The organism is Telluria sp. LT2P34, from assembly GCF_059685915.1.
The window spans coordinates 1-56,953 of the sequence record NZ_JCASIN010000012.1; the positions used below are offsets into that span (position 1 = coordinate 1).

The 56,953-nt window shown below is 65.6% G+C and carries 47 protein-coding genes, 3 tRNA genes, 1 pseudogene and 1 riboswitch; of the genes and pseudogenes, 30 read left to right on the forward strand and 21 right to left on the reverse strand.

Going from position 1 to position 56,953, the window contains the following annotated elements; translation table 11 throughout:
* The 4 genes and pseudogenes from AC56KZ_RS20050 to AC56KZ_RS20065 all read left to right on the forward strand — a co-directional run.
* A pseudogene (locus AC56KZ_RS20050) lies at positions 1-346 on the forward strand (type II secretion system secretin GspD); the annotation flags it as partial.
* Between the two features lie 6 nt (positions 347-352).
* Positions 353-1,774 (forward strand): type II secretion system ATPase GspE, encoded by a 1,422-nt coding sequence (gspE, locus tag AC56KZ_RS20055; RefSeq protein WP_497163940.1) that lies wholly within the window; start codon positions 353-355, stop codon positions 1,772-1,774.
* A 43-nt stretch (positions 1,775-1,817) separates the two neighbouring features.
* Positions 1,818-3,038: a type II secretion system inner membrane protein GspF gene (gene gspF / locus AC56KZ_RS20060; RefSeq protein ID WP_497163941.1), complete on the forward strand. Its 1,221-nt coding sequence runs from the start codon at positions 1,818-1,820 to the stop codon at positions 3,036-3,038.
* A gap of 11 nt (positions 3,039-3,049) precedes the next feature.
* On the forward strand, positions 3,050-3,721 hold the full coding sequence (locus AC56KZ_RS20065) for a type II secretion system protein N (RefSeq protein WP_497163942.1): 672 nt from the start codon (positions 3,050-3,052) through the stop codon (positions 3,719-3,721).
* Position 3,722: 1 nt separating this feature from the next.
* Here AC56KZ_RS20065 and AC56KZ_RS20070 read toward each other — a convergent pair whose 3' ends face one another.
* A complete protein-coding gene (locus AC56KZ_RS20070; RefSeq protein WP_497163943.1) occupies positions 3,723-4,454 on the reverse strand; it encodes a helix-turn-helix domain-containing protein in 732 nt (243 codons plus the stop codon).
* Between the two features lie 247 nt (positions 4,455-4,701).
* Here AC56KZ_RS20070 and AC56KZ_RS20075 point away from each other — a divergent pair, with 247 nt between their 5' ends.
* The gene (locus AC56KZ_RS20075; protein WP_497163944.1) at positions 4,702-6,321 is read left to right on the forward strand and encodes a hypothetical protein; all 1,620 of its coding nucleotides are present in this window, start codon (positions 4,702-4,704) and stop codon (positions 6,319-6,321) included.
* A gap of 58 nt (positions 6,322-6,379) precedes the next feature.
* On the opposite strand, the gene AC56KZ_RS20080 is transcribed toward AC56KZ_RS20075, so the two are convergent.
* From AC56KZ_RS20080 to AC56KZ_RS20125, 10 genes are all read right to left on the reverse strand, one after another.
* Positions 6,380-6,580 carry a hypothetical protein gene (locus AC56KZ_RS20080; RefSeq protein ID WP_497163945.1) on the reverse strand — a complete coding sequence of 67 codons (201 nt, stop codon included), beginning with the start codon at positions 6,578-6,580 and terminating at the stop codon, positions 6,380-6,382.
* Positions 6,581-6,592: 12 nt separating this feature from the next.
* Positions 6,593-7,930 (reverse strand): ATP-dependent protease ATPase subunit HslU, encoded by a 1,338-nt coding sequence (hslU, locus tag AC56KZ_RS20085; RefSeq protein ID WP_497163946.1) that lies wholly within the window; start codon positions 7,928-7,930, stop codon positions 6,593-6,595.
* Positions 7,931-7,944: 14 nt separating this feature from the next.
* Complete coding sequence (gene hslV, locus AC56KZ_RS20090; protein WP_497163947.1) at positions 7,945-8,481, reverse strand: ATP-dependent protease subunit HslV; 537 nt, start codon at positions 8,479-8,481, stop codon at positions 7,945-7,947.
* A 108-nt stretch (positions 8,482-8,589) separates the two neighbouring features.
* Positions 8,590-9,891, reverse strand: coding sequence for an STAS domain-containing protein (locus AC56KZ_RS20095; RefSeq protein WP_497163948.1), 1,302 nt, complete (start codon positions 9,889-9,891; stop codon positions 8,590-8,592).
* A gap of 295 nt (positions 9,892-10,186) precedes the next feature.
* Entirely contained in the window at positions 10,187-10,636 is a 450-nt protein-coding gene (dksA, locus tag AC56KZ_RS20100; RefSeq protein ID WP_497163949.1) for an RNA polymerase-binding protein DksA, read from the reverse strand.
* Positions 10,637-10,832: 196 nt separating this feature from the next.
* Positions 10,833-11,882, reverse strand: a complete 1,050-nt coding sequence (locus AC56KZ_RS20105) for a CobW family GTP-binding protein (protein ID WP_497163982.1) — start codon at positions 11,880-11,882, stop codon at positions 10,833-10,835.
* A gap of 123 nt (positions 11,883-12,005) precedes the next feature.
* Positions 12,006-12,935, reverse strand: a complete 930-nt coding sequence (gene xerC, locus AC56KZ_RS20110; protein ID WP_497163950.1) for a tyrosine recombinase XerC — start codon at positions 12,933-12,935, stop codon at positions 12,006-12,008.
* Between the two features lie 3 nt (positions 12,936-12,938).
* On the reverse strand, positions 12,939-13,613 hold the full coding sequence (locus AC56KZ_RS20115; RefSeq protein WP_497163951.1) for a DUF484 family protein: 675 nt from the start codon (positions 13,611-13,613) through the stop codon (positions 12,939-12,941).
* A 137-nt stretch (positions 13,614-13,750) separates the two neighbouring features.
* On the reverse strand, positions 13,751-15,031 hold the full coding sequence (locus AC56KZ_RS20120) for a porin (RefSeq protein ID WP_497163952.1): 1,281 nt from the start codon (positions 15,029-15,031) through the stop codon (positions 13,751-13,753).
* Between the two features lie 202 nt (positions 15,032-15,233).
* On the reverse strand, positions 15,234-16,256 hold the full coding sequence (locus tag AC56KZ_RS20125) for a porin (protein WP_497163953.1): 1,023 nt from the start codon (positions 16,254-16,256) through the stop codon (positions 15,234-15,236).
* Positions 16,257-16,666: 410 nt separating this feature from the next.
* Here AC56KZ_RS20125 and AC56KZ_RS20130 point away from each other — a divergent pair, with 410 nt between their 5' ends.
* Positions 16,667-18,421 carry a tetratricopeptide repeat protein gene (locus AC56KZ_RS20130; RefSeq protein WP_497163954.1) on the forward strand — a complete coding sequence of 585 codons (1,755 nt, stop codon included), beginning with the start codon at positions 16,667-16,669 and terminating at the stop codon, positions 18,419-18,421.
* A gap of 12 nt (positions 18,422-18,433) precedes the next feature.
* Here the strand turns inward: AC56KZ_RS20130 and dapF are convergent, their stop codons facing one another.
* Genes dapF through AC56KZ_RS20145 form a run of 3 tightly spaced genes read right to left on the reverse strand, consistent with a single transcriptional unit; the run spans position 18,434 to position 21,042 of the window.
* Complete coding sequence (gene dapF, locus AC56KZ_RS20135) at positions 18,434-19,303, reverse strand: diaminopimelate epimerase (RefSeq protein WP_497163955.1); 870 nt, start codon at positions 19,301-19,303, stop codon at positions 18,434-18,436.
* A gap of 18 nt (positions 19,304-19,321) precedes the next feature.
* Positions 19,322-20,185, reverse strand: a complete 864-nt coding sequence (locus tag AC56KZ_RS20140; RefSeq protein WP_497163956.1) for an LpxL/LpxP family acyltransferase — start codon at positions 20,183-20,185, stop codon at positions 19,322-19,324.
* A complete protein-coding gene (locus AC56KZ_RS20145; protein ID WP_497163983.1) occupies positions 20,182-21,042 on the reverse strand; it encodes a lysophospholipid acyltransferase family protein in 861 nt (286 codons plus the stop codon). The genes AC56KZ_RS20140 and AC56KZ_RS20145 overlap by 4 nt, the downstream gene beginning before the upstream one ends.
* A gap of 176 nt (positions 21,043-21,218) precedes the next feature.
* On the opposite strand from AC56KZ_RS20145, the gene metK reads away from it, so the two are divergent.
* The 5 genes from metK to metF all read left to right on the forward strand — a co-directional run bounded on the left by metK (position 21,219) and on the right by metF (position 26,922).
* Positions 21,219-22,385 carry a methionine adenosyltransferase gene (gene metK, locus AC56KZ_RS20150; RefSeq protein ID WP_497163957.1) on the forward strand — a complete coding sequence of 389 codons (1,167 nt, stop codon included), beginning with the start codon at positions 21,219-21,221 and terminating at the stop codon, positions 22,383-22,385.
* A gap of 297 nt (positions 22,386-22,682) precedes the next feature.
* Positions 22,683-24,056: an ATP-binding protein gene (locus AC56KZ_RS20155; protein WP_497163958.1), complete on the forward strand. Its 1,374-nt coding sequence runs from the start codon at positions 22,683-22,685 to the stop codon at positions 24,054-24,056.
* Positions 24,057-24,107: 51 nt separating this feature from the next.
* Positions 24,108-24,178: riboswitch (S-adenosyl-L-homocysteine riboswitch) on the forward strand.
* Positions 24,179-24,204: 26 nt separating this feature from the next.
* Positions 24,205-25,632: an adenosylhomocysteinase gene (gene ahcY, locus AC56KZ_RS20160; RefSeq protein WP_497163959.1), complete on the forward strand. Its 1,428-nt coding sequence runs from the start codon at positions 24,205-24,207 to the stop codon at positions 25,630-25,632.
* Positions 25,633-25,730: 98 nt separating this feature from the next.
* Positions 25,731-26,087 carry a phage holin family protein gene (locus AC56KZ_RS20165; RefSeq protein ID WP_497163960.1) on the forward strand — a complete coding sequence of 119 codons (357 nt, stop codon included), beginning with the start codon at positions 25,731-25,733 and terminating at the stop codon, positions 26,085-26,087.
* Positions 26,074-26,922 carry a methylenetetrahydrofolate reductase [NAD(P)H] gene (metF, locus tag AC56KZ_RS20170; RefSeq protein WP_497163961.1) on the forward strand — a complete coding sequence of 283 codons (849 nt, stop codon included), beginning with the start codon at positions 26,074-26,076 and terminating at the stop codon, positions 26,920-26,922. Before AC56KZ_RS20165 ends, metF begins: the two co-directional genes overlap by 14 nt.
* A 58-nt stretch (positions 26,923-26,980) precedes the next feature.
* Here metF and AC56KZ_RS20175 read toward each other — a convergent pair whose 3' ends face one another.
* On the reverse strand, positions 26,981-27,655 hold the full coding sequence (locus tag AC56KZ_RS20175) for a 5-formyltetrahydrofolate cyclo-ligase (protein WP_497163962.1): 675 nt from the start codon (positions 27,653-27,655) through the stop codon (positions 26,981-26,983).
* A 118-nt stretch (positions 27,656-27,773) separates the two neighbouring features.
* On the opposite strand from AC56KZ_RS20175, the gene AC56KZ_RS20180 reads away from it, so the two are divergent.
* The 7 genes from AC56KZ_RS20180 to AC56KZ_RS20210 all read left to right on the forward strand — a co-directional run bounded on the left by AC56KZ_RS20180 (position 27,774) and on the right by AC56KZ_RS20210 (position 36,004).
* Positions 27,774-29,783, forward strand: coding sequence for a lytic transglycosylase domain-containing protein (locus tag AC56KZ_RS20180; protein WP_497163984.1), 2,010 nt, complete (start codon positions 27,774-27,776; stop codon positions 29,781-29,783).
* 26 nt (positions 29,784-29,809) lie between these two features.
* Positions 29,810-30,772: a complex I NDUFA9 subunit family protein gene (locus tag AC56KZ_RS20185; RefSeq protein WP_497163963.1), complete on the forward strand. Its 963-nt coding sequence runs from the start codon at positions 29,810-29,812 to the stop codon at positions 30,770-30,772.
* Between the two features lie 17 nt (positions 30,773-30,789).
* The gene (locus tag AC56KZ_RS20190; RefSeq protein WP_497163964.1) at positions 30,790-31,509 is read left to right on the forward strand and encodes a glutathione S-transferase family protein; all 720 of its coding nucleotides are present in this window, start codon (positions 30,790-30,792) and stop codon (positions 31,507-31,509) included.
* 14 nt (positions 31,510-31,523) lie between these two features.
* Positions 31,524-32,777, forward strand: a complete 1,254-nt coding sequence (locus tag AC56KZ_RS20195; protein WP_497163965.1) for a multifunctional CCA addition/repair protein — start codon at positions 31,524-31,526, stop codon at positions 32,775-32,777.
* A 95-nt stretch (positions 32,778-32,872) separates the two neighbouring features.
* Positions 32,873-33,616, forward strand: coding sequence for a CPBP family glutamic-type intramembrane protease (locus tag AC56KZ_RS20200; RefSeq protein WP_497163966.1), 744 nt, complete (start codon positions 32,873-32,875; stop codon positions 33,614-33,616).
* Positions 33,617-33,736: 120 nt separating this feature from the next.
* The gene (locus AC56KZ_RS20205; protein ID WP_497163967.1) at positions 33,737-35,251 is read left to right on the forward strand and encodes a diguanylate cyclase domain-containing protein; all 1,515 of its coding nucleotides are present in this window, start codon (positions 33,737-33,739) and stop codon (positions 35,249-35,251) included.
* A 138-nt stretch (positions 35,252-35,389) separates the two neighbouring features.
* On the forward strand, positions 35,390-36,004 hold the full coding sequence (locus AC56KZ_RS20210) for a GNAT family N-acetyltransferase (RefSeq protein ID WP_497163985.1): 615 nt from the start codon (positions 35,390-35,392) through the stop codon (positions 36,002-36,004).
* On the opposite strand, the gene AC56KZ_RS20215 is transcribed toward AC56KZ_RS20210, so the two are convergent.
* Positions 36,005-36,520: an Lrp/AsnC family transcriptional regulator gene (locus AC56KZ_RS20215; RefSeq protein ID WP_497163968.1), complete on the reverse strand. Its 516-nt coding sequence runs from the start codon at positions 36,518-36,520 to the stop codon at positions 36,005-36,007. It abuts the gene before it with no gap.
* Between the two features lie 185 nt (positions 36,521-36,705).
* On the opposite strand from AC56KZ_RS20215, the gene AC56KZ_RS20220 reads away from it, so the two are divergent.
* The 3 genes from AC56KZ_RS20220 to AC56KZ_RS20230 all read left to right on the forward strand — a co-directional run bounded on the left by AC56KZ_RS20220 (position 36,706) and on the right by AC56KZ_RS20230 (position 43,916).
* The gene (locus AC56KZ_RS20220; protein ID WP_497163969.1) at positions 36,706-40,278 is read left to right on the forward strand and encodes an indolepyruvate ferredoxin oxidoreductase family protein; all 3,573 of its coding nucleotides are present in this window, start codon (positions 36,706-36,708) and stop codon (positions 40,276-40,278) included.
* Between the two features lie 182 nt (positions 40,279-40,460).
* Entirely contained in the window at positions 40,461-42,029 is a 1,569-nt protein-coding gene (locus tag AC56KZ_RS20225; RefSeq protein ID WP_497163970.1) for a S41 family peptidase, read from the forward strand.
* A 117-nt stretch (positions 42,030-42,146) separates the two neighbouring features.
* Positions 42,147-43,916, forward strand: a complete 1,770-nt coding sequence (locus AC56KZ_RS20230; RefSeq protein ID WP_497163971.1) for a M14 family metallopeptidase — start codon at positions 42,147-42,149, stop codon at positions 43,914-43,916.
* A gap of 117 nt (positions 43,917-44,033) precedes the next feature.
* Here the strand turns inward: AC56KZ_RS20230 and AC56KZ_RS20235 are convergent, their stop codons facing one another.
* Positions 44,034-44,555 (reverse strand): SixA phosphatase family protein, encoded by a 522-nt coding sequence (locus tag AC56KZ_RS20235; protein WP_497163972.1) that lies wholly within the window; start codon positions 44,553-44,555, stop codon positions 44,034-44,036.
* A 92-nt stretch (positions 44,556-44,647) separates the two neighbouring features.
* Here AC56KZ_RS20235 and AC56KZ_RS20240 point away from each other — a divergent pair, with 92 nt between their 5' ends.
* A complete protein-coding gene (locus AC56KZ_RS20240) occupies positions 44,648-45,178 on the forward strand; it encodes a GNAT family N-acetyltransferase (RefSeq protein WP_497163973.1) in 531 nt (176 codons plus the stop codon).
* Positions 45,179-45,196: 18 nt separating this feature from the next.
* On the opposite strand, the gene ttcA is transcribed toward AC56KZ_RS20240, so the two are convergent.
* From ttcA to AC56KZ_RS20255, 3 genes are read right to left on the reverse strand one after another with little or no spacing between them, the layout of a single operon-like run.
* A complete protein-coding gene (gene ttcA / locus AC56KZ_RS20245) occupies positions 45,197-46,123 on the reverse strand; it encodes a tRNA 2-thiocytidine(32) synthetase TtcA (protein WP_497163974.1) in 927 nt (308 codons plus the stop codon).
* Positions 46,120-46,518: a dihydroneopterin aldolase gene (locus tag AC56KZ_RS20250; RefSeq protein WP_497163975.1), complete on the reverse strand. Its 399-nt coding sequence runs from the start codon at positions 46,516-46,518 to the stop codon at positions 46,120-46,122. Before AC56KZ_RS20250 ends, ttcA begins: the two co-directional genes overlap by 4 nt.
* A 29-nt stretch (positions 46,519-46,547) precedes the next feature.
* Positions 46,548-47,327 carry an SDR family oxidoreductase gene (locus AC56KZ_RS20255; RefSeq protein WP_497163976.1) on the reverse strand — a complete coding sequence of 260 codons (780 nt, stop codon included), beginning with the start codon at positions 47,325-47,327 and terminating at the stop codon, positions 46,548-46,550.
* Positions 47,328-47,384: 57 nt separating this feature from the next.
* Between AC56KZ_RS20255 and AC56KZ_RS20260 the strand changes: the two genes are divergently transcribed.
* From AC56KZ_RS20260 to AC56KZ_RS20275, 4 genes are all read left to right on the forward strand, one after another.
* On the forward strand, positions 47,385-48,533 hold the full coding sequence (locus AC56KZ_RS20260; RefSeq protein WP_497163977.1) for a class I SAM-dependent methyltransferase: 1,149 nt from the start codon (positions 47,385-47,387) through the stop codon (positions 48,531-48,533).
* A gap of 129 nt (positions 48,534-48,662) precedes the next feature.
* A complete protein-coding gene (locus AC56KZ_RS20265) occupies positions 48,663-49,622 on the forward strand; it encodes a J domain-containing protein (protein ID WP_497163978.1) in 960 nt (319 codons plus the stop codon).
* 6 nt (positions 49,623-49,628) lie between these two features.
* Positions 49,629-51,263 carry a response regulator gene (locus AC56KZ_RS20270; protein ID WP_497163979.1) on the forward strand — a complete coding sequence of 545 codons (1,635 nt, stop codon included), beginning with the start codon at positions 49,629-49,631 and terminating at the stop codon, positions 51,261-51,263.
* A 6-nt stretch (positions 51,264-51,269) separates the two neighbouring features.
* Positions 51,270-52,853: an HDOD domain-containing protein gene (locus tag AC56KZ_RS20275; RefSeq protein ID WP_497163980.1), complete on the forward strand. Its 1,584-nt coding sequence runs from the start codon at positions 51,270-51,272 to the stop codon at positions 52,851-52,853.
* On the opposite strand, the gene AC56KZ_RS20280 is transcribed toward AC56KZ_RS20275, so the two are convergent.
* A complete protein-coding gene (locus AC56KZ_RS20280; RefSeq protein ID WP_497163981.1) occupies positions 52,816-56,073 on the reverse strand; it encodes a bifunctional diguanylate cyclase/phosphodiesterase in 3,258 nt (1,085 codons plus the stop codon). The genes AC56KZ_RS20275 and AC56KZ_RS20280 overlap by 38 nt on opposite strands.
* A gap of 210 nt (positions 56,074-56,283) precedes the next feature.
* Between AC56KZ_RS20280 and AC56KZ_RS20285 the strand changes: the two genes are divergently transcribed.
* The 4 genes from AC56KZ_RS20285 to AC56KZ_RS20300 form a co-directional block, all read left to right on the forward strand.
* Positions 56,284-56,368 (forward strand) — tRNA-Tyr (locus tag AC56KZ_RS20285).
* Positions 56,369-56,406: 38 nt separating this feature from the next.
* Positions 56,407-56,480, forward strand: a tRNA-Gly gene (locus tag AC56KZ_RS20290).
* 36 nt (positions 56,481-56,516) lie between these two features.
* A tRNA-Thr gene (locus AC56KZ_RS20295) sits at positions 56,517-56,591 on the forward strand.
* Between the two features lie 74 nt (positions 56,592-56,665).
* Positions 56,666-56,953: GTP-binding protein (locus tag AC56KZ_RS20300; RefSeq protein ID WP_229493619.1), on the forward strand; the 288-nt coding region annotated here is incomplete at its 3' end.

A 56,953-nucleotide genomic window follows, 5' to 3' on the forward strand; every position in this document is an offset into this window, starting at 1 on the left:
GGTGGTGCGCAGCAAGGAGCAGAACAACAGCATCTCGCTCGACCGCTACGAATACATGCGCGCGCTGGGCAATACGACGCGTCCGGTCGACGACACCATCCTGGTGCGCGACATCGGCTCGCCGGAACTGCCACCATTGACGAATGGCCAGCCGCCTGCGGGCGGGACCCTGGCCACGGTGCCGCCGCCGGCGCCGGTGACCGTTCGTCCCGGTGCTGCCACCGGTGTTCCTACCGCTCCCGGCAATGTGACGCGTCGCAGCCCGGGCGGGGTAGCGCCGAGCCCGGCGCAGGTGTCGCCGTCGGTTCCCGAGTATCGTCCGGTGACGCCACCAAACCGGAAGTGATGAAGCATGACTAATTTGTTGCCTTATGCCTTCGCCCGCGACCACGGCGTGCTGGCGCGCAGCGGCGACGCTGCCGGCCAGAGCGTCGAGGTGCTGATTTCCAGCGCCACGCCGCCGGCCGCCATTGCCGAGGTGTCGCGCCGCTTCGGCCGCATCCTGCTGCGCCGCCTCGACCGCGGCGAGCTCGATGACGCCATCGCCGCCGCCTATGCCTCGGCCGGAGGCGACGCCAACCAGGTCGCCGACGAATTCGACGCCGACCTCGACCTGACGCGCCTGCTGCAGGACGTGCCGGCCATCGAAGACCTGCTCGAATCCTCCGACGACGCGCCGGTGATCCGCATGATCAATGCGCTCCTGACCCAGTCGCTGCGCGAAGGGGCGTCGGATATCCACATCGAACCATTCGAACAGACGTCGGTCGTACGTTTTCGCATCGACGGCACGCTGCGCGACATCGTGCGTCCACGCAAGGGCATCCACGCGTCGCTCATCTCGCGTATCAAGATCATGTCGCAGCTCGACATCGCCGAAAAACGCCTGCCGCAGGATGGCCGCATTACCCTGCGCATCGGCGGCAAACCGGTCGACGTGCGCGTCTCGACCCTGCCGACCGGCCACGGCGAACGCGCCGTGCTGCGCCTGCTCGACAAGGAAGCGGGCCGGCTCGATTTGAGCCACCTCGGCATGGCGCCGGACCTGCTGCCCCAGTTCGACAAGCTGATCAACCAGCCGCACGGCATCGTGCTCGTCACCGGTCCGACCGGCTCGGGTAAGACCACGACCCTGTACGCCGCGCTGTCGCGCCTGAACGCCTCGACCACCAACATCATGACGGTCGAAGACCCGATCGAGTACGACTTGAACGGTGTCGGCCAGACCCAGGTCAACGCCCGCATCGACATGACTTTCGCCAAGGCCCTGCGCGCAATCCTGCGCCAAGACCCGGACGTGATCATGATCGGCGAGATCCGCGACCTGGAAACGGCGCAGATCGCGGTCCAGGCCTCGCTCACCGGCCACCTGGTGCTCGCTACCCTGCACACCAACGACGCTGCCGCCGCCGTGACGCGCCTGCTGGACATGGGCATCGAACCCTTCCTGCTATCGTCGTCCTTGCTGGGCGTGATGGCCCAGCGCCTGGTGCGCAAACTCTGCCCGCAGTGCAAGAAGAGCGACGGCGCGGTCTGGCATGCGGTCGGCTGCGAACGCTGCGGCCACACCGGCTACCAGGGCCGGGTCGGCGTCTACGAGCTGCTCGAAACCACCGAGGCGATCCGCGCCCAGATCCACAACCAGGCATCCGAAGCGGACATCCGCGGCGCGGCCCAAAAGAGCGGCATGCGCACCATGCGGGAAGACGGCGAACGCTGGCTGCAAGAAGGCATTACGACGCAGGCGGAGTTGCTGCGCGTAACTAAAGACTGAGCAAGGATTAATGAATGGGAATTACTCAGTGAGGATCAATTAAGTGCCGGCATTTCGTTACGAAGCAGTCGATATCGGCGGCGCCACGCGCAAGGGCGTCGTCAACGCCGACAGCCCGCGCGCCGCGCGCGCCGATCTGCGCGTGCAGGGCCTGACGCCGCTGAACGTGGAAGCGATCGCGGCCCAGGTCGACGCCAGCGGTGCTACCCGTTCGCGCGGCTTCGGCGAGCGCCTCTCGACGGTCGAGCTGGCGCTGTTCACGCGCCAGCTGGCCAGCCTGCTGGAGGCCGGACTGCCGCTGGAGCAGGCGTTTACCGCCCTGCTGGAGCAGGCCGAACGGCCCTATGTGCGCGACCTGATCGCCTCGATCCGCTCCGAAGTCATCGGCGGCATTTCGTTCTCGGACGCCTTGTCGCACCACCCGCGCGACTTCGACCAGATCTACCGCGGCCTGGTGTCGTCGGGCGAACAGATCGGCCAGATCGCGCGCGTGCTGTCGCGCCTGGCCGATTACATCGAGCGCCGCAACGCGCTGGTGCAGAAAGTGCGCCTGGCCTTTACTTACCCGGCGATCGTCACCGTGGTGGCGTTTGCGATCGTGATTTTCCTGCTCACCTACGTGGTGCCGCAGATCGTTTCGGTGTTTGCCAATACCAAACAGAAGCTGCCCCTGCTGACCGTCATGATGCTGGCGGTATCGAATTTCATGCGCGACTACGGCATCGTTTTGGGTATTGCCCTGGTGTGCGCCTGGTTCGCATGGCGTCGTGCTTTACAAAACCCGGTGCTGAAACGGCGCTGGCATACCTGGCTGCTGACGGCCCCGATCTACGGCAAGTTCGAGCGCAGCCTGAACACGGCGCGTTTCGCCAGCACCCTGGCCATCACCACCGGCTCGGGCGTGCCGATCCTGCGCGCCCTCGACACCAGCCGCGACACCCTGTCGAACGTCGCCATGCGCGAACTGGTCGAACAGGCCACCGGCAGCGTGCGCGAAGGCGTCAGCCTGGCGCGGGCGCTGTCGGCGCAAAAACTCTTCCCGCCGATGCTGGTGCACATGATCCGCGCCGGCGAAATCACCGGCGAACTGCCGGCCATGCTCGAGCGCGCCGCCAACTCCCAGCAGGCCGACCTGGAACGGCGCACGCTGACCATCGCCGGCCTGCTCGAGCCGGTGCTGATCCTGGCGATGGGCATGGTGGTGCTGTTGATCGTGCTGGCGGTGCTGATGCCGATCATTGAAATCAACCAGCTCGTGCAATAACAAGGACATCAATGAAGCGCCTGCCTCTCCTGTTCACCCTGCTGTCCCTGGTCTTCCTGGCGGTCTCGGCCACCTATTGGGGCATGCAGTTGTACAAGCCCCAGCAACGGCCGATCACGACGGTGCAAACGACCTCATTGCCCGAGCCCTCGCCGGACGCGGCCGCGACCCTGTTCGGCGGCCAGGCCGTGATGAATGTCGTCAGCAATTACCAGTTGACCGGCATCGTCTCGGCCGGGCGCGACAGCGTGGCGATCCTGACGGCCGACGGCCAGCCGCCCAAGGCCTTGAAAGTGGGGCGCGAACTGGCGCCGGGCGTCAGCGTCAGCGAAGTGCACCGCAATTACATCATGCTGTCCGAAGGCGGCGTCATGAAGCGGGTCGATCTCGTGGCCGACAGCCGGCCCGCGATCCCGCTGTCGGGCGCGGTGCCGATGGGGCAGCCGGTTGCTCCCGGTGCGATGCCGACGATGGAACCGCAAACCTCGCCAGGCGCGGTGCAAGCGCCGCCGCCGGGTGAAGTCAATCCGGTGATCCCGCAGGGTCAGGAGCCGCCCCAGGAAGGCCCGCCGGCCGACATCAGCCCGCCGCCGCCGCCCCCACCACCGCCGAGCCAGCCGCAAATGCCACCGCCGACCCGCTCGATCGGCAGCCCGGTCAGCAGCCAGCCGGTATCGCAATAAGCTAGCGCCGAAGCGCCGTGAACGCGGCAAATTCGTAGGACCGGAATCCCACCAGCAAGGTCATGCCCTCGCGCTCGTCCGCGGGCAGGCGCCGGTCATGCCGATGCAGCCGCGTCAGCTCCCCCGCCAGCTGATGGATCTTCTGGGCCAGCTCGGCGCTGCTGGCCGCCGACAGCCGCGCCGGCAGGCACATCAAGGTCTCGCCGGCGCCATCGAAACGCCCCGCGAAATAATCCGGCACGATGTGCTCGCGAAAATAATGCTGCACCGGTCCGTCCGGCAGCCAGTGGAAGGCGTTCGACACGCGCAGCGCATAGCGGTTCAGCGGCCGCAGTTCGATCAGTCCCAGCCGGTCGAGCTCGAGCAGGCAAGCGATGCATTCCGGTTCGGTCAGGCGATAGGTCTCGAGGATCTGCTCGAAGCTCCAGTAGCCCAGGCAGCAGATCGCCACCAGCAGCAAGCGCGGCTTGGCCACCAGCGACGTTTCCTGGCGCAGTGTCAGGGCGTCGGTCTGCGGCCGGGCATCGGCGGCGCGGCGCAATACATCCTCGAAGGCAATCCCGGCAGCCTGGCAGATCTGCGCCAGGCGCGACAGCGGCATGTCCTTCTGGCCGAACAGGCGCTTGACGCTCGACTCGCTCATGTCTATGCGTTCGGCCAGGGTTTTATAGGTAATGTTGGCCGCGCGTAGTTCGGCGCGCAGCACGTCGACGATCAGCTCGGGAGAGCTCATGGGGTTCCTGTCATGAAGCGATGGCAAGGGGCAAGGGGCGGCGACCAATGTACAGGCGAATGGTCAAAGCGGCAAGACGTCGGTCGCCTGCTGCCCAAGCCGGTGCGCCATACGGGCTTGATTTAAACGAGCTCATCTTCAAAAAACTTCCATTAGATTCAAAGAGTTCGGAACTGGCGAACTGACCTGGCCTGTTGCTTCACAGCCGGGTTACCTGTAGGCATATCGCGTGGACAAGGAGATGGTCATGACAAACAATCAGATTCAAACGCCTGAATCGCTTCCCATTGGCGCGGCCAGGCAAGAGGCTGTGCAGGAAGTCCTGCAGGCCGCGGTGCGGCCCTTGTTCGGGGCGGCCTCGCCGCAGCCTGAACTGAACGGGGCCGGCTTCATCTACCGGCATGACTGGGGCCTGCGCCGCGGCGAGTGGATTCTCCAGCTCAACTGGGGCGAGATCACTCCCCGTTCCCAGGTGTTCGTCTCGATCGGCGAGGGCGCCGCGGGCGGGCCCGACGCCGGCAAGCGCGTCGGGGCGGCGCGCTACACGGTGCACAACGTGGCGCCGCGTGCCGGCGGCGTCGATGTCTGGATCAACATCGAATCAGAAACCGATCTCCCGCTCTATGCCGACTACCTGGTGGTCAACCCGGGCGGCGTCGGCGGCCGGACCGTCCAGGTCACTGTGCAACGCCACAGCACGGTGAGCCTGAGCGATGCCGAGGCGGACCAGATCCTGCGCGACATGGGCACCATCCTGCAGAGCGACGAATCGCCCGCGGACGTCGCCACCCCGGTCCAGTTCGTGCGCAATGGCGCGGTCCAGCTGCTGCCTCCAGACATTCCGGCGGCGATCCAGACCGAAGCCCACCTCACCGCACTCCTGGATGCCGGCGCCGGGGTCAAGATCGTCCAGGCGATTCGCTGGTGCGGCGGGCCCGGCGGCTCGATCATCGGCTGCGCCCCGGTCGGCAGCCCGACGGTCAACCTGGCGGCCGTGCGCTTCACGCCCAACCAGGAAGGCATCCTGTGGGCGCACGAATACGGCCACAACGCCGGCATCGGCCACCGCACGGATGACCCGCGCGCCCTCATGTACCCGAGCATCGCCCCCGACCACAACGTCGTCAACGCCGCCGAATCGGCGCTGTTCCTGAGCGGCCCGGCCGCCGTTGCCGGCGCCGTGATGCCGCAATCCTGTGCGCTGGGAGTCGATGTGGAAGCGCCGCAGGATGTGCGCGAGTTCGTCTCTCGGCACTGGATCCAGGGGGTTCCCTACGGGGCCGCATCGCGCTATACAGAGGAGGACGCCAGGCTGCTGATCGAATGGCTGGTGAATGCGCCGGAACAGCACGAAGAATTCCTGCCGGAGATCGTGACCACGCTCTGCTTCATCGGCAGCGAGATCGCCGTCCAGCCGCTGCTCGACTTCGTGCACAGCGTGCGCGCCAGCCGGGCCGTGTTCAATGCCAAGCACGCCGCCCTGATCCATCTCGGCGACCTGGCCAACAAGACCGGCAGCCAGGCGGCGCTGGCCTTCCTGACGAGCGTCGCCAGCGGCAAGCAGGACGCGACCAGCATGGCCATCCCACGCGAGGCGGTGGCCGCCGCCGAGGCAGCGGTGGCCGGCGTCGAGGCGCCGCCTCTCGAGGTGCTGGCGGCCGAACTGGCCGTGTCCGCGACCTTCGGCCTGGCGCTGGCGGCGACGCCCGAAGCCGAGCAGACCCTGATGCGCCTGACGGATGCGCCGGATGCCTTTGCCGCGGTCAATCAGGCGGCAGGCGAAGCGGTGCAGCTGGCGCGCAAGGTGCGCGCCCAGGGCCAGCAGGCGTATTATGGGAGCAAGTGCGAAGGAGGGCGGCAAGCCTGAGCCCTGACCATCGTCCAGTCAGCAGGACCGTGGCGCCGCCGCTTCCCGTGTTCGACGCTCAGTCGTCCTCGGGAACCAGCGGCGCCTTTTTCAACTGCTGCCTGGCAGCCTGCCGCTCGCTCGACAGCGGCTTGGCGTGCGCCCCGGCCGAGCGTGCCTTGGCCAGGGCCGCGACCGGATTGCGCGGTTTGCTCAGTTGCTGGACCGGTTGGGCACGCAGCATCATTTTTTGCCGCGTGGCGAGTGCCTTGTTCGCCATGTACTCTCTCCTTTACAGCACGTAGCGCGACAGGTCTTCGTTGGCCGACAGCACGTCGAGCCGCTCGTTGACATAGCCCGCGTCGATCGTCACCTGTTTTTCCTGCGTGTCGCTGGCGTGGAATGAAATTTCCTCGAGCAGCTTTTCCATAACCGTGTACAGGCGCCGCGCACCGATGTTTTCGGTACGCTCGTTGACCGAGAACGCGATCTCGGCCAGGCGGTGGATGCCGTCCTCGGAAAACGACATGTGCACGCCTTCGGTCGCCAGCAGCGCCTCGTATTGCGTGGTGAGACAGGCGTCGGTGCTGGTCAGGATGCGCTTGAAATCGTCGATCGACAGTGACTCGAGTTCGACCCGGATCGGGAAGCGTCCCTGCAGCTCGGGAATCAGGTCCGAGGGCTTGGCCAGGTGAAAAGCGCCCGAGGCGATGAACAGGATGTGGTCGGTCTTGATCATGCCGTACTTGGTGTTGACAGTGGTTCCCTCGACCAGCGGCAGCAGGTCGCGCTGCACGCCGGCGCGCGAGACGTCGGCGCCGCCGTGCTCCGAGCGCGTTGCGATCTTGTCGATCTCGTCCAGGAACACGATGCCGTTGTTCTCGACGTTGTGGATCGCCTTCTGCTTCATTTCGTCTTCGTTGATCAGGCGCCCGGCTTCTTCGTCGACCAGCACCTTCATCGCCTCCTTGATCTTCATCTTGCGCGGCTTCTTGCGCGCCGCGCCGACGCCGGCGAACATCGACTTGATCTGTTCCGTCATTTCTTCCATGCCCGGCGGCGCCATGATTTCCATCTGCGGCGCCGCGTCGGCCACGTCGATTTCGACTTCGCGCTCGTCGAGCGAACCCTCGCGCAGGCGCTTGCGGAAAGTCTGGCGCGTGGTGTCGCCGTCTTTCGCCTCGGGCGCGGCGCTGACGTTGAAGCCGAAGTCGCGTGCCGGCGGCACCAGGATGTCGATGATGCGGTCTTCGGCGGCGTCTTCGGCGCGCTGGCGCACCTTCTTCATTTCGCTGGCGCGGGTCTGCTTGATGCCGATGTCGATCAGGTCGCGGATGATGGTGTCGACGTCGCGCCCGACATAGCCGACTTCGGTAAATTTGGTCGCTTCGATCTTGATGAAGGGCGCGTCCGCCAGGCGCGCCAGGCGGCGCGCGATCTCGGTCTTGCCGACGCCGGTCGGGCCGATCATCAGGATGTTTTTCGGGGTGATCTCGTGGCGCAGCGGCTCGGCCACCTGCTGGCGGCGCCAGCGGTTGCGCAGGGCGATGGCGACGGCGCGCTTGGCCTTGCCCTGGCCGACGACGTGCTTGTCCAGTTCCGAGACGATTTCCAGTGGGGTCATGTTCATGGTGGGGGCGCCAGTCATTCCAGTGTTTCGATGATGTGGGACAGGTTCGTATAGATGCACAGCTCGCCGGCGATGGTCAGCGCCTTCTTGACCACCTCGCCGGGCGACAGGTCGGTATTTTCCTGCAGCGCCTTGGCCGCCGACTGGGCATAGATGCCGCCCGAGCCGATGGCGCCGATGCCGTCCTCGGGTTCGAGCACGTCGCCGTTGCCGGTGATGATCAGGGTAACTTCGCGGTCGGCCACCAGCAGCATTGCTTCGAGCTTGCTCAGCATGCGGTCGGTGCGCCAGTCCTTGGCCAGTTCGACCGACGAGCGCAGCAGGTTGCCCTGGTGCTTTTCCAGTTTCGCCTCGAAACGGTCGAGCAGGGTAAAGGCGTCGGCGGTGGCGCCGGCAAAGCCGCACAGGACCTTGCCCTGATACAGCCTGCGCACCTTGCGCGCCGAGCCCTTCATGACCACGTTGCCGAGGGTGACCTGGCCATCGCCGCCGAGGGCGACCTGGGCGCCGCGGCGCACGCTCACAATGGTGGTGCCGTGAAATTGTTCCATTTTTGCCTCATGATGAATTTGCTTTGCTTAGCCCTGCGCAAGTGGGGATGTTGCATAAAATTGCAAGCCAGGATGAGTCGCCAGGGCCAAGAGATCCGCAGGGACGGCTTAATATTTGTGCGCGTACAGGCGCGCGCAGTCCGGATAATTCAGCAGGCGCAGCAGGGCCGCCACCAGGTGGTTCAGTTCGCGCAGTTCGACCTGGCGCTCGCCTGCCGCCAGCCGGCACAGGCTGGCCTGCAGGGCGTTCGCCGCGCCGAAGCCGATGCGGACCAGGCGCGTGCAATCGAGCACGAGCGGCTGGAAGGGATCGGCATCGGCATAGGCCTCGAGTGCGGCCAGCAGCGCTTTGATGTCGCCGTCAATGACGGGCGGCAGCAGGAAACGCTGTTCCGCGGCCGCGCCGGACGCCGCCGTGCTCGCGGGCAGCCTGGACGCGGCCGGGTTCGGCGCAGCACCCGCCTCGAACGAGGGCGGCGACACCTCGAAGGTGACGCAGTAATCCATTGCCGTTTCCTCGAAGTCCTTTTCGCGGCCAAGGCTTTGCAGCAGTTCGAGCAGCAGCAGCCAAGGCGCTTCGCCACCGCCGCGTTCGCCGATTGCCAGCATCGGACGCAGGACCCGGATCAGGGCATCGGCCCCCGCCAGCGCGACCTCGCGCCCGGCTGCGCGCAAACCCTGCAAGGCATCGAGCAGGGCGGCGCAGCCGGCGGCGTCGGCAGCGGCGACGCCGCTGAAATCGAGCCGCAGCGGCGCGCCCGCGGTGGCCAGCAGCCCTTGCAGGCGTGGCGCCATGGCGGCGTCGAGCGTGCCCGCGAAACGTGCGCTCGACGCCACACCGGCCCAGGGGGCGCCGGGCGAGTCCTCGGGCACGCGCCGGATATAGGCCGGCGGCGAGGTTTCGAACAGGCTGGCGTAGTCGATCGCGACGTTCTCGAAATCGGCTTCGCGCCCCTGCGCCTGGTACAGGTCGAACAGCATCCACCAGGGTTGGCGCTCGCCATGGCCAAGTTCGCTCAAGCTGCCCAGCAATAGCTGCTCGGCGAGGTCCGCTTGCCCATTGGCATAGAGGATGGCGCTTTCCTCGACACAGGGCGCGCTGGCCGGAGCGGCGGCGGCATCGGGCAGGTCGGCCAGGGTAAGGAGTTCGGACGGCGCGCCGCCGGCATCGCCGCCTGGCACTGCCGCCGGCGCCGTGGCCGCAGCCGGCGCGCGGCGTGCATTGCCCCAGGCGGCCTCGGTGTCGGCGAACATGTCGGTCGTCATTTCGAGTTCGATCGCGTCGATCTTGGCGGCGGTGGCGCGGGCGATGCCGCGCTGGCGTTCGCGCTCGGATTCGCTGAAGGAAGGCGACCCGCCCGGCGAGGTTTCCTCGGGACGCACCGATGCCGCCGGCCTGCTTGCCGGCATCTCAGTCTTTTTTTTCAAAAAGGAGAAGAAACCCACGTCGTTCCCGTTTGTCCTTGACTGCTCGGTGTGAGCGCTCATCCATGACCTTAGCATGGAGGCGTCCAGGGCGTCCCGCGCGCACGTGCGCCTGCGCAAACGCCGTTCAGACCGTACTAGTGTATCTCATGGGAAAGTTTATGAGGGCATGCACGTCTGCCGTACGCGGCAAACTGCCGTCTGAAAATGCAAAAAGCATGCGCCGGGCGCATGCTTTTCAGAGGCCGGAGCCCAAGGCCGTAGGCCGCAACCGGACAGCTTAGTCGCCGTACAGCTTTTGCTTCAGTTCGCGGCGCTGCTGGGCTTCAAGCGACAGCGTGGCGGTTGGACGTGCGATCAGGCGCGGGATGCCGATCGGCTCGCCGGTTTCTTCGCACCAGCCATAGTCGCCGCCGTCGATCGAGGCGATCGACTGCTGCACTTTCTTGAGCAGCTTGCGTTCACGGTCGCGGGTACGCAGTTCGAGGGCATGTTCTTCCTCGATGGTGGCGCGGTCGGCCGGGTCCGGGACGAGGACGGTCTCGCGCAGGTGTTCCGTGGTCTCGCCGGCATTTTTCAGCAGTTCCTTCTCGAGCTGCTGCAGGCGGTCCTTGAAGAACGCGAGCTGGGCCGGGTTCATGTAGTCCTCGTCGCCCATCGCCCGAATTTCATCTTCCGTCAAAAGTCGGGTTTCGGCCGTGGCGGCATTCGATTTCGTTGTTTTGGTCATGACTTCACTTACCTTCGATACGACAGAGGTTTTCATTTTATCAGCTAGCTCAGCCGTAGCACCCTTGCTCAAGTGCACGTCCTCGCTGCTGCCATGACGGCCCGTGCATGCGCGCCTGCCGTCTTCGCTGCGGTCCATCCTTAGTACCCGTTACATCGCTTGCGGTATGCAACCTGTACTGCTAAACCGGGATAGTTTATACCAAACATTGTTCCAGTCCGCTGATAAATACGTCTTTTGGTAAATTTTTACCAATAAAGACCATTTTGCTGCCACGCGCTTCGCCGTCCTCCCATTTGGCGCCGAGATCGCTGCCCATGATCTGGTGCACGCCCTGGAATACGACCTTGCGCTCGGCGCCCTGCATCGACAGTACGCCCTTGTAGCGCAGCATGCTGGGGCCGAAGACCTGCACCATGCTGCCGAGGAACTGGTCGAGGCGTTGCGGATCGAAGGCGCGCTCGCTCTTGAACACAAAGGCGGCGATGTCGTCGCTGTGGTGCGCGCGGTGGTGGTCATGGTGATGGTCGGCGCCATGGCCGCAGGCGGCGTCATGGACATGGCCGTGATCGTGCTGCTCGTTGGTGTCGGCGCGCAGGAAGTCGGGGTCGAGTTCGAGCTTGTCGTTCAGGTTGAATCCGCGCAGGTCGAGCACTTCGGCGATCGGGGCACGGCCGAAATCCGAGCTCGAGATCGGCGCACGCGGGTTGATGCGCTTCAGGCGCGCTTTCAGCTCCTCGACTTCGGCAGCGTCGGCCAGGTCCAGCTTCGAGAGCAGGATCTTGTCGGCAAAGCCGACCTGGCGCTGGGCTTCCTCGTGGCGATCGAGCTGGTCCATCGCATGGCGGGCATCGACCACCGTCACGACGGCGTCGAGCATGTAATGGGCGCCGACGCCTTCGTCGACGAAGAAAGTCTGGGCGACCGGACCGGGGTTGGCCAGGCCGGTCGTTTCGATGACGACGCGGTCGAACGCGATCTCGCCGGCCTCGCGCTTGTGCGCGAGAGTCGTCAAGGCCACGATCAGGTCGCCGCGCACGGTGCAGCAGATGCAGCCATTGTTCATCTCGACGATCTGCTCGCTGCTGTCCTGGACCAGGATTTCATTGTCGATGTTTTCCTGGCCGAACTCGTTCTCGATGACGGCGATGCGCAGGCCATGCTCCTCGCGCAGGATGCGATTGAGGAGGGTGGTCTTGCCGGCGCCGAGAAAGCCGGTCAGGATCGTCGTCGGGACGGCAGGCAATGGGAGAGAAGACATGGTGTCGGATCGGCCTGGTTGGACAAGTGAATTGAAGATTATGCCGTAATTTGCAATCTGCCACCATCAACCGCTGCAAGGTTTGCGCCAGCTCAGGCGAGCGTTTGCTTACTTCGCTTTCGCTCGTGGATGAGCTCGGTCATATACGGCGGCCAGGTGCTGGAAGTCGAGCGCGGTGTACACCTGGGTCGAGGTAATGCTGGCGTGGCCCAGCAGTTCCTGCACGGCGCGCAGGTCGCCCGACGATTGCAGCAGGTGCGAGGCAAACGAGTGGCGCAGTACATGCGGATGGACGTGGGTCGGCGAGCCGGCGCGGATCGCATGCTGCTTCAGGCGCTGCTGCACCACGCGCGGCGTGATGCGGGTGCCGCGGTTCGACACGAACAGGGCGGGGCTGGCGTCGAGCGCCGGCGGGCGCACCGCCAGCCAGGCAGCGAGCGCCTCGCGCGCCGGGCCGCCGACCGGTACCCGGCGCATCTTGCCGCCCTTGCCCGTGACCACCACTTCGCCGGCGGCCGCATCGAACCAGCCGAGCGACGACGCACCATCGCCGCTCGTATAGGCCAGGTCGAGCCCGGCCAGTTCGGACACCCGCAGTCCGCTCGAATACAGCAGTTCGAACATCGCGCGGTTGCACAGTTCGGCGGGTTCCGGGTGGCCCTGGCGGTTCGCCTCGAGCAGCTGGACGGCGGCGTCCACGGCCAGTGCCTTGGGCAGCGTCTTCGGCCGGCGCGGGGCGCGTACGCCCTCGACCGGATTCGCCGCCAGGCTCACCTGGCGCGACAGCCAGGCATAGAAGCCGCGCCAGCCCGACAGTTTGCGCGCGATCGTACGCGGTTCCTGACCGCCGGCATGCAGGCGCGCGGCGAAGCGGCGCATGTCGGCGTGTGTCAGGGCCGGCCAGTCGTCGTGGCCTGCCAGAGCGGCAAGTTCCAGCAGGTCACGGCGGTAGGCCGCGACCGTGTGGCCGGACAGTTGGCGCTGGGTGGCCAGTTCGCGCAGGTAGCGCCCGGCCCAATCCTCGCGCGCCGTTTCCATTCTTTAGCCGCGCAGCGGGGACAGGGCGGCGCTGGCGCTCTGGCCCATCTGGGCCAGGAAATCGGTGGCCATGATCGCGCTGAACCGCTCTGGCTCGTGAGAGCCGAGCACGAGCAGGCCAAAGGTCTTGCCGGCGCTGCTCAAGGGCAGCAGCACGATCGAGCGCACGCTGTCGCCGTCTTCGAGCCAGTGCACCGCCTCGAAATCCTTGTTCGGGCCGCAGTAAGGCGCGCGCAGGCTGGACGCGAACATGCGCGCGTCCTCGCTCACGCCGGCGGTGAACGGGGCGTCCGCATGTTCGGGGGCAAGGTCCCACAGGCGCAGCGCGGCCTGCGGCACGCCGAAATGCTCAATCAGGCCACCGAGCACGCCGTCAACCAGCTCGGTCGCCGTGGCGCCGCCACCACCCGAGGTCAGCAGCGTCAGGTGCCAGGCGTGGAAGCGCTGGAGCAGGAGGGTGTTCTCGGCCGCCACCCGCATCAGGTCGGACAGGCGCAGTTCCAGCGCGAGGTACTTGGCGCGCATGACTTCCATCTGGCGCTCTTGCAGCGACACCGTTTTCCCCGTTAGCGGGCTCGACAGCTTTACCTCGCCCAACAGGCCGGCATGTTCTTGGAAAAATTGCGGATTGTCTGCCAGAAATTGTGCAACGGCGGCGGAGTCGAGGGTGGTGTTCATTGATTAGCTTGCGAGGAATTGGGTGTGCGCAATTCTACCCGAGAGGGAAGGGAGGACGGATAGAAAAAGGGCGCCCGCAGGCGCCCTTGTTGCTGTCGTGCCAGTCCGGCGCACAAGTGCCGGACTGAACGCGCCGCTTAGAAGCGGTGACGCACGCCGATCTGGACTGCACGGCCATCTTCGCCCGCCGAAGGGGTGAAGCCGCCCGGCGCACCGGCGATGCCTGGCGAGTACTGTGCCTGGCCTTCGTTCTTGATCTTCGAGGCGGCGATGTACACGTCGGTACGCTTCGACAGGAAGTGATCGTATGCAACTGCCAGCATCGAAGCATTGCTGTTCGTTACCGTCAGGTCGTTCTGGTAAGCGTAGGAGCCCATCAGGCGGCCGCTGCCGAGTTTGTAGTGCGCGCCGACCTGGTAGCTGTTCGCATCGGTCAGGGTGTTGGTGCGCATGATGCCCTCGAAGGTATTGCGGGCGGCGGTACGAATCGGCGCCGGCGCGGCGGCCAGTGCTGGTGCGATGCGGGTATCCCAGGCAGCCAGGTAATCGGCGATCAGGACCGAGTTCGTGTTGCGCTGGTCGTGGTAACCGGCGAAGAACTTGAACTGGTTCAGGGTGTAGGAACCACCGACGGTACGGGTGCGCAGGCTCGAACGGCCCTGTTGGTCGTAGCCCTGGTTGTAGCCGATGCCGACGTCGAAGCCGTTGGCCTTGTAGGTGCCGGCGATGCCCTGGAACTTGCTGTAACGGCCGAGGTAGCCCGAACCTTGCTTACCGTACATCAGCGAGCCGCCAAAGCCCGATGGATGGGCGATGCGGTACTGGACCGATTCCTGCGAGCGGATGTCCGCGCCCAGTGCCGTGAAGCCGGCGGTGCCGCCGGTGACGTGGCCCCAGGTGCCGACCATGCCCGATTCAAACGTATCGGCGGCGGCAAACACTTCGTAGCCAGGGGTGTACATGCGGCCAATCAGCACGGCGCCGACAGGGGTGATCAGGCCGACCATCGCGGTGCGGTCAAACAGCGCGCGCTCCTGGTTGACTGCCGGTGCGCCCGGCGTGTACAGCGCTGCGCGCAGGCCTGGCGCAATCGCCGGGCTGAACACGTTCAGTGCGTTCAGGCCGCGCTCGAGGTACAGGCCGCGGTTGTCGTTGACCAGGGTTGGCTGCTGGGTGCCGGTATCGAGTTCGATACGGGCTTCCACGTTGAAGATCGCCTTGAAACCGTTGCCGATGTCTTCGGTGCCCTTGAATCCCAGACGCGAACCGTCAGCGCCGCCGCTGACGATCTTGGTCGGACCGCCTTTTTGCCACAGGACGCCGGCGTCGGCGATGCCGTAGATCTGGACACTGGTCTCGGCAGCAGCCGGGATTGCGAAGCAGGCGGCGATCAAGCCGGCGATCAAACATTTGTTCATTGCATCTCCACTATTAATAATCTTCGGATGGGTGTTCCGTATTGCCAATATGCCATTGGCGCGGATCACTGTATACATGACAGCCGTTGCGGCGCTGCCTTTCGTTGCATTAAAACAACGCCTGGGGCGTTCGAAGGGGCAGGCACCAGCGATGGTGCCTGCCCCTTCTTTTACTGTGTCAGCGGTTCACGCCCGCATCAGCTCAAAACGAGTGATTGACGCCCAGGTCGTAGTAATTGACGCTGTTTTGCGCTTTGCGGCGCGATGCGTCGATGTACAGATAGGTGCGCTTCGACAGGCTGTATTCATAGCCCAGCGACATCTGCCTGGTCTTGACCTGGCCATCGGGATCCTTCTGGCCATAGCCGGCGAGCACTTTGCCAGGACCCAGCGCGTAGTTTGCGCCCAGCACCCAGGCCTTGGTCTTCGGGTTCGCGAACACCGTGTTTTCCTGGTCCTGGCGGGTGACGGTACCCATCAGCTTCAGTTCAGGGGTGACCATGAACGAGGCGCCGACCGACATGACCTTGGTTTCGACCGCATTGCGCTCGTAACCGAGCATCAGGGCGGCAGGACCGTTGTTGTAGGTGGCCGAGACCGAGAACGGGTTCGAGGTGGCTTCCGCGCCCGCCGGGTACTGCGGCGCCGCCGCGGTGCCGCGGCCGATGAGCGAACCGCCGTTATTTTCCTTAGTGGAAATTGCCGCGTTCAGCTGGAAGCCGCCGACGACCGGGCTGTTGTACCAGAAGGCGTTGGCCCAACGGTTGTTGCCGGTGCCTGCAGGGTCGAGCGGCTGCGCATTGTAGCCGGCGACGGAGAGGTCGGTATAGAAACCGCCCGCAGTCGGAACCGCATGCCACGGATCGAAGGCGCCGATGGTTTCCCAGTACGGGGTCAGGCCGCGGCCGATGCGCACCATGCCGAAATCACCCTGCAGGCCGACGCGGCTTTGGCCCTGGAACAGCGGACGGTTGGTGCGCTCGAGGGTGCCGGTGTCTGGCTCGTAACGGATTTCGAGGTGGAACAGGGCTTTCAGGCCATTGCCCAGTTCTTCAGTACCTTTGAAGCCCAGCGTGTTGGACGCGCGCTTGCCGATGCTCAGGGTTTGGCCGCTTTGCTTGACGAGGCCTGCATCCACCGTGCCGTAGATCTGAACGGCGGTCTGTGCATGGGCGGCCCCGGCGAAGGCGCCGAGAAGAGCCACTGCCATCAAGGATGTTTTCATTGATTTGTTTCCTTAGAAGAAGAGTCGGGAATCCAAAGAGCATTAAATCTTGTTATTCGTGGAACACTCGTTGAGTGAACCTTAATTGTTTAATGCGTCAAGATTGCCGGATTTGTTAATTATGAAGGGGCGAGTTGGTGGAAAGCCAATTTAACCAAGGGTGCTGTTGTATTTTTGAAACGCAGAGTTCGCTCTAGCGCCATGAGCGCGCTTGATGCCTGCCGCGATGGCGGGTTCCGCACTAATAAGGTGCGCTTGTTCGATATCAATCATCGGGCTGTTCGGGACATGCGGGGGCAGGGGCTGGCTTAGACTTTTCCTGAACCGATGGGTGTGGGCGCACATCGGAGTGTCAGTTCCACAGCCGATCCGCCCGCGTCACGCTCCCACTAATTGACAAAGACCGACCGATGGCAAATCGTGAAGAACTGGCGATCATTCGCAGCGCCCGCAGCGGCCGCCCCGAGGCGCAGCTCGAGCTTGGCAAGCGCTATCTGTTCGGCAGCGCCGGCCTGCCGCGCAGCCTGCCGACCGCACTGCATTGGCTCGACCGCGCCGCGCGCCAGGGCTGCGCCGAGTCGTGCGAACTGATCGGCAGCCATATCCCCTTCGACCTGGCGCGCACCCATGCCACGCCGCTGATACCGTGGTACGAACTCGCCTACGACAATGGCAACGCGCGCGCCGGCCTGGTACTGGCCCAGTTGCTGCTCGAGGACTGCGCCGCCGGCGCCGATCCCGGCGCCACGCAGGCCAGGGCCATGCAGGCCCTGGAAGACGCGGCGCGGGCCGGCTTCCCGGAAGCACAGTGGCTGCTGGCACGGCGGGCCGAATGGAGCGCCGCCCGTCCGGCCGCGGCCAGCGCGGCGCCGGCACGCGCGGGCGCAGGTGCGAACGCAAGTAAAAGTGCAGATGGAAAAAACACCGCCGGAGGCCAGCGCGCCGCCAGTTCCGGCCATGCGGCCGGCCAGCCGATCGAACGCCGCGTTGCCGGCATGGCGGCGCTGCCTCCGGCTGCCGGAGCAAGGCCCGTGCTGCGCCGCGCCGCTGACTACGGCCTGGCCGAAGCGCAGCTCGCCCTGCTCGAGCAGAGCTGGACGAGCGGCGCATGGCGCGACTACCTCGCGCGTGCGCTGCCGCTGGCGCGCACGCTGGTTCAGAATGCAGGCAGCAAGCGCGGGCAACGTCTTGCACCGGGCGAGGTGACCCTGTTGTCGCGCACCGCGCGCCTGCTGGCGCAGGGCGAGGGAGAGGCATGCGGCGTGGGCGGCGACGAGTTGCACACTTTCTGGGAACTGGCAGGGAGCGAACACGACCGGCATGCGCAACTGGCCATGGGCCTCTGGTATGCACGCATGCAGGCCGACGGCACCCGCATCACCAGCGGCAGCGGCGCGGCCAATTTCAAGAAAGCGATCCGCTGGCTGCTGCTGGCCGGCGAGCAGGGACTGGCGGCGGCCTGGTATGCACTGTCGCGCATCTATTTGAAGCCCGAGTTCTCGCAGCGCAACGTCGCCGATGCGCAGCGTTACCTCGAGCGTGCGGCGGAAATGGGTTACGAAGCTGCCCAGCTCGAGTGCGGCAGCAATGCCTGGCGTGCGCGCCGCGAAAACGAAAGCAACGATGTGCGCGCGGTGTTCTGGCTGCAGCAGGCGGCGGCCCAGGGCAATGCCGAGGCGCTGGCGGCCCTCCAGAAAATCGCCCCGCGTCCGGCTGACGCGGCCCATCTCGAAACCGGCGCGCTGCTCGATTGCGTGGGCGACCTGAGCGCCTATCCCCTGCTGGCGGCGCGCCTCGAACTGGCAGCGTTGTTCGGTCTGACCCGTGCGGAAACCCTGTTGCTCGACGTGCCGGCCGCTGACCAGGGCCATTGCCTCGTGATCGACATCCGCGCCAGCTACGGGCGCAGCAAGCGCCGCCTGGTCATGGTCGATACGGTGCAGGAGCGCCAGGCGCTGGACCGCATCGTGCACTTGTTCGATGGAGTCGATTGCGGTCCGGGCGGGCCCGAAGGCAATTATCGCCAGCGACTCTACCGCATGCGCACGCTGGTGAGCGCAGCCACGCACGCGCGCGCGAACGTGGAAGCGGAGAGCTCCAGGCAGGCCATGCCGGTGCCGCCGACTCCGCAGCGCGCGGGCAGCGCATACTGGATTGCCGCCTGAGGGCAGGCCGTCCTAGCCAGCGATCTCGATCTCACCTTCGAACACGGTGACGGCCGGGCCGCTCAGGTAGACCGGTTCGCCTTCGCCGGCCCAGGCGATCGAGAGTTCGCCGCCACGCGCCGACACCCGTACCGGCGAATCGAGCAGCCTGCGGCGAATGCCGGCGACGACGGCGGCGCAGGCGCCGGTGCCGCAAGCCAGGGTTTCTCCGGCGCCGCGCTCGTACACGCGCAACTTCACGTGATTGCGCTCCACTACCTGCATGAAGCCGGCGTTGACACGCTTCGGGAAGCGCAGGTGCTGCTCGACCTGCGGGCCAATCTCGGCGACCGGGGCGGTATCGACGTCGTCGACGACTTGCACCGCATGCGGATTGCCCATCGATACCACCGAGACCAGCACCGTGGTTTCCAGCACGCCCTGGTACACGGGCAGCGGCCAAACGGTATCGCGTCCTTCGACGCAGCCTTCGAGGCCGTTGGCGTCGAAGGGCACTGCTTCGGGCGCGAGCACGGGCGCGCCCATGTCGACCGTCACGCTGCCGTCGTCTTCCAGGCGCGGCGCGATGATGCCCGACATCGTCTGCACGCGAATGCTGCGTTCGCCGCTCAAACCCTTGTCGCTTACAAAACGGGCAAAGGCGCGTGCACCGTTGCCGCACTGCTCGACTTCGCCGCCGTCACTATTGAATATGCGGTAGCGAAAATCGCAGCCTGGCAAGGTCGGCCGTTCGACGACCAGGATCTGGTCGGCGCCAATGCCGAAGCGGCGGTCCGCCAGACGCTGCCACCCTGGCGCATCGAGCTCGACCTGCTGGTTGATGGCGTCGAGCACGATGAAATCGTTGCCGGCGCCCTGCATCTTGGTGAACTTCAGTTTCATGCTCGGCGTCCTCTAGCGTTATTCATACAGGGAAGGCTCGCCCGGCGGGCGCGTCTTGAACCGTTTATGGGTCCAGAAATACTCGGCCGGCGCCTCACGCACGCGCTCTTCGATGAAAGCGTTCATGCGGCGCGTCGCCGCCAGCATGTCGTCGCCCGGATAATTTTCCCAGGCCGGATAAAAGCGTACGCGCCAACCCTGGTAATTCGGCATGAAGGTCGCCACCACCGGGATCACCTTGGCGCCGGTGCTGCCGGCGATCCGGCCCAGTGCCGTCAGGGTAGCGGCGGGCACGCCGAAAAAGGGGACGAACTCGGCATCCTTGTCGCCGAAATCCATGTCCGGCAGCATGAAATAAGGCAGGCCGTCGCGCAGCGCGCGCAGGATCGGCTTGATGCCTTCCTTGCGCGTCACCAGCCGCACCTGGCCGTAGCGTTCGCGGCCATGGCGCAGCAGCTTGTCGAACGCGGCGTTCTTTTGCGGCACGTACATGCTGCATACGGGAATGACACGGGCGGCAACGCCGGCCACGTCCAGGCACACAAAATGGGGGCAGAGCAGGATCGTCGGCCCGGCTTCCATCGCCGCCTGCGGCACGCCCCCCTCGATATGGATAAGTTTGCGCACGCGCGCTTCGGGCGCCCACCACAGGATCGCGCGCTCGAAAATGCTGCGCGAATAACTGCGGAAGTGCTGACGGGCGATAGCGGCGCGCTCCGATTCCGACAATTCGGGCATACACAGGCGCAGATTGGTCAGCGCGATATGGCGCCGCTTGCCCAGCACCAGGAACAGCAGGCTGCCGACGGCCTCGCCAAAACGCCCGAGCACCGGCAGCGGCAGCCAGTGCAGCAGCCACAGGAAGGCGATCAAAACCCTCATGCCACGGCCTCGGCTTGCGGCGCGGCCACTCCATCGGGTTGTTTGTAACGGTTATAGCTCCAGAAATACTGGGCCGGGCAGCGTGCGATGAGTTGCTCCATGGCGCGGTTGATGCTTGTTGCCTGGGCCGCCGCGTCACCCGACAACTCCCCGTCGAAAGGCACGAAGCGCACCGTGTAGCCCCGCCCCTGCGGCAGGCGCTCGGCGTACACCAGCAGGATCTCGGCGCGCCCGAGCTGGGCCAGCTTGGCCGGCAGCGTCATGGTATAGGCGTTGCGTCCGAAAAACGGCGCCCACACGCCTTCGCCTTCCTGCGGCACCTGGTCCGGCAGCACGCCGACCAGGCCGCCGCTTTTCAGGGTCTTGGCAAGAATGCGCACGCCCGCCAGGTTGGCCGGCGCCAGGTGCAGGTTGTGGCGGGCCCGCGCGCCTTCGACCAGCGGCTTCAAGGCGCTTTTTTTCGGCGGGCGGTACATGACGGTGAGCGCGGTACGCAGCGCAATCTGCTGCGCAGTCATCTCGAAACAGCCCAGGTGCGGCGTCAGGAACACGATGCCGCGGCCGGTGTCGAGCACGCGCTGGACCAGATCCCAGTTTTCCACGGTGGCGTGGCGTGCGACACGCTCGGGCTTGCCGCACCAGACAAAGGCCAGCTCGACGATCGCCTTGCCGGCTTCGGCGACGGCGGCCTTGCGGTGATGGCTGAAACCGGCCTGCGCCAGATTGGCGTCGAGGCGGCTGCGGTAGGAAGGAGAGAGGAGGTAGACCAGCCAGCCCAGCGCGGTGCCGAGCGCGTGCAGCATGCGTAGTGGAAAAACGGACAGGACTCTGAATAATATAACTAGCATGCGATTGATCAGGGTTGAGGAGGAAGTGGCCTCCTGCGCGAAAAATTTCTTAAAGGAGCGTAAAATACCACTTAATGCAGGATCCGCCGAGTTAATAGACAACTTGCGAAGCGGAATATAAATGTCGCTAAAGCGTCGCAGGCACGGGTTGCTGCGGCAGTTTTTGAACAGTAACTGGAGCCTTCATGTCCAACGAGTATCTCTTCACTTCCGAATCCGTCTCGGAAGGCCACCCCGACAAAGTCGCCGACCAGATTTCGGACGCCATTCTCGACGCCATCTTCGAGCAGGATCCACGCGCCCGCGTTGCCGCTGAAACGCTGTGCAACACCGGCCTCGTGGTCCTCGCCGGTGAAATCACCACCCACGCCAACGTCGATTATATCGGCGTGGCCCGCGAGACCATCAAGCGCATCGGTTACGACAACACCGAGTTCGGCATCGACTACAAGGGCTGCGCCGTGATGGTCTGCTACGACAAGCAGTCGCCGGACATCGCCCAGGGTGTCGACGAAGGCGCCGGACTCGACCTCGACCAGGGCGCCGGCGACCAGGGCCTGATGTTCGGCTACGCCTGCGACGAGACCGCCGAGCTGATGCCGGCCGCCATCCACTACGCACACCGCCTGGTCGAGCGCCAGTCGCAGCTGCGCAAGGACGGGCGCCTGCCGTGGCTGCGTCCGGACGCAAAAAGCCAGGTCACGCTGCGCTATGTCGACGGCCGCCCGGTCGCGGTCGACACGGTCGTGCTCTCGACCCAGCACCATCCGGACGTCACCCACTCGCAGATCGAGGAAGCGGTGATCGAGGAAATCATCAAGCCGGTGCTGCCGCGCGAGTGGCTGCAGGGAACGCGCTACCTGGTCAACCCGACCGGCCGCTTCGTCATCGGCGGCCCCCAGGGCGACTGCGGCCTGACCGGGCGCAAGATCATCGTCGACACCTACGGCGGCGCAGCCCCGCACGGCGGCGGCGCTTTCTCGGGCAAGGATCCCTCGAAAGTGGACCGCTCGGCGGCCTACGCCGCGCGCTATGTCGCCAAGAACATCGTCGCCGCCGGCCTGGCGCGCCAGTGCCAGGTGCAGGTGAGCTACGCGATCGGCGTGGCGCGTCCGATCAACATTACGGTGTATACCGAAGGCACCGGCGTCATCCCCGACCACAAGATTGCCCAGCTGGTGATGGAACACTTCGACCTGCGCCCGAAAGGCATCGTCCAGATGCTCGACCTGCTGCGCCCGATCTACGCCAAGACGGCCGCCTACGGCCACTTCGGCCGCGAAGAGCCGGAATTCACCTGGGAGCGCACCGACAAGGCGGCGCTGCTGCGCGCGGAAGCCGGGCTGGCATAAAGTCGGTCCATAACAGCCCGGTCCCCACTACGGACAGCATCCGTACCGGGGGCCGGGCTTTGTACCATCCCCGCCCGTTCCAGGCATTTCCCACCTCTGATCCCCAATAATCTCGACTGTTTTCAGCAGGGTCGCGCGTTGTAGCGCATAATTCCCTCCGGGCATTTTCAATTCCGTAATTAATTCCTTTTGTACAACACCACTTTTTCCCGTTCTGGCACCTTCTCCGTCAGCCGCTCTGATCCTTCCTCGACTTCCAACAATGGAAACGTTCCCGTGCGTATAAGAAAGGACACCATGTCTCAGCCCATCCTCACCATCGCCGTTGCTTGCGAGATGGATGTCATTGCTTCACGCCGGCGTGCGCGCGAAATCGCGGCCCATTGCGGCTTCAGCCAGCACGACCAGGCGCGTATCGCGACAGTCGTGTCTGAACTTGCGCGCAACGTGTTCAGCTTTGCGGGCGAAGGCAAGGTGGGCTTTTCATTGGCTGGCGAGGCCGGACGGGAAAAAACCCTGGTCATCGTGGTCGAGGATGAAGGGCCGGGCATCGATGGCCTCGAGCTGCTGCTGGCCGGAGAGGAACGCGCCCAGCGTCCGGGCGGCAGCGGCTTGCTGGCGGCGCGCCGTTTCATGGACGAGTGCGATATTGTCACCGGCAAAAGCGGCACCCGGATCGTGCTGGAAAAAATGCTGCCGGCCGGCGCGCGCGCCATGTCGCCGGCGGAGATCGCCGTCGCGGTTGCGGGCGTATCGATGCCCAGCAATGTGGCTTTGTCCGAAGCGAACCAGCAAAACCGTGAGCTGACCGACGCCCTGGCGGCGCTGCAGGAACGCCAGGACGAACTGGTCGCCGTCTCGGAGCGCCTCGAGCAGACCAACGAACGGGTCGAGGAACTCAATCGCCTGCTCAACGAAAAAGCAGCGTCCTTGCAGTCGGCCGACCGCCAGAAGAACGAATTCCTGTCGATGCTCAGCCATGAGCTGCGCGGTCCGCTGTCGGCGGCGGCGATGGCAGCGCACCTGCTGAAGAAGAGCCCGGACGCCGTGGCCCAGACCGCCAGCTTGAGCGACCTGATTACCCGTCAGGTCAGCCACATGAACCGCCTGGTGGAAGACTTGCTCGACGTCTCGCGCATCAGCCGCGGCCTGATTTCAATCGTCAAGGCCGAGGTCGACATGCGCGAGGTGGTCGGCGCCGCCGTCGAGCAGCTGACGCCGGCGGCCGAAGGCAAGGGGCAAACGGTCGACGTGCTGCTGCCGGCCGGCCCGTGCCCGGTCGAAGGCGATGCGATCCGCCTGGTGCAAGTCGTCGGCAACTTGCTCGGCAATGCGATCCGGTATACGGGGTCAGGCGGGCAGATCACGCTGGCACTGGAAGCGCGCGACGGCGCGGCCATGCTGCGGGTGGCCGACAATGGCCAAGGTATTGCTGCCGAACTCTTGCCACACCTCTTCGATTTGTACGTGCAGGCGGAAACCTCGTCGGAACGCCAGAACGGCGGACTCGGCCTGGGCCTGGCGCTGGTGAAAAGCCTGGTCGAACTGCATGGCGGTACGGTCTCGGCGAGCAGCGCGGGCCTGGGCCTGGGCAGCAGTTTCGAGATCCGCCTGCCGCTGGCGCAATCCGGCGCCGCCGCGCCGCTCGCCGGCAGGGTTGCGCTGGCTTGAGAACAAGGCGCGCCCCTGCGGCCGCCTTTGCCAAGACGTGTTAAACTATGTCGTTCCGAGGAGCGTTGCGACGAAAGATTCCTTTCGCCAGGCTCGGATCATCAACACTGCGCTCACGTTACTTTTTTCTAACTGAAAGGAGGGCGTGATGAGCGCCGTTTTGAAAACTACCCAAGACTTCCATATTGCCGACATCTCCCTGGCCGCCTGGGGCGAGAAGGAAATCCGCATTGCCGAAACCGAGATGCCGGGCCTGATGGCCATCCAGGAAGAATTCGCCGCTGCCCAGCCCCTTAAGGGCGCGCGCATCACCGGCTCGCTGCACATGACCATCCAGACCGCCGTGCTGATCCGCACGCTGGAAGCCCTCGGCGCGCAAGTGCGCTGGGCCTCGTGCAACATCTATTCGACCCAGGACCACGCCGCCGCCGCCATCGCCGCAGTCGGCACGCCGGTGTTCGCCGTCAAGGGCGAAACCCTGGACGAGTACTGGGAATACACGCACCGCATCTTCGAGTGGCCGAATGACGCCGCCGGCAATGCCGTGTACTCGAACATGATCCTCGACGACGGCGGCGACGCCACCTTGCTGCTGCACCTGGGCGCGCGCGCCGAGACCGATATCTCGGTGCTGGCCAAGCCGGGTTCGGAAGAGGAAATCTGCCTGTTCAATGCGATCAAGGGCCGTATCGCCAGGGACCCGCACTGGTATTCGAAGCGCCTGCCGCAGATCCTCGGCGTGACCGAGGAAACCACTACCGGCGTGCACCGCCTGTACCAGATGCACCAGGAAGGCAAGCTGGCCTTCCCGGCGATCAACGTCAACGATTCCGTCACCAAGTCGAAGTTCGACAACCTGTACGGCTGCCGCGAGTCGCTGGTCGACGGTATCAAGCGCGCTACCGACGTCATGATTGCCGGCAAGGTTGCCGTCATCGCCGGCTATGGCGACGTCGGCAAAGGTTCGGCCCAGGCCATGCGCGCCCTGTCGGCGCAAGTGTGGGTCACCGAAATCGACCCGATCTGCGCACTGCAGGCGGCGATGGAAGGCTACCGCGTCGTGACGATGGACTACGCGGCCGAACACGGCGACATCTTTGTCACCTGTACCGGCAACTATCACATCCTCACCGAAGCCCACATGCTGCGCATGAAGGACCAGGCGATTGTCTGCAACATCGGTCACTTCGACAACGAAATCGATGTCGCCGCACTCAAGAAATACGAGTGGGAAAACATCAAGCCGCAGGTCGACCACGTCATCTTCCCGGATGGCAAGCGGATCATCCTGCTGGCCGAAGGCCGCCTGGTGAACCTGGGCTGCGGCACGGGCCACCCGTCCTATGTGATGAGCTCGTCGTTCGCGAACCAGACTATCGCCCAGATCGAACTGTTCGCCAACACGGACCAGTACCCGGTCGGCGTCTACACGCTGCCGAAGCACCTCGACGAGAAGGTCGCGCGCCTGCAGCTGAAAAAGCTCAACGCCCAGCTGACCGAACTGACCGAAGAGCAGGCCGCGTATATTTCGGTAAAGAAGGAAGGCCCTTACAAGCCCGAGCATTACCGTTATTAACAGTCAGTAATCACTAGCAGTACCAGCCCCGGACCCGGTCCGGGGCGTTTCTCGCAAGCTTGCTCCCAACAACAAAAAACGCACCACGAAAGCTGAACATGCGCCTGCTCCTTACCTGGCTGATCAACGCCGCCGCCCTGATGGCCCTGCCTTACCTGATGAATTCCGTCGCCGTGACCAACGTCGGCACCGCGCTGATTGCCGCGCTCGTGCTGGGCCTGGTCAACACCCTGATCCGGCCGCTGCTGGTGCTGTTGACCTTGCCCGTCACGGTGCTGTCGCTTGGGCTGTTTATTCTGGTGATCAATGCGATCCTGTTCTGGCTCGTGTCGACCCTGATCGATGGCTTCGAAGTGGCGGGATTCTGGTCGGCCTTCCTGGCGGCGATCCTGTACAGCGTCATTTCGTGGGCGCTTTCCTCCCTGCTCTTGAGTAATAAAGATGGAAACGCATAATTTCAGCATCGAGTTTTTCCCGCCCAAGACACCCGAGGGCGTCGACAAACTGCGCGTCGCACGCCGCAAGCTCGCCGAACTGAACCCGAAGTATTTTTCGGTGACCTTCGGCGCGGGCGGTTCCACCCAGCAGGGCACGCTCGACACGGTGCTCGACATCATGGCCGACGGCCAGCCGGGGGCGCCGCACTTGTCCTGCGTGGGCGCGACGCGCCCGTCGATCCGGGCGCTGCTGCAGGAATTCCAGTCGCACGGCATCCGCCGGCTGGTGGCGCTGCGGGGTGACTTGCCCAGCGGTTATGGTGGCGCCGGCGAGCTGCGCTACGCCAATGAACTGGTCGAGTTCATCCGCGCCGAGACCGGCGACTGGTTTCATATCGAAGTGGCGGCCTATCCGGAAATGCATCCGCAGGCACGTTCGCCCCAGGACGACTTGATCAATTTCGAGCGCAAGATCAAGGCCGGGGCGAATGCCGCCATCACCCAGTATTTTTATAATGCGGACGCCTATTTCCAGTTCGTCGAGCATGCGCAGCAGCTGGGTATCGACGTGCCGATCGTGCCCGGCATCATGCCGATCACGAACTACACGCAGCTGATGCGTTTTTCCGACATGTGCGGCGCCGAAATTCCGCGCTGGGTGCGCCTGAAACTGGCCAGCTTCGGCGACGACAGCGCCTCGATCAAGGCCTTCGGACTCGATGTGGTCACCGGCCTGTGCGAACGCCTGCTCGCCGGCGGGGCCCCGGGCCTGCACTTCTACAGCATGAACCAGGCGGTCGCGACCACGGCGATCTGGACGCGCCTGACGGGCCAGGCCACGCCACACGGTTAAACGCCCGGCAGGCATGACGATCCCGGCCACGCGCAAGCGTTTGCCGGGATTTTTTTGTTTACTCCACGCTTGTTTCCTCGGTGACGATCAGGTCGAGCGGCAAGTCATGCTCGTCGGCTTCGAACTCGGCCGCCTGGCAGGCATAGGCGATGCCCAGCGTGGCCGGCTTGATGCCGCCGGCCAGCGTGCGGTCATAAAACCCGCCACCATAGCCGAGCCGGTAACCACCCTCGTTAAAGCCGAGGCAGGGCACCAGCAGGGCCGGCGGACGCGCCACCGTGCGCAGTTGCGCCGGCACCGCGATCCCCATCGGGTCGACGGCCATGGCTTCGCCCGGGGTCCATTCGGCGAACACCAGCGGCGCATGCCGTTCGACCACCACCGGCAGCGCCAGCGCGGCGCCCTCCTGCGCAAGTGCGCGGTAGGTGTCCATCAGATCCGGCTCGCCGGGCAGCGGCCAGTAAACGGCCAGCAGGGGCGGGCGGGCACGGCGCCACCAGCCCAGCACCTGGGCGCCGATACGGCCGTCGCGCCCGGCTTTGCCGGCATCGTCGAGGCTGGCGCGGCCTGCCTTCAAACGCTTGCGCAGGGCGGCCTTGGCCGCTGCGGCGCCTCCCTTGTCGATGGAGGGCTGCGCCGGAGCGGCTGCGGTTTGTTGCATTTCCGCGTCGCCCGCCGCAGATGCCTGTGCAGCATTGCCGTGCGCCATGCCCTCCTGTGCGATGCTGGACATGACGCTCTTTGGCGCCACGCTCGCGTCCGCTTGCGGTGGCGTGATCGATGCGCGTGGTATTCTTGTTTTGCCGGTCATGATTCGAATGAAGGATAGAAAAGCTGTGTTGTTGCTTCCAATGAAACTGATCGCCGGCGCAGTCCTGGCCGCTGCCGGTGCCTGCGCCCTGGCCCAGGCACCCGCCGTGCCCGCCGCCCCGGCGCTCCCCGCCGCGCCTGCGGCTGCACCTGCCACCGCACCTGCCGCCGCACCCGCTGCTGCATCTGCCGCCACTTCCTCGCGCGCCGACGACGACACCTTCCTGCTGCTGCGCGAAGCGGCGCGCCAGAACGATGGCGCCCGCGCCAACGCGCTCGCCGCGCGCCTGCCCAACTACGTGCTGCCAGCCTATGTCGACTATTATCGTCTCAAACCACGCCTGCGCGAGACACCGTACGAGGAAATCCGCGGCGTGCTGCGGCGCCACGAGGGCAGTGCCGTCGCCGACCGGCTGCGCACCGAGTGGCTTCTGGAACTCGGCCGCCAGCGCGACTGGGCGAATTTTGAACGCGAACTGGCGGCAGCCGGGCAGAGCAGCGAGCTGCAGGTGCGTTGCTATGCGCTCCTGATGCGCGCCGGGCGTGGCGAAGCGGTCGTCGCCGAAGCGCGCCCGCTGCTGGTCAATCCCGCGGCCTATGGCGAAGCCTGCGCCGCCCTGATGGCGCAGCTGGCCCAATCGAACCAGCTGGGCACCGACGAATTGCTGGCGCAACTGCGCTTGTCCGGAGAGATGGGGGCGACCGGCCCGTCGCGCCGGATCGCCCAGCTGCTCGGCGCCTCCGACATCCGCGCGGCCCAGGCGGTCGACACGCCGGCCGTGGCGATGGCGCGCGGCATCGGCGAATCGCGCGCCGAACACGAAATCTACCTGGTGGCCCTGGGCCGCATGGCGCGCACCAGCCTGAAGCTGGCCACCATCGCGCTCAACAAGAACAGCGACAAGCTGACGCCTGAAGAGCGCGCGGTCGGCTGGGCCAACGTGGCTCTGGCGGCCTCGATCGTGCTCGCGCCCGAGGCCCATGATTACTGGAAGCGTGCCGATGGCGCGCCGCTGACCAATTTCCAGCGCGAATGGAAAACCCGCATGGCGCTGCGCCGCGGCGACTGGCGCACGGTCGCCGCCACCATCGGCACGATGCCGGCGCCGCTGCGCGACGAGTCGGGCTGGGTCTACTGGCTCGGACGTGCCCATGCGGCCGAAGGGCGGCGCGCGGAGGCCGAGGCCCTGTACCGCCGCGTCGCCACCCAGAACCATTTCTATGGCCAGCTGGCGATGGAAGAACTGGGCGAACTGGTGACGATTCCGCCGAGCGCCGCGCCCGTGCTGCCCTCCGAGGTAGACGCGGTAGCCAACCTGCCGGCGATGCGCCAGGCCATGCACTTCTACCGCCTGCGCCTGCGCGCCGAGGGCAACCGCGAATGGAACTGGGCCCTGCGCTCGCTGTCCGAGCGCCAGCTGCTGGCCGCCGCCGAATATGCACGCCGGAACGACCTGCTCGACCGCATGGTCGAAACCTCGCTGCGCACCCGTAGCGAACTCGATTACAACCAGCGCTTCCCGGCGCCGCACAACGAGATCCTGCAGCCGACCGCGACGAGCCTGGCGCTCGATGCGGCCTGGGTGTATGGCCTGATCCGCCAGGAATCGCGTTTTATCACCGATGCCCGCTCGGGCGTCGGCGCATCCGGCCTGATGCAGGTGATGCCAGCCACCGGCAAATGGGTGGCCGGAAAGATCGGCCTGACGGACTTCGTGCAAGGCATGCTGAACGATCTGCGCACCAACATCACCCTCGGCGCCAACTACATGAACATGGTGCTGGAAAATAACGGCGGCTCGCAGGTGCTGGCCACCGCTGCCTATAACGCCGGCCCTTCGCGCTCGCGCAGCTGGCGCGGCCTGCTCGAGGCGCCGATGGAGGGCGCCGTCTTCGTCGAATCGATTCCGTATTCCGAGACCCGAACCTACGTGCGCAACGTGATGTCCAACGCCACGAACTACGCGGCCCTGTTCGAGCGGCGCCCGCAGTCGCTCAAGGCGCGCCTCGGCACGATTACCCCACGCACGGGAGGCATCAGCCTTCCTTGACTTCTCAACCTGAAAATAAGGACCCCATGCGCGACCCGAAGGTAGTGATTTTTGGCGGTTCCGGTTTCATCGGCAGTCATCTGGCGGCGCTGCTGGCGCAAGAAAACATCCCGACGCTGGTGCCGACGCGCCATCCCGAGCGTGTTCGCCACCTGAGCACGCTGCCCGGCGTCGATGTGGTCGAGGCCAACATCCACGACGACGCCGTCCTGCGCACGCTGCTGGCCGGCCGGACGGCGGCGATCAACCTGGTCGGCATCCTGCATTCCAGCCGCGCCCAGCCCTACGGCCCCGAGTTCCGGCGCGCCCACGTCGACCTGCCGCGCCGCATCGTCGAGGCCTGCGCGGCTGCCGGCGTGCCGCGCTACCTACACATGAGTTCCCTCGGCGCGCGGACGGACGGCCCGTCGATGTACTCGCGCTCGAAAGCCGATGGCGAGCTGGCCGCGCGCAGCCGTCCGGAAGTGTCCAGCACGATCTTCCGTCCCTCGGTCGTGTTCGGTCCCGGCGACAGTTTTCTTACCATGTTCGCCAAGTTGCAACGCCACTTGCCGGTCGTGCCGCTGGCGGGCGCCGCGGCCCGCTTCCAGCCCGTCTATGTGGGCGATGTTGCCAAGGCCTTTTTGCACGCGCTGCGCGACCCGCAGACCGCCAACCATGTGGTCGAACTGGGCGGGCCGACGGTCTACACGCTGGCCGAGCTGGTGCGCCTGGCCGGGCGCTATGCCGGTTGCGAGCGCCGCGTCATCGCACTGCCGGACGGCGTTGCGCGGCTGCAGGCGCGCATGTTCGAGCTGCTGCCGGGCGACCCGATCATCTCGCGCGACAACCTCGACTCGATGAAGGCGGATAATGTGCTCGATCCGGCCGCCGCCGACTTGACAGCGGCGTCGCTGGGAATCAAGCTCACTCCGCTCGAAGCGGTAGCGCCCCATTACCTGGCGCCTGGCGAACCGCTAGACCACCTGCGCACCCGAGCCGGCCGATAAACGCAACCAGGAACGACATGCAGACCACGGAACTCGACCCGGCCCTCTCGAACACCTTCAGCCAGGCGCGCTCGCCCGGCCTCACGCTCGTCATCGGCAACAAGAACATCTCGTCCTGGTCGATGCGGCCCTGGGTGGCGGCGGTCGCGTTCAACATCCCGTTTACCGAAGTGCGCCTGCTGCTCGACCAGCCCGACACGGCCGCGAAGATCGCGGCCTACTCGCATGCCGGCCGGGTGCCGGTGCTGCTGGCGGGCGAAATGACGATCTGGGACAGCCTGGCGATCTGCGAATACCTGGCCGAGCAGTTCCCGGACAAGCACCTGTGGCCGCAGGACGTGGCGGCGCGCGCACTGGCGCGCTCGATTACCGCCGAGATGCATTCCGGTTTCAGCGCGCTGCGCAATGACATGTCGATGAATATCCAGGCGCGCCTGCCGGGGCGCGGGCGCACGCCCGGCGCCCAGGCAGACATCGGCCGCATCAGCGAAATCTGGGAAGACTGCCTGGCCCGCTTCGGCCACCGCGGCTTCCTGTTCGGCGAGTTCTCGATCGCCGACGCCTTCTACGCGCCGGTAGTGATGCGTTTCATGACCTATGGCGTGACCCTGGCGCCGGCCTTGCAGGCGTATTGCGAGCGCATGCTGGCGCATCCGGCCGTGGCGCGCTGGGTCGCCGAGGCGATGCTGGAAACCGACGCCACTCCGCTGCACGACGCCGACCTGCCGCGTGATTGACTGAGGTCGTGGCGATGAAGACCTATGTCGTCGGCGGCGCCGTGCGCGACGAGCTGCTCGGGCTGGCTGTGCAGGACCGCGACCACGTCGTCGTCGGCGCCACCCCCGAGGACATGCTGGCGGCCGGCTTTCGCCCGGTCGGCAAGGATTTCCCCGTCTTCCTGCATCCCGAAACCCAGGAGGAATACGCGCTGGCGCGCACCGAACGCAAGACCGCGCCCGGCTACCACGGCTTCGTTTTCCACACGTCTCCCGACGTCACCCTGGAGAGCGACCTGGTGCGGCGCGATCTCACCATCAACGCCATGGCCCGCGCCGAAGACGGCAGCATCGTCGACCCCTACGGCGGCCAGCGCGATTTGCAGGCGCGCCTGTTTCGCCACGTATCGAATGCCTTTGCCGAAGACCCGGTGCGCATCCTGCGCCTGGCCCGCTTCGCCGCGCGCTTTCCGGATTTTACGGTGGCCGAGGAGACGCTGGCGCTGATGCGGCAGATGGTGACCGAGGGCGAAGTCGATGCCCTGGTGCCCGAGCGCGTCTGGCAGGAACTGTCGCGCGGGCTGATGGAAGCGCGCCCCTCGCGCATGCTGGCGGTGCTGCGCGACTGCGGCGCCCTGGCGCGCATCCTGCCCGAACTCGATGCGTTGTGGGGCGTGCCGCAGCCGCCGCTGCACCATCCGGAAGTCGACACCGGGGTCCACATGATGCTGGTGATCGACGTCGCCGCCGAACGCGGGCACACGCTGGCGGTACGCTTCGCCGCCCTCATGCACGACCTCGGCAAGGGCATCACGCCTCCCGATCAATGGCCGTCGCACCATGGCCACGAAGGCATGGGCACCAGCTTGATCGCTGCCGTGTGCAAGCGTCTGAAAGTGCCGAACGACTGCCGCGACCTGGCCATCATGACGGCGCGCGAGCACGGCAACATCAGCCGTGCCGAGATCCTGCGCGCCAACACCATCGTCACCCTGTTCGAGCGCTGCGACGCCTTTCGCAAACCCGAGCGCTTCGCCGACATGTTGCAGGCCGCCGAATGCGACGCGCGCGGCCGCGGCCACGAAACCCACGAAATGCGCACGCGCCCCTATCCTCAAGGCCCCTACCTGCTGGGCGCCCTGGCCGCCGCCCGCGCCGTCAACGCCGGCGAAGTCGCCGCCCGCCATGCCGAGCACAAGGAGAAAATTCCCGAAGCCGTGCACCGCGAGCGCGTGAATGCCGTCTCGCGCTGGATCTACAGCGCCGGGGGCGCCGCAACCCCGCCGTAAACGCGTCGGGTACACTCCCGAGTCCACGCGTTCGTGCTGGACGCGACCATCCATTGTTCGTATAGTCGAGCGATTCAATTACCCGAGGGCGCCCCATGTACGCAGTCGACGTCAAGCCCGGCTGGCGTGCCGTGCCCTTCGGTATCTACGGCGTGACGCTCGCCTTTGTGCTGGCGTCGAGCGCGGCGCGGATAGTCGCCATGTTCGGCCCGAACGCTTGGCGCGCCCTGTTCCTGCTGATGTGCATCGCGATGGCGGCCTTGCCCTGGCTGGTGCTCAGCCGCGCAGGAAGGCACCAGGTCGGCCTGCAGCGCCCGCGCCAGCTTCGCTGGCTGCCGCTCGGCCTCGTGCTGGGCCTGCTGGCCGCCACTGCCTGCTTCTGGTTAAATTTTGGCCTGTATGGCGCCGGTCCCGACCACCCTTTCGTCAGCGTCGCCCGCAGCTTCCGCCAGCAGCCGACGCCAGGCTTCAGCCTGCTCCAGCTGCACCTGATGTTCACCATCGTCGCCATCCTGTTCAGCCCGGTCGGCGAAGAGATTTTTTTCCGCGGCTTCCTGCAACGAGTCCTCGAAGACCGCCACGGCCGCAGCCGCGCCACCGTCATGCAAGCGGCCCTGTTCGCGCTGGTGCACCTGTGCCACCACGGCATCCTGGTCACCAGCGCCGGCATCGTCGTGCAGCCGGTATCGGCCGCGCTGTGGGTGGCGCAGATGTTCCTGCTGTCGCTGATATTCGCCTGGCTGCGCCGCCGCGGCGATTCGATCCTGCCGGCCATCGCTGCCCATGCCGCCTTCAACCTGGCGATGAATCACTGGATTTTCACGAAACTCTGGAGTTAATTGTTACAAGACGTACGCCGTGCGCGAAGGGCGGGGCGGTTTTGCTATGCTCCCTGAATGAGTAGATTGTCACGACAGACGGACTGGTTGTTTGCGGCCTTCATGCGCCGCCTGGAAACGATGCACCCCCAACGGCGCCTGCGCATCGGCGCCATTGCGGCGCTGGCGCTGGTGGGTTTTCTCGCTTTCCTGTACACCCGCACCACCGGCGTCGATGTCGACACCCGCAACCGCGTGATGCTCGACCTGCAGGAACTGCGCCAGCTCGACGCCGAATGGGACGCCAACCTGCTGCGCGCCCACATCGGCAGCGGCGCGGCCGATGCTAGGCTGGCCACCACGCTCCCCCAGATCAACGAACTGACCGCCAACATCGGCGAGGCGCTGCCGCCCAAGCATGGACGCGGCGCGCAACGGGCGCATGCGGCGCTGACCGAGTCGCTGCGCATCAAGGCCGGCCTGGTGGCGCGCTTTCGCACCCTGAACCCGCCGCTGCGCTCGGCGCTGGTGTCGCTGCCGCCGGCGCTGGCCGACCTCAAGACGGAACTCGGCGGCATCGAAGGCGCGCTCGCGCCCGGCCACCTGGTGCTGCGCCTCGACGCCGTGCTCAACGACCTGCTGGCCGATACCCTGCGCTACAACCTGATGCCCACGCCCGCGCTGGCGCGCCGCATCGAAGGCAACCTGGCGCAGGTGGAAGGGCAGAAGGGGCGCTTTTCGCTGGCCGTGGCCGAGCAGATGGCCGCCATCGCCCGCGACACGCGCATCATCCTCGCCAACCGGCCGCTGGAAAACGAGGTCGAGGCACGCATCGCCGCGCTCGGCACCGGCGAGTCGATGGCGCGCCTTGCGCGCGAACTCGACCGCGCTTTCCAGTCCGAAGTGCTCGAACGCCAGCGCTACCGCGGCTTCCTGTTCGCCTATTCGATCCTGCTGCTGGGTTTGCTGGCCTATGCCGGCTGGCGCCTGCGCCGCAGCTATCGCATCATCAACGACGTCAACCATCGACTGCAGGGGGCCAACGACACGCTCGAACAGCGCGTGGCCGAGCGCACCGCCGAACTCGAGGCGCAGTCGGCCAAGCTGGCGCGCCTGGCCCAGCACGACAGCCTGACCGGCCTGGTCAACTACGGCCAGCTGACCCGTTTGCTGGAGCTGGCGCTGGTACGCGCGGTGCGGCGCGACAGCGTGGTGGTCGCCATGTTCATCGACCTCGACGGTTTCAAGGGCGTGAACGACACCTGGGGCCATGCCACCGGCGACCTGGTGCTGCAGCTGGTCGCCCGCCGCGTCCAGAAAGTGCTGCGCGCCGAAGACGTGCTGGCGCGCCTGGGCGGCGACGAGTTCGTGGTCGTGCTGGAGGGCGTCGGCTCGCCCGAAGGGGCGCTGCGCATCGCGCGCCTGGTGCTCGACCAGATCGAAGGCATCCTTGAAGCCGACGGCAATCCGGTCTCGATCTCGGCCAGCATCGGCATCGCCGCCGCACGCGGGCGCGCCGCCGCCGATGCCGGCGCCGCAGCCCTGCTGGCCGACGCCGACCAGGTCATGTATGCGGCCAAGCAGGCAGGCAAGGGCACCTTCGTGATCAGCCCGAAGGCGCAGTGGAAGACCGAGGCGCCGCCGCAACCAGCCTGAGGCCAGTTTGTCGCGCGCGGCCTGCCGCCTGCGTTTGCGCTACAATCCGGCTTATGGTGCAGTGCACAAAAACGGAAGCGTAGCATGGCTGACAAGCCCTTGAACAAATCCCCTGACGAAGCGCGTGGCAGCGCGATCATGCACTGGCTCGCCCGCCTGTCCGGTACGGCCGGCAGGCCGGCGGTCCATGTCAAGGCCCTGGGCAAGCGCGACCGCCGTCGCATGCTGCGTCATTTCCTGGCGCTGGACGACGCCGACCGCCTGCTGCGTTTCGGCACCGTGCTGCCCGACGAGCAGGTCCATGCGTATGTCGCGAAGATCGATTTCTCGCGCGACATCGTGTTCGGCGTGATGAGCCGGGTATTCCAGCTGGTCGGCGTCGGCCACCTGGCCTTTGCCGACAAAAAGAGCGTGGCCGAGTTCGGCGTCTCAGTCTCGAAGTCGGCGCGCGGGCAGGGCGTGGGCTCGCGCCTGTTCGAGCGCGCGGCCATCCATTGCCGCAATGCCGATATCGACACCCTCTACATGCAATGCCTGTCGACCAACCGCACCATGATGCACATTGCCAAAAAAGCGGGCATGCAAATAAAACGCGAATACGGCGAAGCCGACGCCTACCTGCACCTGCCGCCGCCCAGCCCGGGGAGCGTGATGCGCGAGGCGGTGGAGGAGCAGTTCGCCCTGATCGATTACACGGTGAAAGCGAATGCGCGCGCGGCCGTAAAGTGGTTCACGCCGAAAAAACGCGAATAATCACCGCGTCGCCGCTTCCCCGATCGGCAAGGCCGTCGTTTCCTTGATCCGCTGCAGCGCAAAGCTCGATTTCACGTCCAGCACCGACGGGTGGCGCAGCAGCGTCGCCATCATGAAGCGCGAAAAGTGGTCCATGTCTTCCACGTGCACGCGCAGCAGGAAATCCATCTCCCCGGTCATCGCATAGCAGGCCACCACTTCCGGCCAGGCCGCCACCGCCTGGGCAAATTCAAAACGCGGCGACGTCGCCGGTACGCGCGAGTTGGCCGGACCCTCGCTGTGCTTTTCCAGGCGCACGTTGACATAGGCCAGCAGCCCGAGGCCGATCTTGTCCGGGTCGACCAGCGCCACGTACTGGCGGATCACGCCGGCTTCTTCCAGGCGCTTGATGCGGCGCAGGCAGGGAGAAGGCGACAGGTTCACGCGCTCGGCCACGTCCTGGTTCGACAGGCGCCCGTCGGCCTGCAGGATCTCGAGGATCTTGCGGTCGGTCTTATCCAATTCTATTTTTGACATAAATTTTCCATCGCCTCAGCAGAACCGCAATTTTATTGCGCAACTGACTCGGCGTGGGGAATTGATTGGTATTTAATGCCGGTCCCACAAGACTATACTGATGCCGATAACGGAGGAGACTTTCTCCGGGTGGCGCACCCAACAATAACGATGCCGCCAAGCGAACCTAACGGAGACAAACCCCCATGAACGCACCCCTGGACCGTTCCCAGCTGCAGCCGCAGCCGCCGGAGCAAACGCCTCAGCACGAGATCACGCTCGACGACAAATGGACGCTGGAACGCGGCCGCGCCTTCATGACCGGCACCCAGGCGCTGATCCGCCTGCCGATGCTGCAGCGTGAACGCGACGTCAAAGCCGGCCTGAATACCGCCGGCTACATCACCGGCTACCGCGGCTCCCCGGTCACCTCGGTCGACCAGACCGCGATGAAGGCGAAGAAGCACCTCGAAGCCCACCACGTCAAGTTCCACCCGGGCATGAACGAAGACCTGGCCGCAACCGCCGTCTGGGGCACCCAGCAAACCAACCTGTACAAGGACGCCAACTACGATGGCGTGTTTGCCATGTGGTACGGCAAGGGTCCGGGCGTGGACCGCTGCGGCGACGTTTTCAAACACGGTAACAACGCCGGTTCCGCCAAACATGGTGGCGTGCTGGTGCTGGCCGGCGACGACCATGCCGCCAAATCCTCGTCCACCGCGCACCAGTCCGACCACATCCTGACTCACTGCGGCATTCCGGTGCTGTATCCGTCGTCGGTGCAGGAATACATCGATTTCGGCTTGCACGCCTGGGCCATGAGCCGCTACACGGGCCTGTGGGTGTCGATGAAATGCGTGACCGACATCATCGAATCCGGCGCCGTGGTCGACCTCGACCCGGACCGCGTGCAGATCGTCACGCCGACGGATCTGGAGCTGCCTGAAGGCGGCCTCAACATCCGCTGGCCGGACGCCGTCCTGGACCAGGAAGTCCGGATGAGCAATTACAAGTGGTACGCGGCGCTGGCCTATGCCCGCGCCAACAAGCTCAACAAGATCATCTGGGACGGTCCGCAAGCCAAAATCGGCATCATCACCGCCGGCAAAAGCTATGTCGACACGCGCCAGGCGCTGGCCGACCTCGGCATCGACGAAGACGCGGCGCGCGACATCGGCCTGCGCCTGTACAAGGTCGGCATGACCTGGCCGCTCGAATCCGAGGGCGTGCACGAGTTCGCGCGCGGCCTCGACGAGATCCTGGTGGTCGAAGAAAAGCGCCAAGTGATGGAATACGCGCTGAAAGAAGCGCTGTACAACCTGCCCGACGCCGAGCGTCCGCGCGTGGTCGGCAAGTTCGACGACACCGGCGAGTGGAGCAACAAGAACCGCAGCGGCCACGGCGACTGGCTGCTGCCGGCCACCTACGAGCTGAACCCGGCGCAGATCGCCCGCGCCATCGCCTCGCGCATTTCGCATTACTGCGCCGGCCACCCGGTCGAGCAGCGCGTGAAGGAACGCATCGCCTTCCTGGAAGCGAAAGAGCTGGTCCTGCGCAACATCCCGGCCAAAGCGAATCCGGAAACCGACCGCATCCCGTATTTTTGCTCGGGCTGCCCGCACAACAGCTCGACCAAGGTGCCGGAAGGCTCGCGCGCCATGGCCGGCATCGGCTGCCACTACATGGTGTTGTGGATGGACCGCGAAACCTCGACCTTTACGCACATGGGCGCGGAAGGCACGACCTGGATCGGCCAGTCTCCGTTCACCAGCGAAAAGCACGTCTTTGTGAACCTGGGCGACGGCACCTATTACCACTCGGGCATCCTGGCGATCCGCGCCGCCTGCGCGGCCAAGGTGAACATCACCTATAAAATCCTGTACAACGACGCGGTCGCCATGACCGGCGGCCAGAACGTCGACGGCCCGCTCGATCCGGGCATGATCACGCGCCAGATCGCGGCCGAGGGCGTGAAACCGATCATTGTCGTCACCGACGAGCCGGAAAAATACCCGAGCGACTATGCCTGGGCCGAAGGCGTCACCGTGCGCCACCGTTCCGAACTGATGGACGTGCAGCGCGAACTGCGCGAAATGCCGGGCGTCTCTGCCGTGATCTACGACCAGACCTGTGCGTCGGAAAAGCGCCGCCGCAGGAAGAAGGGCGAATTCCCCGACCCGGCCAAGCGCGCCGTCATCAACGAAGCCGTCTGCGAAGCCTGCGGCGACTGCTCGGTGCAATCGAACTGCCTCTCGGTCGAGCCGCTGGAAACGGAACTGGGCCGCAAGCGCCAGATCAACCAGTCCTCGTGCAACAAGGATTTCTCCTGCGTCTCCGGCTTCTGCCCGAGTTTCGTCACCGTCGAAGGCGGCGCCCTGAAAAAGCCGAAGAAGGTCACGACCGGCACTGACAGCGCACCGCCTGTGCTGCCTGAACCGACCGTGCCGCAAGTCGATGCGCCCTTCGGCATCCTGGTGGCCGGCGTCGGCGGCACCGGCGTCGTCACCGTCGGCCAGATCCTGGCGATGGCGGCCCACGTCGAAGGCAAGGGCGCGATCGTGCTCGACCAGAGCGGCCTGGCCCAGAAGGGCGGCCCGGTGATGTCGCACGTGCGCCTGGCGCCGCAGCAATCGGACCTGCACTCGACCCGCGTCGGCACCGGCAGCGCCGATTTGGTCATCGGCTGCGACCAGATCGTCACCGCCAGCCGCGACGCGCTCTCGCGCATGGGTGAGGGCCGCACCTGGGCCGCCGTCAACAACACCGGTTCCACCACGGCGGCCTTCGTGAAGAACCCGGAGTGGCAATTCCCGGCCGAAGGCTCGAAAGCGGCGATTGTGCTCGCTTGCGGCGAAAACAACGTCGAATTCGTCGATGCCGGCCAGATGGCCACCGCGCTGATGGGCGACTCGATCGCGACCAACATGTTCATGCTCGGCTTCGCCTTCCAGAAGGGCCGCGTTCCCTTGCTGGAAGCATCGATCATGCGCGCCATCGAACTCAATGCCGTGTCCGTGCCGTTCAACAAGGCCGCCTTCAACTGGGGCCGCACCGCCGCCCACGACCTGGCCTCGGTGAAAAAGGTCACGACCCCGGCCAAGGTGATGGAGTTCAAGCGTACCCAGTCGCTGGACGACCTGGTCAAGCGCCGCATGGAACTGCTCACCGCTTACCAGAATGCCGGCTATGCCGCGCAGTACCGGGCTTTCGTCGACCAGGTACGCGCCGAGGAAGCCAAGCTTGGCAAGGGCACGCGCCTGTCGGAAGCCGTGGCACGCTATTTCTACAAGCTGATGGCCTACAAGGACGAGTACGAAGTGGCGCGCCTGCACACCGATCCCGCCTTCCGGGAAAAGATCGCCGGCATGTTCGAGGGCGACTACAGCATCAAGTTCCATCTGGCGCCGCCGATCGTGGCCAAGCACGACAAGGAAGGCCGCGCCATGAAAAAGGAATACGGCGCGTGGATGATGAGCGCCTTCGGCGTGCTGGCCAAGCTGAAGGGCTTGCGCGGCACCCCGTTCGACGTGTTCGGCTACACCGCCGAGCGCAAGATGGAGCGCGCGCTCATCGCCCAGTACCGCGAGACGGTGCTGGGACTGCTGCCGAAGCTGACGCTTGAAAACCTGGCGCAGGCCGTGGCGATTGCCAGCATTCCGGAAGACATCCGCGGTTACGGGCACATCAAGGAACGCTACCTGAAGACGGCGAAAGCCAAGGAAGCTCAACTGTTGTCGGCCTTCCACAATCCGCAGGGAATGACGCACGCAGCCTGATGATGCAGGGTGCATAAGTCAGGACGCCAGGTTCGGCCCCCAAGCCGGTCCTGGCGTTTTTGCTTGACCGTACTTAAACTTTATTACGAAAAATATCGGCGTGCAGCCTTCTCAAACGGGCGAGCTTGTCATACTCTTTTCTGACAAATTTGTCTGGATAAATTTCTATTATGAAATCGTACATGACCCCATTCGGCCGCACGACCCCTTCGCTACGCCTGGTCGCGTCCACCCTTGCCGCCGCATTCCTGCTTGCCGCCTGCGGCGGCGGTGGCGGCAGCGCCGGCGAGACGTCGGCAGCGCCGGCACCGCCACCTCCGCTGTCGACGACGGGCGAGCCGGACATCGCGACCCTTGGTGATGCGTTCTCCACCTACTGGAACCTGTGCGCCAAGCCGCGTACCGGCATCGATCCGTACACGGGCAAGCCTTATCCGGACAAGCAGGGCACCCTGAAGGACGAGCTGACCTTCCTGCGCGCCTGGTCGCACCAGTACTACCTCTGGTACAACGAAATCCCGGGCGATATCAAAATGGCCGATTTCACCGACCCGATCGCGTATTTCGAGAAGCTGAAGACGCCTGCGCTGACGGCGGCCGGCACACCGAAGGACAAGTACCACTTCACCTACTCGACCGAAGAGTGGGACAAGCTGAGCAAGTCTGGCATCGAGCTCGGCTACGGCATCAACTGGTCCAGCGCCGGCCCGACCGCGCCCCGCAACTGGGTGGTCGCAACCGTGGAGGCGGGTTCGCCCGCCGCGCTGGCCGGCCTGCGCCGCGGCGACCAGCTGGTGAACATCGACGGCGTCGACTTCATCAATGCCACCGACCGCGCCCTGGTCGACCGCATCAACGCCGGCCTGTTCCCGGAAAACCCGGGCGAATCGCATACCTTCATCGTGCGCCGCGGCGGCGTGGACCAGCCTGCCATCACGATGCAGGCCCAGGACGTGACGGCGCTGTCGGTAAAACTCGTCAAGACCATCGATACCGCGGCCGGCAAGACCGGTTACATCTCCTTCGACAACCATAACGCGGTCGCCGAGCGCCAGCTGGTCGACGCCTTCACGACCCTGCGCGACCAGGGCGCGACAGACCTGGTGCTCGACCTGCGCTACAACGGCGGCGGCCTGCTGCACCTGGCCGCCGAGCTGGGCTACATGATCGCCGGCCCGGCGTCGACGGGCAAGGTCTTCGAGCGCCTGCAGTACAACAACAAGATCAAGGTCGACCCGGCCGACACGATCCTGTTCCCGTCGACCGCGGTCGGTTTTGCCGCCGGCGCCGGCACGGTCGCCCGCGGCACGCCGCTGCCGACCCTGAACCTGAAACGCGTGACCATCCTGACCACGCCGGGCACCTGCTCGGCGAGCGAATCGGTGATCAATGGGCTGCGCGGCATCGACGTCGAAGTCAATATCGTCGGCGCCCAGACTTGCGGCAAGCCCTACGGCTTCACGCCGGTGCCGAACTGCGGCACGACCTATTTCTCGATCGAGTTCGGCGGCGTCAACGCCAAGGGCATCGGCGACTTCTCGAACGGCTTCGCGCCGACCTGCCCGGTGGCAGACGACTTTACGCGCGAACAGGGCGACCCGCAGGAAGCCCTGCTGGCCACCGCCCTGGCCTTGCGCCAGACCGGCGTCTGTCCGCCCTCGGGCCGTTCTTCGGTCGCTGCGATGGCGGCGCTGCGCACGCAAGTGCGTCCGGATGTTTCGCAGATCAAGATCTACAACAAGGCAAGGTAAGCGTTTTATCCTTGCCGCGGCGACGCCACCTTCGGGTGGCGTTTTTATTTCCTGCGCCGGCAGCGCCGCCCGACTATAATTTTCGGCTTGCCTCTTCCACTTGCCGGAGCTTCATCGATGATTCGTTCTGCGTTACTGCTTGCGCTGCTCGCCGCCCTGCCTGTTACCCCCGCCTTGGCCGCGGTTCCCGACCTCAGCACCGTCTCCGAGCGCTCCGGCTTCCAGGCCACCGGCCGCTACGACGAAGTCGTCAAGCTGTGCGCAGCCTTCGAAAAGGCCTACCCGAAGGCGGTCAAGTGCATCGAATTCGGCCGCACCCCGGAAGACCGCCCGATGCTGGCGCTGGTCGCCACCCACGCCAGGGCGTTTACGCCGCAGGCGGCCGCCAAAGCCGGGCTGCCGGTGACGCTGATCCAGGGCGGCATCCACGCCGGCGAGATCGACGGCAAGGACGCCGGCTTCCTGGCGCTGCGCGAGGTGCTCGAAGGGCGCCTGGCCAAGGGTGCGCTGGACAAGCAGGTGCTGCTGTTCGTCCCGGTCTTCAACGTCGACGGCCACGAGCGCTTCCAGAAATGGAACCGCCCGAACCAGCGCGGCCCGGTCGAAATGGGCTGGCGCACCACCGCCCAGAACTTCAACTTGAACCGCGACTACGTGAAAGCCGACTCGCCCGAGATGCAGGCCATGCTGGCCCTGGTGAACCGCTGGGACCCGCTGACCTACGTCGACCTGCACGTGACGAACGGCGCCAAGTTCCAGCACGATATCTCGATCCAGGTCGAACCCGTGTATTCGGCCGACCCGGAACTGCGCAAGGTGGGCCTGGCGCTGCGCACCAACGTCATTGCCGACATCACCAAACTGGGCTCCTCGCCGCAGTCCTACTACATGTCCTTCGATAAGACCGACGATCCGCAATCGGGTTTTGTCGACAGCGTGTCCGATCCGCGCTTCTCGACCGGCTACTTCCCGCTGCGTAACCGCATCGCGGTCCTGGTCGAGACCCACTCGTGGAAGGACTACCCGACCCGCGTGCGGATCACCCACAACACGGTGATTTCGATGCTGGAGCAGGTCGCGAAGAACGGCAAGGCCTGGCAGCAGGCGGCGTTTGCCGCCGACGCACGCGCCGCGACCCTGGCCGGCACCCCGGTGGCGCTGACCTATAAAACCACCGACAAGACGCAAATGGTCGATTTCAATGGGTATGCCTACACGCGCACTCCGTCCGAAGTGTCGGGCATCCTGATGACGCGCTACGACGAAACCAAACCGCAGGTCTGGCGCGTGCCGCTGCGCGAAGACGTGGTCGCCGATCTCGAGGTCGCCGCACCGCGCGCCGGCTATATCGTCCCGGCCGCGCATGCGGCGATGGTCGCCACCAGGCTGACCCGGCACGGCATTGTCTTCCGCAAGCTGGACAAGGAGTTACAGCGCGCGAATGTCGAGACCTTCCGCGCCGACAAAACCACCTTCGGCGCCAAGTCCTTCGAATCGCACCAGCGCCTGACGGTGGAAGGCAGCTGGAAGCTTGAAGCGCGCAATGTCGGCCGCGGCGCGCTGTTCGTGCCGATCGCCCAGCCGAAGGCGCGCCTGGTGATGGCAATGTTCGAACCGCAGGCGCCGGACTCGCTGCTGGCCTGGGGCATGTTCAACAATGCCTTCGAGCCCAAGGAATACATGGAGGAGTATGTCGCCGAAGACGTCGCGCGCGCGCAGATGGCGGCCGACCCGGCGCTCGCCGCCGAGTTCAAGCGGCGTGTCGAGAGCGATCCGGTCTTTGCCAAGAACGCCCACGCCCGCCTCGAGTTCTTCGCCCGCCGCCATTCATCGTGGGACGAGCGCTTGAATTTGTACCCGGTGCTGCGCGCGAACGTGGCGCCTTGATGGTGGTGTGCGGCGTGGGCGGAGCGGTTCGCCGCCCGGCCCACCCTACAAAACCGGAGTCAGCGGAGGGGGGCGTAGGGTGGGCTCTGCCCACGCGGTACGGAGCATGTGAGCAACTTACTTCGCCGCCCCGGTCACCGGCAGCGACGTCAACAACACCGTCGTCACGCCCGCATTCGCCCCCGGAATCAGCTGATACAGCCGGTCATATTCATTATCCGCCACATCCGCCCCCGGCTGCCCACCGAACAGCCGCACCAGTTCCGGCAGCGTGTTCGAGTGGCCAACGACCAGCACCGGGCCCGTCAAGGTTTTCACCTTCGCCACCAGCGCCTGCGGCGTCTTCGGATCGTACAGCTCCACCGTCAGCCCGTTCTGCTGCGCCAGCGGCTGTGCCGTCTGGCGCGTGCGATTCGTCGGGGTGCTGAAAATATGGGCAACACCCACTTTGCCCAGCATCGCCGCGATAGTTTGCGCGCGCTGCCGGCCCTGCGGCGCCAGCTCCGGGTCCTTGCCCTCGAGCGCCTTTTCGCCGTGGCGCACGAGGTAGATCATCGACGGTTCGGCAAGCGCGGAGATGGGCGTCAGCATGGTCAGGACGAGGGCGGTGACGGCGGACAGGCGGGCAAACAAAGACATGGTATTCCTCTCATCGAAGGTGTGACAGACAGCGTGCTACAAGTCGAGCGACAAGGTATCACACCCGACAATACTGAGGTATAAGCTCAGCCATGGATAAAGATTCGCCCACAATCGTTTTACGTACCGACCGCCTGCAGCTGCGCCACATGAGCGCCGCCGACGCCCCCTTCATGCTCGGCCTGCTGAACGAACCGTCCTGGATACGCTTCATCGGCGACCGCAATGTCCGGACGATCGAGGCCGCGCGCGACTACATCCTCGCCGGCCCGGTCGACATGGTGCGCCGCCTCGGCTACGGCTTTTATGTGGTCGAGTTAAAAGAGACCGGCTGCCCGGTCGGCGTCTGCGGCCTGGCCAAGCGCGATTTTCTCGAGGATGTCGACATCGGCTACGCCTTCCCGCCGCAACACTGGGGGCAGGGCTATGCCCATGAAGCGGCCAGTGCGACCCTGGCGCATGCGAAAAACGATATCGGTTTGACGCGCATCGTCGCCACCGTCCGGCCGGACAATGGGGCGTCGATCCGGCTGCTGGAAAAGCTCGGCTTGCGTTTTGAGTGCAGCCTGCAGCGTGCAGACGATATGCCCGAGCTGCACCTGTACGGCATGGCGCTCGCCTGAGCGCGTCCCGCAACGAGATTACAACTGCGTCAACGAAATCGTATTTGCCGCCGGCGTCGAACACGGCTCCTCGTCAAACGCAATATCCCCCAGCGGATTGGCCACGCCATCCGTCTTCAGGTCCATGAACCCGAACAGGTTGCGGTCCTGCAGGTGCGAAGGCACCACCGTCGACAGCGACGAATAGATGTTGTCGACGCGCCCCGGATGCGTCTTTTCCCAGCCGCGCAGCATGGCCTTGATCTGCTTCCTCTGCAGGTTTTCCTGAGAGCCGCACAGGTCGCAAGGGATGATCGGAAAGCCCTTGACCTGCGCGTAGCGCTCGGTGTCGGCTTCCTTTACGTAGGCCAGCGGGCGGATCACCATGTGCTTGCCGTCGTCCGACACCAGTTTCGCCGGCATGCCCTTCAGTTTTCCGCCGAAGAACATGTTCAGGAAGAAGGTTTCGAGGATGTCGTCGCGGTGGTGGCCGAGGGCGACCTTGTTGCAGCCGAGTTCGTCGGCGACACGGTACAGGATGCCGCGGCGCAGGCGCGAGCACAGCGAGCAGGTGGTTTTGCCTTCCGGGATCAGGCGCTTGACGATGCTGTAGGTGTCCTGGTTTTCGATGTGGTAATCCACACCGAGCTTGTCCAGGTAGGCCGGCAGGATCTCAGCCGGGAAGTTCGGCTGCTTCTGGTCGAGATTCACGGCGACGATGTCGAAGTGGATCGGCGCGCGTTCGCGCAGAGTCAGCAGGAGGTCGAGCAGGGCGTAGCTGTCCTTGCCGCCGGACAGGCAGACCATCACCTTGTCGCCGTCCTCGATCATGTTGAAATCGCCGATCGCCTGGCCGACCAGGCGGCACAGGCGTTTATGCAGCTTGTTGTTTTCGTGCGCGATCTTTTCCATCGTCCTGGTGTCCGCCCCGGGAGCGGATACTGCGTTCATCACTGCGGCATTCATGCTTCTTCCTTGATCTGGAACACTTCGACACCGACGCCTTCGCAGTCGGGATACACGTCCGGCTTCATCGTCGAAACGCGCGCGGCGCGCACGCGCGGGTGGGCCAGCATGGCGCGCACCATGTCGTCGCACAGGGTTTCCTGCAGGTGAACGTGGCCGGCGGCCATGCGGCGCGCGATGGTTTCGCGCATGAAATCGTAGTCGACGACTTCGGCCAGCTGGTCGTCCTTCGGGGTCGATTCGGCCAGCGGAATGTACAGGTCGACGTTGATCAGCACGCGCTGTTCGCCCTTCTTTTCAAAGTCGTGCACGCCGATGTTGATCATCACTTCGTAATTGCGCAGGAACAGCCGGCGGCAATCGCGCAAGCTCGGGTGGGTCAGGGCGGACAGCATAGGAAGCCTTAATAAGTTACACAGCTAAATTATTTGGTAATAAACATCACGTCGCGCGCCAGCGGCACCAGGTGCTGGCCGCCATCGACCACCAGCGTCGTGCCGGTGAGCGCGCGCGCCGAGGCAGCGTAAACGACGGCCTCGGCAATATCCTGCGGGGTCGAGGAACGTTTCAAGGGCGTCTGCTGGTGCGCCTGGCTGAAACCTTCCTCGCTCTGGTCGCCCGACACCAGCGTGATGCCGGGCGCGATACCGACAACGCGCAGCTGCGGCGCCAGCGCCTGCGCCAGCATCGTGGTAGCCGTGTCCAGCGCCGCCTTCGACAGGGTGTACGACAAAAAATCCGGGTTCAGATTGTACAGTTTCTGGTCGAGCAGGTTGATGACCACCGCCTGTTCGCCGGCCGGCGTCGCCGCGTGCAGCGCTTGCGCCAGCAGCAGGGGCGCGGCCAGGTTGGCGCTCATGTGGGCGGCCAGCAGGCCTGGCGAAAAATCGGTGGCGCTGTCGTATTCGAACAACGAAGCATTGTTGACGATGCAGCTGAGCCTGCCGAGTGCCTCGGCGGCGCGGCCGGGCAGGGCACGCACGGCGGGCTCGTCCGTCAGGTCGCATTCCAGGGCCACGGCGCGCCGGCCAAGGGCGATGATGGCGTCGCGGGTCTCGCAGGCTTCGCGCTCGGAATGGCGGTAATGCACGGCCACGTCCCAGCCGGCGCCGGCCAGGCCGAGGGCAATCGCGCGGCCGATGCGGCGGCCGGCGCCGGTCACCAGCGCGACCCGTGGCTTGAATGTCGACGTGCTGTGCGTCATAGGATGTGCCCGTTGGCTGAAATTGTTGATCGGTGCCGATCTGGCTACAATGCCGGGATGCCTCTACCCCTTCCCGACAGCGACGCCCTGGACGCGTCCCACGCCCTGCAAGGCCAACTCGCCAGTGTTATTCAAGAAAGCGGCGGTGCGATCCCGTTTTCGCGTTTCATGGAGCTGGCGCTGTACGCGCCACGCCTGGGCTATTACAGCGGCGGCGCGGCCAAGCTGGGCGCCAGCGGCGACTTCATCACCGCGCCCGAGATCACGCCCCTGTTCGGGGAAGCGCTGGCACGCGCGGCAGCCGCTATTATCGCCCAAAGCGCGCCCAACATCATCGAATTCGGCGCCGGCACCGGCAAGCTGGCGCGCGACCTGCTGACGGCCTTGGCAGGCGACGGCGTCCACGTCGAGCGCTACACCATCATCGAACTGTCGGGCGAGCTGCGTGCGCGCCAGCAGGAAGCACTGGCCGATTTTCCGATGCTTGAGTGGATCGACGGCTTTCCCGAGCGCTTTTCCGGCGTGGTGCTGGCCAACGAAGTACTCGACGCCATGCCGGTCGAGCTGGTGATCAAGACCGCACAAGGCTGGCGGCGCCAGATGGTGACGATCGAAGACGGCCGCTTCGCCTATGTGCAGCAGGAACTCGACGCGCTGCTCGCCGCCCAGCTGGCGCGCCAGGTGCCGGACGCTGACAGCCTGGCCGAGGGCTATCTCACCGAGCTGCACCCGGTTGCCTGCGGCTTCATGGCCTCGCTGGCGAGCATGTTCGCCGGGGAAAAGGGCGCGGCGATCCTGTTCGACTACGGTTTTCCGGCCCACGAATACTATGTCGACGCCCGCGTCGGCGGCACCCTGATGTGCCATTACCGCCACCATTCGCACCCGGATCCCTTCTTCCTGCCCGGTTTGCAGGACATCACGGCCCACGTCGACTTCACCGCCATGGCGCTCGCGGCCCAGGATGCCGGGCTCGAGGTGCTGGGCTACATGAACCAGGCGGGCTTCCTGCTGGCCTGCGGCATCGGTGACCTGCTGCTGCGCACGGATCCCAACGATGTCGTCCGTTATTTGCCACAGTCGAAAGCCGTGCAAAAACTCGTTTCGCCGGCCGAAATGGGGGAATTATTCAAGGTTCTCGTCGTGGGCAACGGGGTCGAGCTGCCTGCGGCCTTCGTACGGGCGGATCGCAGCGGGCGCCTCTAGCAAGACGGCATCTTGCGTCCAGGCTACAAACCCGGCTATGCTGTACCGTGGCCCATCCGTGCGCCATCGCGATCGTCTATCATCCCGACCAGGACACGCGTGCGCCGCGCCGTACAACCGCTCCCAGCCATGGCCAAGATCCACACACATTATGACAACCTGAAAGTGGCGCGCGGCGCGCCGCATGAAGTCATTCGTGCGGCCTACAAGGCGCTGAGCCAGAAATACCATCCCGACAAGAATCCGGGCGACGAAAAGGCCGCCCGCATCATGGCCATCGTCAACACGGCGTACAACAGCCTTTCCGATCCGCAGCGCCGCAAGGAGCATGACGAATGGATTGCGGCCGAGGAATGGGAAGTCGAGTGGCTGGAAAGTACCGGTGACGACCACGGCCGGCCGCGTGGCGAAGCCGGCTGGGAAGCCCCGGCACGTCTGCCGCACAAGCGCCGCCGCCTGTGGCGCGACAACCGCTGGTGGTTCGGCATTGCCGCCGGCCTGACGCTCGGCGTGGCCGCCAGCCTGCTGCTGATCCAGAAGCCGCGCCTGTTGCCGACTGCGCTCGCCTTTGACGGCAAGCCGGCAGTGGTCGAGACCGCCGGAGCGGCGCCGGCCCCGGTTCCGGCCCCGGCCGTGGGCAGCGAACCCGACGTCTGGACCAGCGCCGGCGCCGAAAAAACCCCGCCATCGCCCTTGAAAGCCCTGGCCGTGACGCAATTGGTGGTGCCGCGCCGCCAGCCCAGCTGCGACACCGACCTGATGACGCGGGTGGCGCCGAATGGCGAAGCCTGGCCGGCCGAGTCCGGCTATATTCCGGGCTACCCCCGCGGCAACAGCGGCAACGAGATGACGGTCGTCGTCGACAACAGCGCCAACGCCAGCCCCGTGTTCGTCAAGATCCACGACCTCGAGCGCGGTTCGAACGTGCGCCATGCCTATGTGCTGGCCAACGGCACCCTGACGATCGACGAGCTGGCCGCCGGCAAGTACGAAGTGCGCTACCAGAACGTCGTCACCGGCGCCGCCCGCTCCGAATGCGCCGGCAGCGAGAAACTGCGCCGCGCCGAAGCGAGCCCGGGCTTCGGCTGATTTGCCATGAACGACCTGGACGGCCTCAGCGCCCTGCTTATCGAGCCCCATTCGGGCATGCGCGCCAACATCCACAGCATGCTGACCATGTGCGGCCTGACCCGCATCGAACATGCCAGCAGCGCCAACCAGGCAGTCAAACAGTTGTCGGTGCGGTCGTTCGACCTGGTGCTGTGCGAATACGATCTGGAGGGCGGCCAGGATGGCCAGCAACTGCTCGAAGACCTGCGCCACCACAAACTGATTTCGCTGGCCACCATGTTCTTCATGGTCACGGCCGAGGGCGACTACGGCAAGGTCGTCAGCGCCGCCGAGCTGGCACCGACCGACTACATCCTGAAACCGTTCACGGCCGACCGCCTGCTCGAGCGCATCGCCCGCGCCGTCGACAAACGCAACGTGTTCCTGCCGGTGTACCGCCTGATGGAAGCCGGCGCCCAGCACGAGGCGATCGAAGCCTGCATCGAGGGCGAGGCGGCGCATCCGCGCCATGCCATCGATTTCCTGCGCCTGCGCGCCGAACTGCACCTGTTCATCGGCGAAGCGCAACTGGCCGAGCCGATCTACCGGCGCCTGGCGGAAAACCAGGCCATCGCCTGGGCGCGGCTGGGGCTGGCCAAGACCCTGTTCCTGCGCGAGCAGTACCAGGATGCCGGCGCGCTGCTGACCGAACTGGTCCAGGCCAACAACAACTTCGTCGACGCCTACGACTGGCTGGCGCGCATCCACAGCGCCCTGGGCGAGGCGGACCAGTGCCAGGCGGTGCTGGCGCGCGCGGTGGCGGTGTCGCCGCATGCGGTGCGGCGCCTGCGCACCCTGGGCGAAACGGCCTTCGAGGCGGGCGACGACGACACCGCCGAAAAAGTCCTGAAGCAGGTGGTGGCGAAAGCGAAATATTCGGAATTTCGCGACCCCGAAGACCACGTCAAGCTGGTGCGCACGCTGGTGCGCAAGGGCGATCCGGTGGCCGCTGCCGCCACCATCCGCGACCTCGAACGCTCGATGGGCGGCCGCGGCCATGCCGACGCCTGCAGCGCCATGTCCTCGGCCCTGCTGCACGAATACACCGGCAACGACGAACGCCTGATGGAATCCTTGACGGCGGCGCTTGCCGCCAGCCGCGACTGCGCCAGCCTGTCCCCTGGCCTGAAGCTGGAACTGGCGCGCAGCTGCTTCGCGCATGACATGGAAGAGGGCGCCGCCGACCTCGTGCGCGACGTGATGCGCAATGCCGCCGACGCCAGCGTCATGGACCGCGCGATGAGCGTCATGGCGCAGGCCGGGCATGCCGAACTGGGCACGCAAATCGCCCAGGAAGCGCGCCAGCACGTGGTCGATCTGGTCGCAAATGGCGCCGAACGGGCCAGGAGCGGCGACCACCTCGGCGCCGTCACCCTGATGGGAGAGGCGGTGCTGGCCATGCCGGGCAATCCGCAGGTGGCCTTCAACGCCGCGCTGGCGCTGCTGCGCTGCCTGGAGCACACGGGCTGGGACGACAAGCTCGCCCAGCAGGCGCTGGCGCAGCTGGGCGCGGTGCGCCGGCTCGATCCACGCAACCCGAAACTGGCGGCGCTCACGGCCCTGCACGCGGCGGTTCTGAAAAAATACAACAAGGGCGCACGCGCCAGGAAAGCCGGGTAATCCACGATGTCGGAAACAAACTCATTTGGCACCTTCGCTGCGCCGGACGAAGGCGCCACCCGCCGCGTGCGCGCCGGCCTGATGCAAAAAGTGAATGGCGACGCCGAGATGTTCGCCCTGGGAGGTTCGATCGCGCGCGTGATCGAACTGGCCGATTCGGACGAACCCGGCCCGCACGACCTCGCGTATTTCGTCCTGTCCGACCCCGCGCTGACCCAGCGCATCCTGCGCCTGTCGAACACGGTGCGCTACCGGACCGTGGCCGGCACCGTCGTCACCACCGTCTCGCGCGCCATCGCCCTGCTGGGCTTCGACAACGTGAAAACCACCGCGCTGGCGATGCTGCTGGTCGATACCCTGGACAACGGCGCCCAGGCCGGCAGCGTGCGCGTCGAACTCGAAGCGGCGCTGTGCGCCAGCCTGGTCGGACGCGAAATGGCGCGCCTGTCGTTCTACCAGGGCGCCGAGGAAGCGGCGATCGGGGCCCTGTTCAAGAACCTGGGCGCGGTGCTGGTGGCCTCGCACGAGCACGAGCGCTACCGCGAAATCCGCCAGCTCGTCGGCAGCGGCAAGCAGACCCCGGCGCAGGCCTCGCAAATGATCCTCGGCTGCAGCTACGACACCCTGGCCGCGGCGGTGCTGGCCGAATGGAAAATCCCGGACGTCATCGTGCGCGCCCAGGCCGCCCTGCCGCCGGGCACCCTGAAAGTGGCCGGCGGCCGCGGCGAGTGGATGCGCCAGGTGGCCTCGTTCGGGATCGACGTCGCGCGCATCCTGGCGAAACCCGGTGACCCGGCCGACAGCATCGAAGCGCGCGCGCTCCTGACCCGCTACGGCGCCGCTTTCGAGCTCGACGCCGCCGGCCTGGAACGCATTTTTACGAGCGTCGCCGAGGGCATGGCGGCGCTGATGGAAAGCATGCACCTGCAGCCGATGCCGAAAGCGGAGCTGGAAGCAGGCGATGGCCTGCCCGACGTGCTGCTGCTGGCCACCCTCGGTGGCGCCGACGAGGAAGAGGGCGCCTGGCCGAGCGGCAAGCCGAAGAATGCGCGCGAATTGCTGCTCGCCGGGGTGCAGGACGTGACGCAATTGCGCGCGGCCGGCCAGGCGCGCGTGAATGACGTCATCCTGGCCGTGCTCGAAACGCTGTACAAGGCGCTCGGATTTCGCTTCGCCACCGTCTGCCTGAAGGATGCGCGCCAGGGACAGTACCGCGCCCGGGTGTCGTTCGGCGAAGACCAGGCGCAGGTCCAGGCTAGTTTCCTGTTTCCGGCCCCGGCTGCTGCGCCGGCCACCTCCACTGCTTCACCCAGCCGCGACCTGTTCCTGCTGGCGATGGAGAACGACGCCGACTTGATGATTTCCGACGCCGCCAGCCCGAAGATCCGCGAACTGCTGCCATCCTGGCACCGCGCCCTGCTGCCGGACGCGAAGAGTTTCATCGTGCTGCCGCTCGTGGTCGGCAAGGCGCAGCTGGGCTTTTTCTATGCCGACCGCGCCGTGACCGCGCCCGAAGGCGTGCCGGCCGATGAAACGGCGATGATCCGCGCCCTCAAGCGTCAGGTACTGGCTGCACTTGCAGCCGGATAAATTCGCGGAATTCCTGGGCCGGCATCGGCTTTGAAAACAGGAAGCCCTGGGCTTCGTCGCCGTGCTTCTCGCGTAAAAAGCCCCACTGCGCCTGGGTCTCGACACCTTCGGCCACCACCGTCAGGCCCAGCGAATGGGCCAGGCCGATGGTGGCGGCGACGATCACCGCGTCGTTCGGATTGTGCTCGATGTCCTGCACGAAGCCGCGGTCGATCTTGATGCGGTCGATCGCGAACAGTTTCAGGTAGGCCAGCGACGAGTAGCCGGTGCCGAAGTCGTCGATCGCCAGTTTGAAACCGCGCGTGCGCAGCTGGCGCAGCAGCAGGCGCGTGTTTTCCGGGTCGCGCATGGCGGCCGACTCGGTGATTTCCAGTTCCATCAGCGACGGGTCGATGCCGTGGAAGGCCACCAGTTCGTCGAGCCGCGCCAGCAGCGTCCCGCCCGAAAACTGGCGCGCCGACAGGTTGACGGCCAGGCGCAGCTCCGGCAGGCCCTCGCGCCGCCACTGTGCCAGCAGCGCCATGGTCTGGCCCAGCACCCAGTCGCCGAGCGGCACGATCATGCCGCTTTCCTCGGCCACCGGAATGAAGCGGCTCGGTTCGACGATGCCCAGTTCCGCGTCGTTCCAGCGCAGCAGCACCTCGGCGCCGATCACGCAGCCGGTGTCGAGCGACACCTGCGCCTGCAGGTAGAGCTGGAAATCCTCGGCCTGGAGCGCCCCCCACATGCGGTTTTCCAGCAGCAGGTGCTCGTGGGTGGCGGCGTTCATCTCCGGTGAGAAGAACTGGAAGTTGCCGCGCCCCTCGCGCTTGGCCGCGTACATCGCCATGTCGGCGTGGCGGATCAGGGTTTCGGCGTCTTCGCCATCGTTCGGGAACAGCGCCACGCCGACGCTGCAGCCGCTGTGGGCGGTAGAGCCATTCAACTGGTAGGGCAGCGACAAGGACTCGACCACGCGCACGGCGACCCCGGTCACGCTGTCGGGCGTCAGCGGGCCGGCCAGCACGATGATGAATTCGTCGCCGCCCAGGCGCGCCAGCGTGTCGACTTCGCGCAGCAGGTCTTTCATGCGCTCGGCCGCACCCACCAGCAGCTTGTCGCCGGCTGCATGGCCGAGCGAATCGTTGATCTTCTTAAAATGGTCGAGGTCGATGAACAGCACCGCGACCGGTTCGTTGTGACGGCGCGCCAGGGCCAGCTGCTGTTCGAGGCGCACGTTCAGCGCAAACCGGTTTTCCAGCCCGGTAAGCGGATCGTGGTGGGCCAGCCGGTGGATCCGTTGCTGTGCCCGCTGCTGCTCGGTCAGGTCACGCAGGATGCAGACGAAAAACACCTCGCGTCCGAGGTCGACCGGCGCGACCGAGATCGAGAGGGGAAAGGCGGTGCCGCTGGCATTGAAGCCTTCGAGCACGGCTTCCTCGGGTGGCGCGCTCGACAGGCGCCCGAGCTGGGCATTGGCGTCGATGTGGGCGCCGGCCGGCACCAGCGTGCCGAAGGGCAGGCCGATCAGGTGCTCCGGCGTGTAGCCGAACAGTTCGGCGGTGGCGGCATTCGCGGATACCACCAGCCCGCGTGCGTCGACCGAGACGATGGCGTCGGCCGCGTTGTCGAGGATCGCCGCCAGCCGTGCTTCGCGGTCGCGCAAACGCGCGGTGCGGTCGGCCACCAGCTTTTCGATCACGTCGCGTTCGCCGCTGATGAGCAGCAGCAGCGCGCCCAGCAGGCCGGTGAGCAGCAGGCCGCCCGACAGCACGGCCCAGCTGGCCGTGCCGGTTTCCGCATCCAGATAGGCGGCGGTCGGGCGAAAGCTGACCAGATAGCTGCGCCCGGCAAACCCCAGCGGCACCTGGTAATCGTCGCGCTTGCCCTGCCGGGCGCCTAGCGTGCCGGTCACCGGCAACGCGGCGCCGCCCGTGACGTCGACCAGGACGGCATCGAAACCGTTGAAGCCGGCGCGCCGGATCGCCTGTTGCAGGAGCCGGCGCGCGTCGAGCACGAACACGATCACGCCGGCCGGTGGACCGGCGTCGTCGCCGACCGCGCGCATCAGGCTGATGCCCGGTGAGCCGTTGACCTGGAGCGTGAACGGCTCCGAAGCGAAGGGACGGCGCGAGGCCAGCGCGCGCGCCGCCATCGCCGCCCGCCCGGGTGCGGACAGGAAATCGAGTCCGCGGATCTGGTTGTTGAGAAGAGGCCAGGCGTACAGCACCGGCAGGTAGCGTTCGCGCTGTCCGGCTTCCACCAGGCGCCGGCCGTCCAGGTCGCGAATGCCGGGAAACGCCGGGTCCAGCGTGCGCCGCACCCAGTCCTCGAAGCCGGCGCGCTCGGCTCCCATCACCGGCACCGCCCAGTTCATCGCTTCGATCTCGGGGCGGCCGTCGGCATAACCGCCGGCGATGCGCAGGAACTTGTCGCGCGCCAGGATGTGCTCGGTCTCGGCGAGGGTGCTGGCGAAGGTGCCGACGAAACGCACGTGCTCGTTGAACTCGGCCTGCAGCAGGTCGGCCGTCTGCTGCGCCTTCAGGCGGTAGGGCTGCAAGTGCTGTTCGTGCTCCCAGCCGAGCGCCACCCGGTAGATGACAACCACGGCAGTGGTGGTGATCAGGAGCGGCAGCGCCACCAGCGACGCGCGCCGCCGCCACAGCCGGCGCGGCGAACCGCAGATGATCCAGCACAGCGGCGCGGCCAGCAGCACGCCGAGCGTATCGCCGGCCCACCAGGCAAACCAGAAGCGCAGCCGGTCGACCTCGTCGAAGGCGTGCAGCTCGTAGAGGACCGGCACCGAGACAGTGGCGCTGATCAGGCAGATCAGGGGCGTGAGCAGCAAAAAGGCCATCACGTCGTGACCGGAGTCGATGGCGGGACGCATGTGGCGCCGGAACAGGCGTGCGCCGAGTCCGGTCTGGAGCAGGGCGCCCAGGCCGCTGGTCAGGCTGGCCAACACGGCGCCGACGCTCGAGAGCGCGGGGTTGCTCAGGTGGAGAGGTAGCACCGCCAGCGCGGCGCCAAGGGCGACGGCGGGCAGCACCCGCATGCCGCCCGCGGTGGCCAGGGCCAGGGCCACGCCGGCCGGCGGGAACAGCGGCAGCGCATACCCGGCAGGCAGCGCCAGCACATTGTTCAGCAAGTGCACGGCAAAATAGACCGCGACGATCGACAGGGAGGCGATGGCGATCTGCGGCCAGCTCCAGCGGGGATAGTGAGTCGCCTTGCTGTCCATGGTTTCCGTATTTACATCCGTGGTGCATACAGTACAGCAGCGCGGGGCAGCGTAGCACACCGCTATGCGAAAAAAGAACCCTTGCAGATTCGTCCTGCGTACGGTTACAATCACGCCCCGAAGCAACGCTGCTATTTACGCCAGGTCAGTAGTAATGGTGGAAATAGTTGACAGCATGTTGAGCTTGCTTCATACTCTGCGGTTCTTCGCGGTGGGGTGGCCGAGTGGTTAAAGGCAGCAGACTGTAAATCTGCCCTCTTAGAGTACGCTGGTTCGAATCCAGCCCCCACCACCAAAATGAAGAGTCGTGAAGACGAATTGAAGTTGTACCTCGCGGGTGTAGCTCAATGGTAGAGCAGAAGCCTTCCAAGCTTACGACGAGGGTTCGATTCCCTTCACCCGCTCCAGTAAATTGTGTCGCATGTTGTGCGGCGCAAACATCAGCCCTTTTAGCTCAGTGGTAGAGCACTCCCTTGGTAAGGGAGAGGCCACGTGTTCAATCCACGTAAAGGGCACCAGAATTTAGAGCGGCAGTCGTAGCACTCGCCCGTCAGGCGTGCCTGTAATTCTCAAAAATCGTTAGGAGTCTCAAATGGCAAAAGGTAAATTCGAGCGGACCAAGCCGCACGTCAACGTCGGCACCATCGGTCACGTTGACCACGGCAAAACCACCCTGACGGCTGCTATCGCAACCGTTCTGTCGAAGAAATTCGGCGGTGAAGCCAAGGCGTACGACCAGATCGACGCGGCTCCGGAAGAGAAGGCACGCGGCATCACCATCAACACCGCACACGTCGAGTACGAGACCGAGAACCGTCACTACGCACACGTTGACTGCCCAGGCCACGCCGACTACATCAAGAACATGATTACCGGTGCC

Excerpts from the sequence above, each read along its gene's own strand:
- gspE (WP_497163940.1), top strand. The coding sequence starts at position 353 with ATGACTAATTTGTTGCCTTATGCCTTCGCCCGCGACCACGGCGTGCTG.
- AC56KZ_RS20065 (WP_497163942.1), top strand. The coding sequence starts at position 3,050 with ATGAAGCGCCTGCCTCTCCTGTTCACCCTGCTGTCCCTGGTCTTCCTG.
- AC56KZ_RS20070 (WP_497163943.1), bottom strand. The coding sequence starts at position 4,454 with ATGAGCTCTCCCGAGCTGATCGTCGACGTGCTGCGCGCCGAACTACGC.
- AC56KZ_RS20075 (WP_497163944.1), top strand. The coding sequence starts at position 4,702 with ATGACAAACAATCAGATTCAAACGCCTGAATCGCTTCCCATTGGCGCG.
- AC56KZ_RS20080 (WP_497163945.1), bottom strand. The coding sequence starts at position 6,580 with ATGGCGAACAAGGCACTCGCCACGCGGCAAAAAATGATGCTGCGTGCC.
- hslU (WP_497163946.1), bottom strand. The coding sequence starts at position 7,930 with ATGAACATGACCCCACTGGAAATCGTCTCGGAACTGGACAAGCACGTC.
- hslV (WP_497163947.1), bottom strand. The coding sequence starts at position 8,481 with ATGGAACAATTTCACGGCACCACCATTGTGAGCGTGCGCCGCGGCGCC.
- AC56KZ_RS20095 (WP_497163948.1), bottom strand. The coding sequence starts at position 9,891 with ATGCCGGCAAGCAGGCCGGCGGCATCGGTGCGTCCCGAGGAAACCTCG.
- dksA (WP_497163949.1), bottom strand. The coding sequence starts at position 10,636 with ATGACCAAAACAACGAAATCGAATGCCGCCACGGCCGAAACCCGACTT.
- xerC (WP_497163950.1), bottom strand. The coding sequence starts at position 12,935 with ATGGAAACGGCGCGCGAGGATTGGGCCGGGCGCTACCTGCGCGAACTG.
- AC56KZ_RS20115 (WP_497163951.1), bottom strand. The coding sequence starts at position 13,613 with ATGAACACCACCCTCGACTCCGCCGCCGTTGCACAATTTCTGGCAGAC.
- AC56KZ_RS20120 (WP_497163952.1), bottom strand. The coding sequence starts at position 15,031 with ATGAACAAATGTTTGATCGCCGGCTTGATCGCCGCCTGCTTCGCAATC.
- AC56KZ_RS20125 (WP_497163953.1), bottom strand. The coding sequence starts at position 16,256 with ATGAAAACATCCTTGATGGCAGTGGCTCTTCTCGGCGCCTTCGCCGGG.
- AC56KZ_RS20130 (WP_497163954.1), top strand. The coding sequence starts at position 16,667 with ATGGCAAATCGTGAAGAACTGGCGATCATTCGCAGCGCCCGCAGCGGC.
- dapF (WP_497163955.1), bottom strand. The coding sequence starts at position 19,303 with ATGAAACTGAAGTTCACCAAGATGCAGGGCGCCGGCAACGATTTCATC.
- AC56KZ_RS20140 (WP_497163956.1), bottom strand. The coding sequence starts at position 20,185 with ATGAGGGTTTTGATCGCCTTCCTGTGGCTGCTGCACTGGCTGCCGCTG.
- metK (WP_497163957.1), top strand. The coding sequence starts at position 21,219 with ATGTCCAACGAGTATCTCTTCACTTCCGAATCCGTCTCGGAAGGCCAC.
- AC56KZ_RS20155 (WP_497163958.1), top strand. The coding sequence starts at position 22,683 with ATGTCTCAGCCCATCCTCACCATCGCCGTTGCTTGCGAGATGGATGTC.
- ahcY (WP_497163959.1), top strand. The coding sequence starts at position 24,205 with ATGAGCGCCGTTTTGAAAACTACCCAAGACTTCCATATTGCCGACATC.
- AC56KZ_RS20165 (WP_497163960.1), top strand. The coding sequence starts at position 25,731 with ATGCGCCTGCTCCTTACCTGGCTGATCAACGCCGCCGCCCTGATGGCC.
- metF (WP_497163961.1), top strand. The coding sequence starts at position 26,074 with ATGGAAACGCATAATTTCAGCATCGAGTTTTTCCCGCCCAAGACACCC.
- AC56KZ_RS20175 (WP_497163962.1), bottom strand. The coding sequence starts at position 27,655 with ATGTCCAGCATCGCACAGGAGGGCATGGCGCACGGCAATGCTGCACAG.
- AC56KZ_RS20180 (WP_497163984.1), top strand. The coding sequence starts at position 27,774 with ATGAAACTGATCGCCGGCGCAGTCCTGGCCGCTGCCGGTGCCTGCGCC.
- AC56KZ_RS20185 (WP_497163963.1), top strand. The coding sequence starts at position 29,810 with ATGCGCGACCCGAAGGTAGTGATTTTTGGCGGTTCCGGTTTCATCGGC.
- AC56KZ_RS20190 (WP_497163964.1), top strand. The coding sequence starts at position 30,790 with ATGCAGACCACGGAACTCGACCCGGCCCTCTCGAACACCTTCAGCCAG.
- AC56KZ_RS20195 (WP_497163965.1), top strand. The coding sequence starts at position 31,524 with ATGAAGACCTATGTCGTCGGCGGCGCCGTGCGCGACGAGCTGCTCGGG.
- AC56KZ_RS20200 (WP_497163966.1), top strand. The coding sequence starts at position 32,873 with ATGTACGCAGTCGACGTCAAGCCCGGCTGGCGTGCCGTGCCCTTCGGT.
- AC56KZ_RS20205 (WP_497163967.1), top strand. The coding sequence starts at position 33,737 with ATGCACCCCCAACGGCGCCTGCGCATCGGCGCCATTGCGGCGCTGGCG.
- AC56KZ_RS20210 (WP_497163985.1), top strand. The coding sequence starts at position 35,390 with ATGCACTGGCTCGCCCGCCTGTCCGGTACGGCCGGCAGGCCGGCGGTC.
- AC56KZ_RS20215 (WP_497163968.1), bottom strand. The coding sequence starts at position 36,520 with ATGTCAAAAATAGAATTGGATAAGACCGACCGCAAGATCCTCGAGATC.
- AC56KZ_RS20220 (WP_497163969.1), top strand. The coding sequence starts at position 36,706 with ATGAACGCACCCCTGGACCGTTCCCAGCTGCAGCCGCAGCCGCCGGAG.
- AC56KZ_RS20225 (WP_497163970.1), top strand. The coding sequence starts at position 40,461 with ATGACCCCATTCGGCCGCACGACCCCTTCGCTACGCCTGGTCGCGTCC.
- AC56KZ_RS20230 (WP_497163971.1), top strand. The coding sequence starts at position 42,147 with ATGATTCGTTCTGCGTTACTGCTTGCGCTGCTCGCCGCCCTGCCTGTT.
- AC56KZ_RS20235 (WP_497163972.1), bottom strand. The coding sequence starts at position 44,555 with ATGTCTTTGTTTGCCCGCCTGTCCGCCGTCACCGCCCTCGTCCTGACC.
- AC56KZ_RS20240 (WP_497163973.1), top strand. The coding sequence starts at position 44,648 with ATGGATAAAGATTCGCCCACAATCGTTTTACGTACCGACCGCCTGCAG.
- ttcA (WP_497163974.1), bottom strand. The coding sequence starts at position 46,123 with ATGAATGCCGCAGTGATGAACGCAGTATCCGCTCCCGGGGCGGACACC.
- AC56KZ_RS20250 (WP_497163975.1), bottom strand. The coding sequence starts at position 46,518 with ATGCTGTCCGCCCTGACCCACCCGAGCTTGCGCGATTGCCGCCGGCTG.
- AC56KZ_RS20255 (WP_497163976.1), bottom strand. The coding sequence starts at position 47,327 with ATGACGCACAGCACGTCGACATTCAAGCCACGGGTCGCGCTGGTGACC.
- AC56KZ_RS20260 (WP_497163977.1), top strand. The coding sequence starts at position 47,385 with ATGCCTCTACCCCTTCCCGACAGCGACGCCCTGGACGCGTCCCACGCC.
- AC56KZ_RS20265 (WP_497163978.1), top strand. The coding sequence starts at position 48,663 with ATGGCCAAGATCCACACACATTATGACAACCTGAAAGTGGCGCGCGGC.
- AC56KZ_RS20270 (WP_497163979.1), top strand. The coding sequence starts at position 49,629 with ATGAACGACCTGGACGGCCTCAGCGCCCTGCTTATCGAGCCCCATTCG.
- AC56KZ_RS20275 (WP_497163980.1), top strand. The coding sequence starts at position 51,270 with ATGTCGGAAACAAACTCATTTGGCACCTTCGCTGCGCCGGACGAAGGC.
- AC56KZ_RS20280 (WP_497163981.1), bottom strand. The coding sequence starts at position 56,073 with ATGGACAGCAAGGCGACTCACTATCCCCGCTGGAGCTGGCCGCAGATC.